Raw genomic sequence first — 50,426 nt, 5'->3', positions numbered from 1 at the left:
AATTAGTGTATAATTTCATAATGCCTCGAATTTGATTGTTTAGGATTGTAAGCGGACGTACTTTAAGGAGTCCAATCAACTATTCAAACGTTTCGAGAGCAGGGCCAGAGTACCTTGATCTCCGCGGTTGCTAAACCAATCCTTCGACGGTCGCTCACGCCCGCGCTCTTTACTCTTGAAGTAAAGAGCTACTCTCTTATCCGACATTATATAAAATTTTAAACTTACAATCCTTCGCGCCAAAAGACGCGCTCAGGACGACGCAGAGTATCCCTGTTCTTCATACTGACTCTATTTTATTTCATGCCAATCTTGTAAAATTGGTGCTGATCAAATATAACCCAAACAAAATTTAGCAGAGAATCAATACTATGGAACAATTGAGTTGGAAGGAAAAGCAGTTACAACGCGCAAGAAAGGGAATAAAAGCATTATTGGTAAGATGGTTTCGTGTCGAAGTAAAAGGGCAATATCAGCCAGCCCCTAATTCGGTCATTATTGCCAATAGAACCTCGGTTATTGATGTCTTGCTGCTTTCCGTTTTTTTACCTGAACGGCTGACTGTTGCCATTCACCCTGGAATGTTTAAGAAACTGTGGGTGAAATTATTGATGCTCTTTGCCGAAGTCATTGTCATTGACCCTTCAAGCACCCTGGCAACTAAAAGCCTGATTCGAGCCATACGTGCGGGTAAACGCTGTGTTATTTTTCCGCAAGGCTTACGGCAATATGAAGACAGTTTAAAAGTATTTGATGGACCTGGTTTTATTTTACAAAAAGCCGGTGCTGAAGTAATTCCTGTCCGGATAGAAGGAGCCGAACACAGTATCTTTTCTATCAGCAAAAACAAACATCGCATTCGCCTGTTTCCTAAAATTACCCTTCATGTATTGCCTTCACAGCTTTTTATTCAGGCTGACCATGTGCCTGTGGACAGGGCGGCGGTGGCGATGCGCTTGTTTCGTTTAATCAGTGATTTGACGTTTGCTAACAATTTTCAACCCAATACCTTATTCAGCGCCCTTATAGACGGAGCTAATATTGGCAACAAAAATAAAGCCAAGATAGAAGACAGCAATCGCGCGCCCTTAAGTTACAAACAATTTATAGCGCGTTGCTTTATTTTAGGACGACAAATAAAAAAACAAACGGCCGCGGGAGAATATGTAGGGGTTATGATGCCTACTACTATAGCCGGTATGGTTACTTTTTTTGCATTGCAGGCGTACAGACGTATTCCGGCTATGCTTAATTTCAGTACCGGATTTTATAATCTGTTTTCTTCCTGTCATACAGCCGGTATCAAAACCATTTATACTTCCAGACAATTCGTGGCAACCGCCAAACTGGAACCCTTGATTGAAGAATTGCAGACAGCGGGGATTAATATCCGTTACCTGGAAGACTTTAAATCCTCTATCAATTTAGGGAATAAACTGTCTGGCCTGCTTAAAGGAGCCTTTCCTTCCCTGGCCTATAAAATGTTAGGGGAAAAAATCAGCGCGGAACAGACTGGCGTGGTTTTGTTTACCTCTGGTTCTGAAGGCGTGCCTAAAGGGGTGGCCTTAAGTCATGCGAATATGTTGGCTAATTGTTGTCAAATGTTATCGCGAGTTGATTTCTCATCCCGTGATGTCTTTTTTAATGCCCTGCCGATCTTCCATTGTTTTGGTTTGACAGCCGGTAGCGTACTTCCTCTGGTTAAAGGGATTAAGTGCTTTTTTTATCCATCACCTTTGCATTATAAAGTGATTCCCGGATTGGTTTATCAAAGCGGGGCTACCATTATGTTTGGAACAGATACCTTTCTAACCGGATACGCCAGAGCCGCTGAACGGCATGATTTCAGCAGTGTCCGCTATATTTTTGCCGGTGCTGAAAAAGTAAAACCGGAAACCATCAGGCATTGGACTGAAACTTTTGGGGTAAAAATTTATGAAGGTTATGGAGCTACAGAAGCTTCACCGGTGATTTCTTTAAATTGTCCTCTGGCTTCAAGGCCTGGAAGCGTAGGGTTAATATTGCCGCTTATGGAAAGTCGTATTGAGCCTGTTGAAGGAATAGCGGAAGGTGGACGTTTGTTCCTGCGTGGGCCTAATGTGATGCGTGGGTATATGAGTGCTGACAAGACTGGAACTATTAACCCTCCTTTTGATGGTTGGCATGATACAGGAGATATCGTGACCATGACTGCTGATGGTTTTATTACCATTGCGGGACGCGCAAAACGCTTTGCTAAAATTGCGGGTGAAATGGTGTCTCTGACCGCGGTAGAAGGCATTGCTGCGTCAATCTGGCCTGAAGTATTGCATGCTGCTGTTACCAGAAAATGCCCCAGGAAAGGGGAGCAAATCCTGTTGTTCAGCGAAGCGACTCATGCAGATAAGGCATTGTTTATTAAGAAAATTCAAGAGCAGGGTAATACAGAGCTATTAGTGCCTCATACTGTTTATCCGGGGAGTAAAATACCTGTTTTATCTTCAGGAAAGATTGATTATATTGGTTTGGAACAGCACTTGCTGAAAGAAGAACAAACTGCAGAAACGGTATAGTAGCCCGACTGCAAACGGGCTGCGAGCTGACTCTTCTGAACATCTTTACTACTCCCCGATCTACGTCGTCCTGAGCGCGTCTTTTTGCGCGAAGGATCTCCCGAAAGCGGCATGGTGCCAGTATTTGGAGATCCTTCGCGCAAAAAGACGCGCTCAGGACGACGTAGATCGGGGAATGGCCCAGGAGCCGTAGCCCGGTCTGCTTGCAGCCGGGAATGGAGGTAAATAGGTCAGTGGGATCTTGTCTCTTGCTCTCTGGTAGGGGTGACCTATTACGAATGGAGACTTCGTTAGAACTTCGGTTGTGAAGGAGCGTCAGTTCCCGGTTGCAAGCAACCGGGCTACATGAGATTCCCTACTTTTTTAATACATAACTGCCCGGTGCATCCATTATCGGCTGCAAGGGGAGTTGGTTTAAATCAGGAGCTGTGATAGTAGTACCTGATTGCGTTTTAAGCCATTTCAACCATTCTTCCCACCACGAACCGGCATGTTCCACAGATTGTTCCAGCCAATCCTCTGCGCTGGCTGTAGTGTCCTCATTGGTTCGATAACCGTATTTTTTTACATTAGGGGAATTAATTATCCCTGCTATATGCCCTGAACCACCCAAAACAAAACGTTTAGGCCCTTTCATCAATTGAAAACCGAGGTAAGTTGTCTTCCAGGGGGCGATATGATCTTTCTGGGTTGAGAGGAAAAAGGTCGGAATGTCAATTGTGGTGACATCTATTGGTGTATTATTCAGGCTGATTTTGCCGGGTTTTACCAGGTCATTGTGCAAATACATCCAGCGTAAATATTGGGAATGCATGGTGGCTGGCATATTGGTGGAATCGGAATTCCAATACAAAATATCAAAAGGTACCGGGTTCTTGCCACGTAAATAATTTTTAATAAAGAAGGACCAAATCAGATCATTGGCGCGTAATGAATTAAAGCTGGAAGCCATAAATTTACCATCCAGATACCCCTTGGAGTCCATTTCTGCCTCCAGTTTCTTAATCTGTTGCTCATCGATAAAGACAGAAATATCTCCTGGATCGCTGAAATCGATCATGGCTGCTAAAAAGGTAGCACTACGAATGGAATTATCTTTATGGGCTTTGTTGTAAGCGAGCAAGGTTGCAAGAAGGGTTCCGCCAATACAGAATCCCAGAGTATTAACCTGTTTTACCTTTAATTGTTTTTGGATGGCTGAAATAGCGGCCTTTGGCCCCTTATTTAAATAATCATAAAAATTCTTTTTCGCGAAGCGTTCATCCGGGTTAACCCAGGAAATGATAAATACCGTAATGCCCTGGCTAACCAGCCATTGGATTAGGGAATTATGAGGGCTTAGATCTAAAATATAATATTTGTTAATCCATGGCGGCACGATAAGCAGAGGGATGGATTTTACTTTAGCCGTTTGTGGCGTGTATTGAATGAGTTCCATCATGTCATTACGAAAGACTACCTTGCCTGGGGTTGTTGCTATGTTTACGCCCAGTTTGAATGCATCTGTATCGGTCATTTTAATATTCAAGCGGTTTGAATTGACTTCCAGATCGGAAAGCAGATTATGGAGGCCATGCAGTAAATTTTTACCGCTGCTTTGCAGGGTTTCTGCCATGAGCTGGGGATTGGTATGGACATAATTGGCAGGAGACAGGGCATCCAGATATTGTCTGGTAAAAAACTGCATCCGTTTTGCCAGAGTTTTGTCTTCATATTCCATTTTTTCCAATAAGGCATTCATATGCTGGTTGGCTAACAGATAATGTTGGCTGAGAAGATTAAAAAAAGGATTATTAAGCCAGTCTTCGCCACTGAACCGGTTATCCTCAATAGGCATGGGCTTGCCTTCCAGCCAATGTTTAAATTGGGATTGGGCCAGATTCATCGCATCCTCCCAATAACTGACCTGCATTTGCCACACTTTTTCAGGATTTTTTAAAATAACGGCAATTAAAGTCTGAAAATTTTCTGTCAAATCAATAAATTGAGATAAAAGTGCAGGAAGCTGCATAGGCTGTTCTTTTAAGTCGCTAATGATTTGCAAACTTTTCTCGGCCACAGCCTGCATCAAATCACCGAGTTCCTTGTCATGAGTCATCCTGTCTCCTGAAGATCAATAATCCAATATCTTATTTTTATGCCTTTACAACAATTTAGCAAGAGTTATTCAGGACGACATACATAGAACGGTTTCGTAAATCATGCTCTGTGCCGCAACAAAACTTCCTTTACAGTCGCGGCTTGGTTAAGAGCAGCTCATTCGGATGCCATGCTGTTCCTCCTGAACTTGCAGATCCTCATCCATGTCTAACAGATTCAATAAAGAACTACTGGCATTGGCAAAAGTACTGCCATAGGATTTGCTGCAACGTGACAGGACTCCATTGGTATCAATATCAGTACAGAGCGAATCATCATGAGTTTTAATCAGAGCAATCGCGTATTTTAATAGATAGTTGTAAGCTTCCTGTTGATTGACATTATGTGTTACGCCTTGCAAACAATAAGATAGTGTATCTTTATAATACGCAGGATCTTTACAGCGCGCCAAATCCAGATTATGGGCAATTGTTAAGATTCTATGGCAATAAGTACGGCATAACCGTTCTTGCTGGTCGGTATGTTGATTCAGCGCAGGATGACTGCCAATCCCTGACTCATAATCAGGTGCTCCCAGGTGCGTGACAATATGCACCAGCCTTTGTACCATTTTGTCTGAAGTACCTGATTTTTTTAAATAAACTGATAAATGGGTAGCAGATGTTTGTTTATACAACAAATACTGTTTGAGATCGTCTTTAAAAGAGAGTTCACTTTCCCTGCCTGTCACCCGAAAAACGGCTGCAATTCTCAAATACTCAATGTCTTCGTTGGTTAACTGAGCACAATAGTCTTTAAAACCCGCCTCCTTACTGTGTTGTGCAAAATAGTTAATTACCAGGGGAACATAAGTCATGACCCGATAACTATGCGCCAAACCATGATTGGGGCGGTGGATCGTGGTTCCTTTAAGTGTGATGCTATGCGGGGTATCCTTATAAGGCTTGCTTAAATGGTTCTCATAAGCATAGGCTAAAGCACTTAAAGACGCTTCATCCACTTTTTTGACTAACTGAGGACTGCGTACAATCTCAGCCATTAAACTTCCGTCAGCACATTGGGTATAAGCCAGTTGTTCTCCATGCGGTATAATGACTTCTCCTTCCCATTGTTGAATCATAGGATAAGGCATATTGCGTTCCATGATTCTGGTGCAAGTGCTTCCGGATTTATTGAACTGCTTGGCGCCCTCTTTAAAGAGACTGAAACTGGTAATTGATGGCATTGATATGGGTTTATTCAAACGTTTGTTAATCGTTGCCGCATCAAGCAATTCTCCTCTAACCAGTACTTCGGGGAGTTTACAGGGGACATAGCCTGAAGTAGTCGATTGCAAATATAATAACTTATTTGCCGCATCATTTACCAAACAACCTAAAATAAACAGAATTAACAGGTTGGCAGGTGTGTCACTGCTGTATGTAGTATCCATGGGCTCCCCACGGAACAAGCGGTTTTGATTGAAATAAATATTCGTGAAGCAATAGGATTGTAGGGCCATTTGAGAGGCCTTTGGCAAGTATTTGACGATAGGTTCCAGCTGATTATAAGAAGCGTGCTCAACGAATCCCAGTTTTTTTAAAGTTTTTCCTAATTTATCAATGAGTTCATCAGAAAGAACTAAATGACTTAAATTTGCATTTTTTAACGCGAATGTTACATTAAATTCACTCATTTCATCACAATGGATAAAATAGCCACAAAATGATTTATATTCTAATTTAATCCGTTGCGGATTCATGCGTGTGCATTGCAGTAAAAAAGCTTCAATCCTTAACGTTGATTGAGTTTTATCAAGAGGGCCATATTCCCACTTTCGTCCGCAATCTGAGATGAGCTGAGTTAAATCATAGCACTGCTGGGCATAATCGTTATCGTTTGGTAAATGTAATTTATGAATAGCAGTGTATTGTCGCAATGAATTGAGTAACTTTGTTTTCGCATATCGCGATTTTTCCGGGTCGCTGCAAGAAGCAAGTGCTTGCGCGTATACAGGTAAATGATGCTCAAGTTGAAAACCTGCTTCATGTAATTTTGCAAAAATCATCGGGAGGTCTTCAGCAATCTTTAATGCATGCATTTTTGACAAGGAGTCAAAGAGAGAGTTATTAAGCTCAGCGGTGTTCGTCAACCCCATTGAATAGTTAGCGATCAGCCATTTGGCCAAAGTATAATTGCCATAAAGTATGCATAAATAAGCCAAATTAGGGCCTTTGGGATCTTTATAATGAAGAAATGCAGGATCATTACGTACAATATCCTGGAATAGAAGGGGGCTAGCAAAGCGTAAGGATAGAAGCGCATTGCTCTCAACGATGTAGTGCTTACTCCAGTTAAAGCCATCTGTTGAATGCATCATGTTGATCTGGTGATTTTGCGGATTTATCCAGCTAACGAACAGGTAATATTGATTACTGGCAAGTATTGGTGATCCTTGAGTTTTGAATGCTGTGTATATTTTCTTATGCTTTGGATCAAAATTAGTCATGATATTAAGCCAATGATTTTCTGTACCTGTCCATGAAATGATGGTGTTGTTGGCAAATTTTATAATGGCCGGAGGGGATTCACTGGTTTCATCAAGGAGTTGATAGTTTTGCCAATGATCATTTTGATATGATTCTGTCTGTATTTTCCCTGTGCCTGATTGAGTCCAGATCGTCATTATCGTTTTATCAGATACAACTACAGATCCCTTAAATGGCTGTGCAGTGTAATGATCTGAGGTTGCTAATTGATTAAAAACCCATTGAAATTGTTGTAACATTTCGTTTGGACAAGAGGCATCGATGAGGCCATATCTTGAATCAAAAGCATGCCTTGCCTGAGCATTGTCATGCCGTTTATTGATCAATTGCTGTTTTTCATCCAGAGGGGCCAGGAAGCCGTCATGATCGGGTAAAAGGAGACGAGCTAGAAGGAGTCTCTTTAAATCCCAATAACTCAGGCTATTTTTCAGGCCTTGCCGCAGAGCGGATAAAATATATTGATAATATTTCATAATGCATCACCATCAAATAATTAAGTCATTATTTTAATCAAATTGACCAATTAAAGATTCGTGGTGATCTACGGATATTTATTAATATTTGCCAGGGCAAGATCATATCATTTTGAATAGATATTGAGACATGTTTATCGCCTAGCTGCTGTCATTCCCGCTTAGCTCCTGTCATTCCCGCGTAGGCGGGAATCCATTTTTCAAAGTGGTACCTCACTTTGTCTGTCAGATGGATCCCCGCCTGCGCGGGGACGACATAGTTGGGATTTGTGATGAGCAAAGTATGCGTTTGCCCTGATACACTTGTTGTGGCATTGGATATTTTTCTCATAATAAGGTACTATTCGCCTTTTGCCAGATATAGAACTAATTTAGTACTATATTTATACTATAGGGAATAAATCAGGATGCGTGTTCCTGATTGGTTTATCTTAAATTAAGACTTATTTGGTACTAGATTATTTGGTTGGGGGATGTTATGCTGCGCATCAGCAAATTGGCTGATTATGGAACAGTTGTGATGGTGTATCTTGCCAAGCACCCGAATGAATTATGTAATGCACGAGATATCGCCTTACATACCCATTTGGCAGTACCCACGGTCAGTAAAATTTTAAAGCGTTTAACCGGCGCAGGTCTTTTAACCTCTGTACGCGGAGTGACAGGGGGGTATCGCTTGCAACGGGCAGCTACTGAAATTTCAGTGTCTGAGATTATTTATGCATTGGAAGAACATCGCGGATTTACAGAATGCAGTTTGCAACCGAATGATTGTTCCTTGCAGGGAGTATGTACCATTCAGGGCAATTGGAGATTAATTAGCCGTGCTATAGAAACAGCACTTGACAGTGTCAGTCTGGAAGCATTGGCAAAACCAACTCTTCAGACAAGGGATGTGGAACGAGTTCGGCAATTAGCAAGTGGAGTTAATCGTGGCTAAAAGCAGTGAGCAAATTAATTCTCTGCTCGATAGAGAATATCAACACGGGTTTGTAACCGATATCGAAGTAGAAACCTTTCCACCTGGCCTGGACGAGGACGTTATCCGTCGCCTGTCAGCAATTAAAGGGGAACCTGAGTTTTTACTCGAATGGCGTTTAAAAGCATTCAGGCACTGGCTTACCATGCCGCATCCCGAATGGTCGAGCGTTCATTATCCGCTGGTGGATTATCAGGCCATTTCTTACTATTCCGCGCCCAAAAGCAAAAAAGATGCACCAAAAAGCCTGGATGAAGTCGATCCTGAATTATTAAGAACCTATGAAAAGCTGGGCATCCCTTTAAGGGAGCAGGAAATGCTGGCAGGTGTAGCTGTTGATGCAGTGTTTGATAGTGTTTCCGTAGCGACTACCTTTAAAGCCAAACTTGCTGAAAAAGGGGTCATCTTCTGTCCTTTTTCCGAAGCCGTACATAAATATCCTGAATTGTTAATGCAATATTTAGGTTCTGTTGTACCGTACCGGGATAATTTCTATGCTGCTTTAAATTCAGCGGTATTCAGTGACGGATCTTTTGTTTATATTCCCAAGGGCGTGCGTTGCCCTATGGAATTATCTACCTATTTCCGTATTAATGCGGCCTCAACCGGACAATTTGAGCGTACGCTTATTGTTGCCGATGCAGACAGCTATGTGTCTTATCTTGAGGGTTGTACCGCGCCAATGCGTGATGAAAACCAGTTGCATGCGGCAGTGGTTGAGCTGGTTGCTCTGGATGGTGCACAAATCAAGTACTCCACAGTACAAAACTGGTATCCGGGCGATAAAGACGGTAAAGGCGGTATTTATAATTTTGTGACCAAACGTGGTGCTTGCCGCGGCAAAGCCTCAAAAATATCCTGGACGCAAATAGAAACAGGATCGGCAATTACCTGGAAATACCCCAGTGTGGTGTTGCAAGGTGATGATTCTGTAGGTGAATTTTATTCTGTTGCTTTAACCAATAACCGCCAACAGGCAGATACTGGCACCAAGATGATTCATTTGGGTAAAAACACACGTTCCACCATTATCTCCAAAGGGATTAGTGCTGGCCGTGCCCATAACGCTTATCGTGGCCTGGTGCGTATTGCGCCAACTGCTACTAATGCGCGTAATTACACCCAATGTGACTCTATGTTAATGGGCAGCGAATGTTCAGCGCATACTTTTCCTTATATAGAGGTTAAAAACCCAACGGCGCAGGTAGAGCATGAGGCAACCACATCAAAAATCAGTGAAGAACAATTATTCTATTGCCAGCAACGCGGTATAGATACTGAAGATGCGGTATCCATGATAGTGAATGGTTTTTGTAAGCAGGTATTAAAAGAATTACCCATGGAATTTGCGGTGGAAGCCACTAAATTGTTAGGTATTAGTTTAGAAGGGGCAGTAGGTTAATATGTTAAAAATAAACGAGCTTAATGTTGCTATAAATGCACAATCCATTTTAAAGGGCATCAACCTTCAGGTAAATGCTGGAGAAGTACATGCCATTATGGGACCTAATGGTTCTGGTAAAAGTACTTTGTCAAAAGTTTTGGCCGGGCACCCTTCTTATGAAGTAACCAGCGGTGAAATTGACTATTTAGGTCAGGATTTGCTGCCTTTGTCGCCAGAAGAAAGGGCACAGGCGGGGATTTTCATGTCCTTCCAATATCCTGTTGAAATTCCTGGTGTGACGAACATTAATTTTCTTAAAGCTTCGGTCAATGCTGTGCGTAAAGGGCAGCAACGCAAGACTCTGGATGCCATAGAGTTTTTAAGTTTCATCCGTGAAAAATGCCAATTATTGGATATGGACGAGAGTTTTTTGTATCGCAGCATCAATGAAGGGTTTTCCGGTGGTGAAAAGAAACGTAATGAAATCCTGCAAATGGCTGCGTTAGAACCTAAACTGGCTGTTCTTGATGAAACCGATTCGGGTCTTGATATTGATGCCTTAAGAATTATTTCCCAGGGCGTGAATGCCATGCGTTCACCAGAACGCTCTATTATTTTGGTAACCCATTATCAGCGTTTACTGGATTATATTGAGCCTGACTTTATTCATGTTTTGGTCAATGGCCGTATTATTATGTCCGGTGACAAATCACTGGCCTTGGAATTAGAGAAGAAAGGATATAGCTGGCTTGAGGAAACGGAGCAGTTATGAACGAGATTCTGGAGTTTTATCAGCAGCAGGCTAAAGAACAGCTATCGACTCTGCCCTGGCTTGCACAGTTACAAACTAAAGCACTGGCTCATTTGAACCGCAGTGGTTTTCCCACGCGTCATGATGAGGAATGGAAATATACTTTGGTTGATGCTTTGCTAAAACAGCCTTTTACCTGGCAACGTGCGGCAACAGTTTCTGGTGATGGCTACCGTTCTGACATGCCCGTAAAGCAGCAATTAGTGATCCAAAATGGAATGGTTGTCGGTAACAATGAATGGATTAACCACTTGCCTGCCGGTGTATTAGTATTGCCTTTGGCTACCGCATTAACGACTCATGAAGCGTTAATCAAATCACACCTTGGGGAAGTATTGCAGCAGGAGCATGGTTTTCATGCGCTTAATACCGCCATGATTCACTGCGGTGTGTTGATTTATATTCCCAAAGGGGTGTGCCTTGAAGAGCCCATAGCACTTGTCCATGCTCAGGATCAAGAACACCAGGCAGTGCATCTGCGGCATTTGATTATTGCAGAAGCTGGAAGCCAGGCTACGGTTATTGAAGAATATCGCGGTGAAGAAGGCTGTTCGTATTTAACCAATACAGTGACTGAAGTGCTTACTGGTTCCAAGGCGCAATTAACCCATTATAAAATACAAAGGGAAAGTAAAGCGGCTTATCATATTGGGCATGTGTCAGTGAAGCAGGCTGCTCACAGCCAGTTTGCCAGTCATTCTCTGAGTCTCGGTGGAAAACTGGTACGTAGCGACCTCAGTTTTTATTTGCAGGAAGAACATGCTCATTGCCTGATGAATGGTATCTATGCTCCTGCAGAAGGGCAGCATGTGGATCACCATACAACTGTCCATCATTTGGTCCCCAATTGTTCCAGTGAACAGGACTATAAAGGCATTTTAACCGGGCGTTCACGTGCTGTATTCAACGGGAAAGTCATTGTTGCCAAAGACGCGCAACATACTGAGGCCAAACAGCAAAATAAAAATCTGCTGCTTTCTGCCAATGCGGAAATTGATACCAAACCGCAGTTAGAAATTTTTGCTGATGATGTGATTTGTTCTCATGGTGCGACTGTGGGGCAATTGGATGAAGACGCCTTATTTTATCTGGCCACTCGCGGTATCGGCAGGCTTGAAGCATCGCATTATTTAATTCATGCCTTTGCCCAGGATAATTTGCGCTTGATACCAAATCGTGAATTGGCTGATTGGCTGGGTACCTTATTAACGCAACAATTGGGGTGATTTATGAATACCAAGACTTCGTTAATAACATCATTGAACGTCAATGAAATTCGCAAAGACTTTCCTGTTTTGCAGCAGAAAGTTAATGAACATGATTTGATTTATTTTGATAACGCGGCAACCACGCAAAAGCCCAAGGCCGTTATTGATGCTATGGCACATTACTACGCGCACGATAATTCCAACGTCCATCGTGGTGTGCATGCCTTAAGCGTTCGCGCTACCGAAAAGTATGAGGCAGCCCGTTCCAAGGTAAAACGTTTTATTAATGCCAAATCCGCCAAAGAGTGTATCTTTGTGCGCGGCACTACGGAAGCCATCAACCTGGTCGCTCAAAGTTTTGTGGCGCCACGTATTTTACCCGGCGAAGAGATCCTGATTACCTATATGGAGCATCATTCCAATATTGTTCCCTGGCAAATGGTATGCAAAAAAACAGGAGCCAATTTGCAGGTAGCCCCTATCTCTATCAGTGGCGAATTATTACTCGATGAGTTTGAAAAGAAACTCAATGCAAATACCAAATTTGTTGCGATTAATTATGTTTCCAATGCCTTGGGAACTATTAATCCCGTTAAAAAAATGATTGAAATGGCCCATGCGCATGGCGCCAAAGTGTTATTGGATGGTGCGCAGGCGACTGCTCATTTGCCCATAGACGTACACGATTTGAATTGCGATTTCTATGCTTTTTCAGGACATAAAATGTACGGCCCGACAGGTATAGGCGTGCTTTGGGGTAAAGAAGAACTGCTCAATGGCATGTCACCCTATCAAGGGGGCGGTGAAATGATTAATTACGTCACTTTCGAAGCGACAGAGTATGCAGCTCTTCCTCATAAATTTGAAGCAGGTACTCCCAATATTGCTGGTGCTATTGGTTTAGGCGCTGCAATGGATTATTTGTGGTCTCTGGATTTGGATGCCATTGCAGCTTATGAAGATCATTTATTGCATTATGCGACTGAAGCAGTTGAGTCCGTCAAAGGATTTAACATCATAGGAACAGCGGCGCATAAGGTTCCGGTTATTTCTTTTGTTCATGGCAAGATTCATGCGCATGATATAGGAACTATTCTGGACAGTGAGGGGATTGCCATACGCAGCGGCCATCACTGTGCCATGCCTTTAATGGACTTTTATGGTGTTGCGGCTACATCGCGCATGTCGCTATCCTTTTATAATACGCCAGAAGAAATAGATTATTTTGTGACAGCGCTGCAAAGAGTAAAAGAGGTGTTTGCATGAGTATGGAATTGCGTGAGCTTTATCAGGAAATCATTATTGATCATAACCGCAATCCCCGAAATCATCATGCTATGGATGATGCGACAACTCAGGCTAACGGTTTTAATCCCTTATGCGGCGATAAACTGACTGTTTATGCCAGGCTGGATAATGGCCTGATTACTGATTTAAGTTTTGTGGGTTGTGGTTGTGCTATTTCCCAGGCATCGGCATCTCTGATGACGGATGCATTAAAAGGTAAAACCGTGGAGGAAGCCCATGACCTGTTTCACCGCTTTCATCACATGCTGACTCTGGATGAAGAAGGGCATTCAAACTCTATGGACAAGCTGGCAGTTCTTGCCGGTGTGAAGGCTTTTCCAGCGCGGGTCAAATGCGCCACTTTAGCCTGGCACACTATGGAAGCTGCTTTAAATAAAGACACAACAGTGGTGAAAACTGAATAAAGTATGTAGCCCGTATTAGCGAAGCGTAATACGGGATCGAAGTGGCAACGAGCTCAGTATTCCCGTATTACGCTCCGCTAATACGGGCTACAGAATCGGTGAAGGCAATGAGGTTACAGTATGTTTGGTTTGAAGAAAAAGCAGGATGTAGAACAGATGAAAGAGGCAGTAATTCTGGCGCTTAAAGGCGTTTTTGATCCTGAAATTCCAGTCAATATTTATGATTTGGGTTTGATTTATAATGTCGCTATTAATGATGAAGGGCATGTAGACATCCAAATGACTCTGACTACTCCCGGTTGCCCTGTAGCGCAAACCTTCCCGGGAACTGTTGAACAGGCGGTAAATCAGGTTGATGGGATCAGCGATTGTACGGTTGAACTGGTATGGGAACCACCATGGACGCAGGAGCGAATGACAGAAGCAGCGCGCCTTGAGTTGGGAATTTTTTATTAATCATGTCTGAGCTATCATGGCATCCTTCTGCCTCAATACAATCACTGCGCCAACGTGCCTTGTTGCTTGCCAAAATTCGCGATTTTTTTACCCAACGCCATTATCTTGAAGTGGAAACCCCCATCATGGCGCGCCATGGGGTGACGGATGTCTACCTTAGTAACATCAAGACCAAATTCAGAGGTGAATCCTATTGTCTGCAGACTTCACCTGAATACCACATGAAACGCCTTTTAGCTGCCGGGAGCGGCCCTGTATTTCAGTTAGCGCGGGTTTTTCGCGATGACGAGTTAGGGCGCTGGCACAACCCTGAGTTTACTTTACTGGAATGGTATCAGCTGGATATAGACCATCACCAATTGATGGATGAAATGGATGCGCTTTTACAGCTTCTGATGCATTCTCAACCCATGCTGAGAAAAACGTATCAGCACGCTTTTCTGGAATCCTGTGATTTGGATCCATTCAATGCTTCTGTGGAGCAATTGCAGCATGTTTTGAAACAGCATGATTTAGATCAGGTTTTGGCAGCAGAGGAGCAAGACAGGGATCAATATTTATTTTTACTAATGAGTCATGTGGTGGAACCTTTTCTCGGCAAAGAAAATGCTCCAGTAGCAGTTTATGATTTTCCTGCCTCGCAGGCTTCTCTGGCACAAATCAAAAATGGTTTTGCACAGCGTTTTGAGGTTTATTATAAAGGTGTTGAGTTAGCGAATGGCTTTCATGAGTTGACGGATGCTGAGGCTCAGGCAAAACGTTTTGCTGAGGATAATCGTGCAAGAGCTCAGCAAGGTTTAGAGCCTGTAGAGGCCGACAGCTTTCTTTTAGATGCTTTGGCACATGGTTTACCTGCGTGCAGCGGCGTGGCTTTAGGCGTTGACAGATTGCTTGCCCTGTCTTTGCAACAACCAGGTATTTCACAAATTATTTCTTTTGATTTTTCAAGGGCATAGAGATCGTCATCCGATCCACGTCGCCCCATTCACGTCGTCCGATTCACGTCGTCCCATTCACGTCGTCCCATTCACGTCGTCCGATTCACGTCGTCCTGAGCGCGTCTTTTTGCGCGAAGGATCTCCTGAAATCGGCATGGTGCCAGTATTTGGAGATCCTTCGCGCAAAAAGACGCGCTCAGGACGACGTGAATGGGGCGATGTGGACCGGATGTGGACCGGATGATCGGATGAGGTGACATTTCTGTATTTTTGATTTGCTCCACGCAGCAGTCTATTATTAATGAATAATTTACAGATTGATAATCTGATGAATACTCTCCAATGGATGGAAAAACTGATTGGTATTAATACAGTTTCGACTAATTCCAACCTGGCTTTAATTGAGGAAATCAAACGTTGGTTTGAGTTGCATGATATTAAGTATCAAATAATTCCTGGAGCCAACGAAGAAAAAGTAAATCTGTTGGCAAGCATACCTGCTCATGATGGAACTGTTTCAGGCGGGTTGCTCCTGTCAGGGCATACCGATGTGGTGCCCATAACAGGACAAAACTGGACCACTGATCCTTTTCAAGCCGTTCAAAAAGACGGAAAAATCTACGGGCGCGGCGCCTGTGATATGAAAGGATTTCTTGCTGTATTGCTTGGCCTGGCGCCTGAGTTTAAGAAACTGAAACTCTTGAAACCCGTTCATATGGCCTTTACCTTTGACGAAGAGGTAGGCTGTATTGGTGTCAACTATGTTGTTGATTATTTACAAAAAAACAAGATTCATCCTGAAGGGTGCATTGTGGGTGAGCCTTCTTCCATGCGTCCGGTTACAGGTGAAAAAGGCAGGCGGCTCTATCATTGTCAGGTGGATGGAAAAGCAGTCCATTCCTCTTTGGCGCCAGTAGGCTGCAATGCTATTGAATATGCCAGTCATTTAATCAGTTATATTCATAAACTGGCCGTACACAGTGAGGATAATGGTCCTTTTGATAACGATTTCGATATTCCTTTCACAACCATTACCACCAACATCGTGAGCGGTGGGATTGCTACTAACATAGTTCCGGCTATCTGTGAGTTCATTGTGGAGTTACGTTACGTAAGCGAATTTCCCTTGATGAATTTTGAGCAGCAAATTCTTAATTATATTAATGTCGAATTACTGCCACTGATGCGTAAAAACCATGCTGATGCAGCAATCTATCTTGATCAAACTTCTGATTCTCCTGGTTTCAGGGCATCGGAAGACAGCCCAATTACTCATATTTTAAGAACAGTTACCGGAGTCAATGAACGGTATAAAGTGTCTTACAGTACCGAGGCCGGGGTATACCAAAGGGCGCATATTCCCACGGTTATCTGTGGCCCTGGTGACATTCACCAGGCTCACAGGCCTGACGAATTTGTCAGCCTGGAACAATTGTCTCTTTGTGAAAAAGTGCTGAAAAATGCAGTACACTTTTTATGCGGGATTTAGCGATTTTTAATGCGATAAAAAAAGGATTCCATATTCTTGTAGGTGCCCGATTTATAATATTTCATGCCGCACTTTTCCATCACCCGAAATGAGCCTTCGTTTTCGCGATCAGCATAGGCGACAATATACTCCGCATCGATGTGTAATTTAGCCCAGTTCAATAAAGCTTTTAGAACTTCAGTTGCGTACCCTTTATTCCAGTATTTTTTATCAAGCATATAACCTACTTTGATTTCACCCGTTGGCATACGGTCAAAATAAGCCTCTCCCACGAAGGCATCATTTCTGGCTTTAAAAATGAGGAAGCAGGGTAAATTGTGTTCTTTCTGGTTTTTAATGCTTTCATCAATAAAATCCTGAATTTCCTGATCACTAAGCTCCCCTTCAGGATAAAAGCGTTTTACTTCCGGATCTTTTTCCACATCTTCAATATGATGGGCATCACCTTTGCGAATAAAACGCATTCCCAAGTGAGTGGTATTGATAAGGTATTTACGCATAAGTATTCATCCGTGATGCCTGAAAAATTATTAGTCATTGATTGAGTATAGGAAATTTTGAGGGCTGTGGGCATTAATTTAACGTGAGTTAATTTAAGCTTTTGTAGCCCGTATTAGCGAAGCGTAATACGGGAGATCGAATTAACAATGGGCCCATGTTTCCCGCATTACGCTGACGCTAATGCGGGCTACGAATCAAGGTGAAATTTCTGGGGCGCGGGATAGAAGAAAGTCGCTTCATGTTTGTTATAGAACATATTCAGAATTCGCCCTCCTGGTATTTCCTGAAATTGTTTGATAGTCGCCAAATCTATAGTGCCTTGCAGTTTTATAGTAAAAATCAGTTGTCTGGCCTTACCTGATTGTATCCATTTCATGATGAGGGCATAGGCACGATCGGGATAGCATGCTACGTCAGAGAGCACCCAGTCATAAGTTTCTTCCAGAGCCGAGGGTTCTAAAGCAAAGGCACTTTGCTGCAAAAAGCGGACACGAGGTAAGCTGGCAATTTTGGGATCCAGTAAGGCCTTGTCCACTGCGGTCACATTAGCACCTAAAGCCTGCATCACGTAAGTCCATCCTCCGGGTGAGGCGCCCAGATCCAGAGCCGTTTCACCTGATGCGGGATATTTTTGCAAAAGAAAGAGGGCTTCCCATAATTTTAAATAGGCGCGGTTGGGTGGATTGACTTTATCTTCAATAAAAAAACAGTGCCCATGCGGCCATTTTTTCAAGCGTCTGGTGCTAAAGAGCAAGGTGTTTTGATCCAGCAGGCAAAATCCACCTATAACAGGTATTTCAGCTTCAGGTGGAAAATGTTGTTCTAATTTGGGGCATTTACGTAATTGCTCTTCAATCAAACGTGAACGTCTGACATGGCTTAATGGGTGTAAATACCAGAACTTTCCTGCCTGGCGGAGGATTTTGACTGCTTCGGAAATGGATTGAAAAGTGACGATTTGGGGTTCAAACCAAATATCCTGAGCAAAACACACTTCCGTTTTGACGCAGGAAGAAAAGACCATATCCTCTATAACGGTATTCACGTTGCCTAATTCTTTACTCAGATCAGCAAGGAATTCTGGTTTGGTGATATAGATTGCGGCAGGTTTCTGGAGGTTCATTTCAATAAATCCGGTCAATCACAAGAACTGCAAAACCGGAGATTATAGGTGATATTTGTTATATATTGAAACATTTCCCTGGCAAAAACCGCTCCGAGTATATTATTCATCCTTTTGGGTATATATTAACAGACATAGTACTATCGATAACTGACATTATGACGAGTAAAAAGAAAGAGCGCTTAATCATCGGCATTAGTGGTGCCAGTGGCGTACAATACGGTATTCGCCTGCTGGAATTACTCAAGCCTTTAGCTATTGAAACCCATTTGGTCATGAGCAAATCGGCTCAGTTGGTACGGCATTATGAAGTGCCGGTTGAATACGATGAGATTTGCTCTTTGGCAGATAAAACTTATGCCTTCCAGGATGTGTCCTGCTCTATAGCCAGCGGTTCTTTTAAAACCATGGGCATGATCGTTGCCCCCTGTTCCATGCATACTTTGGCAGAAATTGCTCATGGCTTTGGTTCCAATGCCTTGACTCGTGCGGCAGATGTGATGTTGAAGGACAGGCGAAAACTGGTTTTGATGGTCAGGGAATCTCCCTTGAATGCAGCCCATTTGGAAAACATGCTGAAGGTAACCCAGATGGGAGGAATCATTGCTCCTCCTGTTCCTGCTTTTTATAATAATCCGCAAAATCTGGATGATATCATTAATCACAGTGTTGGGCGGGTCTTGGATTTGTTTGATATTGATTTGGGTATTGTAAAACGATGGGAATAGATGGCGGACTTTTTGACCGTATCGTTCATTGGGAAACGGTGCTGATGAACAAGAAGGGAACGCTTGAGTTTTTGGCTGATTTAATTTCTGATGACTTTCTTGAAATTAATTACAAAGGGCAACAGATTTACAAACCGGATGTTATTCCCTGGTTAGAAATGGCTGACCTGCATGAATGGGTGGGAAGCCAATTTAAAGGACAACTTTTGAGCCCAGACTTGTTTTTATTGACCTATCTCAGCCAGTTGCAGTTAACGCCTGATAGCAAGAAAACAGTCCGTTCTTCGTTGTGGAGAAATGAAGGCAATAAGTGGCGCTTGGTTTTTCATCAGGAAACCCGTCTTTGAATGGGTCTGTTACACGCAGACTTCACTATCTGCCCTTTGTATGATACAAAATAAATGCCCGGACGAGATGCGCCGTACCCGGTTAAGACAAGACGACGCCTTTTATTACTTAAAATAAGGAAAGGTTATGCTGCTTGCTTGGATTTATTTGGTTTTTGCCGGATTACTGGAAGTCTGTTGGGCCATTGGGCTTAAATACACGGATGGATTTTCAAAATTTGTTCCCAGTCTGTTAACGCTTATTGCTATTGCCGGAAGTATGTTTTTGCTGGCTAAAGCCGCTCAGTCATTGCCCATTGGAACAGCCTATGCCATATGGGTTGGTATTGGGGCTCTTGGGACAGCCGTTATGGGGATCATATTATTTCAAGAGCCGTTATCTGTTTTACGGATCCTGTTTTTGCTTCTTTTGCTGGTATCTATTGTTGGTTTGAAATATACGGCTTGATGCATCCCCGATCTCCGTTGTCCTGAGCGCGTCTTTTTGCGCGAAGGCTCTCCTGTAAGCGGCACGGTGCCAGTATTTGGAGATCCTTCGCGCAAAAAGACGCGCTCAGGACGACGTGAATCAAAAGGATAAAACGCCTTACCGCCTTGGCCTGTATTGTTCACTTATCCCGTTAGTTACCGGAGTTTTTTTCTTATTCATCCAATAGAATAATGCTATTGAGGTGGTGTAAGGCACCCCAAACAGAAACAGCATATGTTTTATAGTATTGGCTGTACTGATGTCAAAAATGATTCCCAGCAGGAACATGATTTGAATAGTACGGCTTCTGATGAAATCAGTGAGAAGAAGTTGGGACATCGTTTAATCCATTTAAATTAGTTTATTTGATACTTAATTACAGAGCCATTTGCTTTCGGCGATAATGGAGTACACTTCGTTGTCTCCAATGACTATGTGATCAAGCAAGCGCGCGTCTATCAACTCAAGCGCGTCACGAATGCGCTCGGTTACTGCCAAATCCTGGTGACTGGCATCAGAAACGCCAGAAGGGTGGTTATGGGCTAGAATCAGGGCTGCAGCATTTAGCTGCAAGACGCGTTCTACTATAGGGCGTGGATGCACTGTTGCTGAATTAATGGTGCCGGAAAATAATTCTTCATAAGCTATGATGCGGTGTTGGTTATCGAGATAAAGTGCGGCAAAGGTTTCATTTTTATAGTCACGCAGCCTTTTTTTAAGATAGGCATAAGTTTGTTTGCTGTTTGTAATCTGGGTTTCTTTTTGTAAATGGATAAAATCGCTGCGCCTGCAAATTTCTTTTACTGCCTGTAACTGGACATAGCGCACCTCTCCCAAACCGGACACCTGTTTAAAACTCTGAGGATTGGCATTGAGTACGGCACGCAAATCACCCAAGTGTTTTATCAGGTCGAAGGCTAATTGCAGACAGGATTTTTTACCACTGCCAGAACTGATGAATACGGCCAGTAATTCAGTATCAGAGAGGCTTTGAACGCCATCAATAAGTAATTTTTCACGCAGGTCTATATGCCGCGTTGATTGGACAACCGTCATTTTGTATTCCTTTTTTATTCCTTTATTGCGAAGTTTGTGCTTTGATCGGGGGTATTCTTAACAAAAATGGTCAGTCATGCAAGATTTTATTAATAAAAAAATTCTTCTTGGAGTGTGTGGTGGTATTGCTGCTTATAAATCAGCCTATCTGATAAGAGAGCTGACCCGCTTAGGCGCTGAAGTTCGTGTGGTGATGACCCAATCAGCACAGCAATTTGTAAGCCCCTTACTGATGCAGGCCTTGTCTGGCAATGAAGTGCGTACTGAATTATTTGATACCCAGGCTGAGCGGGCTATGGGGCATATTGAGCTGGCGCGATGGGCGGATTATCTGGTAATTGCCCCTGCCTCTGCCAACTGCATCGCTAAAATGGCGCAAGGCATTGCGGATGACTTATTGTCCACCTTGTATTTGGTGGCAGAAACTCCGGTTATTGTCTGTCCTGCAATGAACAGAAGCATGTGGGCACATCCGGCCACACAAGCTAATTGTCAGCTGCTGCAGGAACGAGGCGCTATTCTGGTCGGGCCCGAAGAGGGCTCTCAGGCATGTGGAGAATATGGTTTAGGCAGGGTAAGTGAACCGGAACAGATTATCAGTGCCTTACGTTTACATGAAGTGCATCGATTATTAGCCGGTAAAAGGGTACTTATCACAGCAGGCCCTACTCGTGAATCCATAGATCCGGTCCGCTATTTAAGTAATTACAGTTCTGGAAAAATGGGATACGCTATGGCCGAAGCAGCCGCACTTGCCGGTGCCCAGGTTACTCTGATAAGCGGCCCCAGCGCGCTGGACGTGTCAGCCGGAATAGAACTGATTCGGGTCGAGTCAGCACAGGACATGTCAGACGCTGTACAACAGCACCTGCAGCCCGGAGACATCTTTATAGGGACCGCGGCAGTGGCAGATTATCAGATACAGACACCTGCTGTGGAAAAAATGAAGAAAAAAGACCATGCAGAAATTACCTTAAAACTGGAAAGGACGACAGATATTCTGAGTGCTGTGGCGAGCAGTGGTATTGCCTCTTTCGTAGTGGGATTTGCTGCTGAAACCAACGATTTGGTTGCCTACGCGCAAGAAAAGTTACAGCATAAAAAGCTGGATATGATAGTCGCCAATCAGGTAGGGAAGGGCTTAGGTTTTGAGTCGGACAACAATCAGGTTACGGTAATCACAAAAAAGGCACAATTCGAGTTGCCTTTAACCCATAAAACGCGTCTTGCGGGGCAAATTATTGCAATTATGGCAGTAACTCTGCAAAATGGCGCGCATTAAAACTTACAGGATTATTGGAACACTATCATGCCACAAGCAATTCAGTTAAAAATTCTTGATGAACGAATCGGACATTCTATTCCTTTACCCACTTATGCCACTGAGGGGGCGGCAGGACTCGATTTACGGGTGTGTATTAACGAACCGCTGCAGATAGCACCTCAGGAAACGGTATTATTACCTACAGGGCTTTCCATTTATATTGCTGATCCTTCATTGGCTGCGGTGATATTGCCTCGTTCAGGACTGGGGCATAAAAACGGCATTGTGTTGGGTAATCTGGTGGGACTCATTGACTCAGATTATCAGGGTGAATTAAAAATTTCCTGCTGGAACAGAAGTCAGGAACATTTTACGGTGAATCCTGGTGAGCGCATTGCCCAATTGGTCTTTATTCCTGTTGTCCAGGCTGCTTTTGAAGTAGTGACCTCCTTTACAGAAAGCAACAGAGGTGAGGGTGGTTTTGGCAGTTCCGGGAGACACTAAAATGAATTACAGGCAAAAGCAAATTCCCCGGTCGGTATTTCGTGCCTACGACATCAGAGGAATAATCGGTAAAGAATTAGATGAAGATTCCTTTTATACCATCGGATTGGCTATTGCTTGTCGTTTACAGAAATTAAATCGTCAGAAGATTTATCTGGCCTGGGATGGACGTCTGACCAGCCCTGCATTGTCTTCAGCCTTAAGAGAAGGCTTGTTGTCCAGCGGTATTGATGTGATCAATCTTGGCGCTGTTGCAACACCGGTGATGTATTTTGCTACCCATGACCAGGATCTGGATTGTGGTTTAATGGTTACCGGAAGCCATAATCCTGCTGATTACAATGGCATTAAAATGGTTTTGGCCGGTAAGACTTTAACCCAGGAAGATATTGATATTTTATATGATCTGGTTGTTGCAGGGAAAAGGATCACGGGTTCTGGTCAGGAAACCTCTTTTGATGTGATTCCTTTGTATAAGCAACGTATCATTAATGATATTCAGATCAATCGTCCTTTAAAGGTAGTAGTTGACTGTGGAAACGGTATTGCAGGACCCGTTATCCCTCAGGTGCTTAGAGAATTAGGTTGCGAGGTGATTTCCTTATACTGTGATGTTGATGGGCGATTTCCAAATCATCATCCGGATCCTACGGTAGAGGCTAATTTGGCTGATTTGAAAAAGGCAGTGGCAAATCATAAGGCTGATTTGGGGCTGGCTTTTGATGGGGATGCAGACCGCTTAGGCTTGATTACCAATGCAGGCACCATGATTTGGCCTGATCGTTTAATGATGCTTTTTTCTCGAGAGCTGTTAAAACGCATTCCGGGGGCGGCTATTGTGTTTGATGTGAAATGCTCTTCCCATTTAGAAGCCGTCATTACTGATGCCAAGGGTAAAGCGATAATGTGCCCTACAGGACATTCCATAGTGAAGGCAGTAATGAAGGAAAAGCTGGCTGCTTTAGCTGGAGAAATGAGTGGCCATTTGTTCTTTAAAGACAGATGGTATGGCTTTGATGATGCTTTATACAGCGCATGCCGGTTATTGGAAATTATCAGCGCGGCTCCCTTAACGGTGGAAGAACAGTTTTCCCTTATTCCTAATAGTGTGAATACTCCTGAATTAAAAATTAACATAGCGGATGAGGAGAAATTTCTTTTCATGAAGCAATTTAGCGATCATGCTGATTTCCCGACGGCAAGGATTTTAACCATTGATGGTTTGCGGGTGGAGTTTCCTAATGGCTGGGGCCTATTGCGTGCATCCAATACCACCCCTTGTCTGATTGCCCGTTTTGAAGCAATTGATGATGAGAATCTGATTGAAATTCAAAAGGTATTCAAAACACAAATTCACAAACTGGATCCAAAGCTGTCTTTACCTTTTTAATTGGGGTGTGAGCTAATGTAGGACTGTAGCCCGGTCTGCTTGCAGCCGGGATCGAAGTGGCACGATCCCGGCTGCAAGCAGACCGGGCTACACACCGTGCTATTCCGAAGCAACTTCACCCCGATCCACGTCGTCCTGAGCGCGTCTTTTTGCGCGAAGGATCTCCAAATACTGTGGCACCATGCCGCTTTGGGGAGATCCTTCGCGCAAAAAGACGCGCTCAGGACGACGGAGAGCGGGGGATAGCAAAGATGTGTAGACGAGTCAGAGGCTCCCTTAAGGCTCAGGCTGTTGGCTTAGGCGGTTCCTGGCTTGGCGCCATATCTGAATTTGTAAGCACGGGTTTTTGAGTAAAAAATTGATGTGGCCTTCCATTGTCGAAGTCTTTCTGAGTGCCGTCAATCAACTCATTTAATTCCATTCTTGTAGATGAATTACCGTATAGCCCTCTGATTATTCGCACTATCCACAAGCTGCTGCGTAATTGGCTTATGAAGAGAAATTCCGGGGCTATCGGTTGTTTGTCATTACCATTCAGATCTGCTCTCAGCTGTTCCAGCTCTTCTTTGCTGAGTTGTTTGATATGCTGTCTGATTAAATTGGTGGTAATAATCTTTTTTGTTTTTAAACTGAAATGATAATCCTGCCCTATCTCCGTTATCAGCGCTTTTAAATCGGAATAGTCTTTTACCTCACGGTCATAATAATGTGACTGGAAGCGATATTCCTCAATATTAATGCCTTTTTTTGCCAACACCTGGCTGACCTTGGGAGTAATTTCTGCACCCTGTCCAATCAGGTATTTTATTACTGTGAGTGGATCTTTCCCCGGATCTGTCTTTTCAGATCCTGGTTCATAAGATTCAGCCATTTTTGCCGCAACATCAATGGGAAGCTCTCCATTCGCGTTTGCTTTATTCAGATAATTGCCAAAGGCTTTTTGGCTTTGATCAAAACGAAACTCCCCAAGACGAATGAGGGTATGAAGAGGTGTGTCTCCAGTGGGCGTTGTGCGCATGGGATTTGCATAATTCAAACATAAGGCAGCCAGATTATTTATTTCATCTTGAGTCGCAATGTTTAACTCATGGTTATCACTGAAGGCTTCTTTCATATATTCTGCCAGTTCAAGCTGCAGGGCGTTGATATCTTCTACGCCATGACCATTTAAGTATTCACGAAATTCGGGCATAGACAGCAGGACGGCTCTTAGTTTGATTACCCGCTCATGCATAGCCTGAGTGATTAAATGAATTTCTGCCGCATCTTTGGGATTGGCCGGATCCAAATGTGACGAGAGGGCGTTTTGCATTAATTCTTCAGGAATGAGAATATGCTTTAAAAAACGTTTCCATTTATAACGATTAAACTCCGGATCATCTTTAAGTTGTCGGAATGCAGAGCGCTCTTCGAATTTACTGTACGTTTTTGACTCATCATAGTGGATTCTCATCCGTTTTCGTGTTGGCCAATAATGATTTCCAGAGTCTTGCAAATCAGGGAAGTTGCGTAAATCACGGGCAGTTATGTTAAAGGCTGTTTCTCCATAAGTCCAATTAGCTACTCGTGAATCCGTAAATGAGGTAATGCTGTCACTCAGCATCAAATCATGATCAATATTAAAAAAAACAGCCTGCCTTTTATTGTTTTTGATGATGAAATAAACACCAATATTCCCCTTATGCAAATCATCTTCTTCCAGTGTATATTTACCTGCAAACAAGTTGGCAACTGACTCCATATCAATATCCAGAGTGCCTTGAGCCCTTTCTTTCATTAACCAGGCAAAAAAGCCGCGAGGGAGTTTATCAAGAAATTTATAGGGAATTTCCTCTGCTTTTGTGACAGAAACATCGTTCAACTGGTATTGTCTGTGTTCCTGAGACCAGGAAATTTTTTGAAATTGGCTAGTACTTATCTCTGAGTGTTGAGCAATAGAGCGTTGGATGTGTTCACTGGCAACGCCTGTAACTGAATGGTCCTGATCCTTAACCAAATGATATTTAGGGGTGAGATAGGGCAACATAAAGAGACGAGCCAACTCACTAAAGGAAACTTCATTTACTGATGCTTCAGGATTATCGTGTTTGTTTTCTTTATAGACAATAGGAACAGGCTCATCTTTTTCAGTCACATAAACTGAACGATGAACCACGTGTGCCGTATTCCTGCTACCGGAATGGGCATCAATTCCTTTAATGTTGTTAAATAAATACGACTCTGCCATTAATTTTTATATTGAAACACACATTATTCTAAGCGTAGCATATGAATCTTAAGTGATTATTAATTTTGCACACGTCTCGAGAAGGAGTAAGGGGTTGATTTAAATAGGCGTAGCCTTGATGCAGCGACAGCGTAATCAAGGTTTTCATTCTGAAAGGCCAAAAGAACCATAGGAAAACCTTGATTACGCTGTCGCTGCATCAAGGCTACAGTTATTTATATACCGGAACGATATCTTTTTTGACAACATACAGCATCACCTCTAATGGCTGCTGGTTTTGTAAGCGGGCAGGTACTTTTTCTTGTTTTACTATACTCAAACCACTTTTATGGGCTATTTTGCTTACATAATCAGGATGGTGGCTGAAACGGGCACTGGGTTGTAGTACCCAGTCTTTGCTTTCGCTGATTTCAGTTGTGAAAATGAAGTAGCCTTCCGGGGTGAGATGCTGGGCAACGCAATCAAACAAGTCAGCGAGCTCACCTAAATAGGGCAGTACATCGGCTGCTACCATTAAGTCATAATGCTGTTTCTCATTGTTTAAAAACTCAATCAATTCGGCAGTAATCAGGCGATCGTAAATGCCTTTTTCTTTGGCATGACCAATCATTTTTTCAGCAATATCAATTCCTGTTAATTTTTTACTCAGTTCGCGTAAGACTACTCCGGTTAACCCCGTCCCACAGCCAATATCCAGAGTATTGCCAATATCTGTGAGCTCTAATTGATGCAGGGTTCTGACTATATGCTGAGGCAGAGAATAGTTTAAGTGGCCTTGCATGTGCTGGTCATAATAAAGGGCATAATTATTAAATAAATTTTGGGCGTAATCAGGGGTTGTGCTGCCCTTTTCATCGCCTGACAAGGCATTAAGCATATGCTTGCTGACCTTATCCTCAGGGTTGATTCTCAAGGCGCGTTCCAAATATTCCCGTGCTGTTTCCCTCATATCCATTTTTAAGTAGATGGCCGCCATATTATTTAATGAGGGGGCATGATTGTTTTCTATATTTAATAATTGCTCAAAAAAAATGACGGCTTCATTCAAATGGCCCAAGGCCATTTGCGCAACCCCTGAATTATATAAATATTCGATATTATTGGGTTCTTTTTTGAGTAATACATCGTAATGCATCAGCGCATTTTCAAAACGGTCATGATGCATAAATGTGGCTGCGAGATTATTACGTGCATCAATATCTTCATTGTCCAAAGCCAGGGCTTTGGTAAAATAATCAACGGCTAGTTGATTCTGTTCTCTTTTTAAGGCAATGACACCTAAATTGACTAAGGCTTGTATTTGTTCACTGTCATGTTCCAATACTTTTTGAAAAGCGCGTTCCGCTTCATCAAGCAAATTATCTTCCAGGTGTAAAATGCCTAAATAAAATTGAGCCTCAATATGTTCCGGGTTTAGCGAAATGACATTATTAAATTGTGTTTTTGCCGCCGCTAACTGGTTATTTTGTAGCAATAACAATCCCAGATTAAAATGGGCTGCGCTAAAATCTGGTTCTGCATGAACTGCTTTTACATAGTGGTTTAAAGCTTCCTGATACTTGTTTTGTAAGGCATAAATAGTCGCCAGGTTATTATGTGCCTGAGCGTACTCTGGCTTATGCTCAATGGCTTTAAGATAATAATGGATGGCTTTTTCCGGTTGATTGTTTTTCTTGTAGGCATTACCCAGATTATTAAAAAGGGCAGGGTCATGTGGATTTTGCTCCAGAGCCTGAAGTAAATACAAGGTAGCATTGTCCATATCACCCAATTGGGCATAGGTTAAGCCCAAAAAATGCAAAGTTTCCGGATGCTTCGGAGCCCGAGCCAGTATTTGCTCATAAAAACTAATCGCCTGGGGAAGCTGCCCTTCATATTGCAGCTTATAGGCCTGGGCAAAAAGATCATCTAATTCGCTATTCATTGCAGTTCAAGGATTAGGGCGCGTAATTGCGTTAAGGCTTTGGCGCGATGACTGATGGTATTTTTAATATTAGCAGGTAACTGAGATACTGTGCATTGGTGTTCTTCTACATAAAATATGGGATCGTAGCCAAAACCTTCTGTTCCTGCCGGGCTGTATGTAATGCTGCCATGAAACAGGCCAGTTGCAATAATGGGGGTGGGATCTTCGGCATGTTGAACCAGGGCAATGGCACAATAAAAATAGGCATGTCGTTGCGCGTCTTCCAAATGCGCCATGTTTTTTAACAATAAGCTGGTATTGTCTTGATCGTTGGCATTAATGCCGGCATAACGAGCAGAAAAGATACCTGGCTCACCCTGTAATGCTGGTACAACCAATCCTGAATCATCGGCCAAAGCGGGCTTTCCTGCGATGTGACTTGCATGTCGTGCTTTTATGATCGCATTTTCAATGAAGCTTAAGCCGGTTTCTTCGGCACTGGATATGTTCAGGGTGCTTTGGGCAATACAACGAATTGGATCGAGTAGCGCTTGTAATTCGCGGATTTTCCCTGCATTGCTTGTAGCCAGAATCAGTTCTTTCATTTTATAAAATGGCTTTTGATGGATTTTGTTTATTGTAGCGGGATAGGGGAGATATAAAAACAGTAGGACATAAATAAATTGACGGCTCTTTAATTCTTGACTGATTATGGGTTTATTTTGATCAATTAATGGTTTTCCTTAGCAATTTTGTTGCTTTTGAGTTAAAATTAGGTTTGATTTTAAATAGATTGAATGAATAATGCCTTTGTCTCATGTGTTTGTCGCCTTATTGGTGGTTCTTATCTGGGGAATAAATTTTATTTTCGTCAAGTTAGGTCTTGATGAAATATCTCCCCTTTTACTTTGTGCACTGCGATTTTTACTCGCCAGTGTGCCTGCTATTCTTTTTATAAGACCCCCTAAAGTTCAATTCAGAATTATAGCCGCGTATGGGCTGATCATGTTTGCCTTACAATTTGCCTTGTTATTCCTGGGGATGCAGGTTGGAATGACCCCGGGTATGGCCTCATTACTGATGCAGGTGCAGGTATTTTTCAGCATGTTTTTCGCTTCTTTACTTTTGGGTGAACATCCGAGCATGGGGCAGGTTATAGGGGCATTGATTTCATTTTCTGGTATTGGTCTTGTCGCCATGCATTTCGATGCTCATGTTTCCTTCCTGGGGTTCTTGCTGATTATGGCCGCTGCTGCGACCTGGGGTATAGGCAATCTGATTACCAAACAAATGAAAGGCAGTAACCAGGTTGCAGTCATCGTCTGGGGAAGTTTTATAGCCTGCTTCCCCATGTTTATTCTGGCGTTGATCTTTGAAGGGTCTGGCAGTTTTGTTGCTACCTATGAACACATTTCCTGGAAAGGTGCCGGGGCTTTGGCATACATCGTTTATGTGTCAACATGGATTGGATATGGTGCATGGAATTGGCTGGTTAGTCGTTATCCTGTGGGCGTTGTGGTTCCATTTACATTGTTGGTGCCAGTTGTTGGTATTCTTGGTTCTATTTTCATTCTTGGTGAGCCATTCCAGTTGTGGAAACTTGTAGCCGGTTTGCTGGTAATCAGCGGGCTTTGTATTAATATCATCAGCTCTCGCTTGCTTGCACCTAAAGCACATCCTGAGCCGGCTTAGGGCATATGGAGTTACCGGTTGTAGCTGACTCTTCTACACATCTTTACACGTCGTCCTGAGCGCGTCTTTTTGCGCGAAGGATCTCCTGAAATTGGCAGGGTGCCAGTATTTGGAGATCCTTCGCGCAAAAAGACGCGCTCAGGACGACGTGGATCGGGTTAGGCTACAAAAGCTTCTCTAGCTTCTCTTATCCGTATATGATAAGCCTTTCTTTCTGAGATAAATAACAGGTTATGAGTGTGTCTAAACGCATCATTTTATGTGCTGATGATTTTGGTTTGAATCCAGGTATTTCGCAGGGGATTTTAAAACTGGTGCGCAATCAGCGACTTTCGGCTGTAAGTTGCATGGTGGGTTTTCCTGCTTTTGAGCGCTATGCTGCGGAACTGTTGGCATGTAAACATCAGATTCAGACCGGCTTACATTTTAATCTTACCGAAGGCCATTTACTTTCAGAGCCTGGGCGTCCTTGTTTCAGTTTAACTAATCTTATTCTTAAAACGCACCTGAGATTGCTGTCTTCCTCTTTAATCGCCAAAGAATTAAATACTCAACTTGACCTTTATATCCAAACGATGGGTGAGCTGCCTGATTTTATTGATGGGCATCAGCATGTCCATCAGTTTCCCCAAATCAGGGAAGTGCTTTTTCAGGTTTATGAACAGCGTCTTAAACGGCATGGAACGGCCATCCGTTCGACTTATCCCGCAGTTACCATTCCTCGCTATCGTTTTAAAGCGGCTGTTTTAGCAAAAACAGGTGGCAGGTACTTAAGCCGGGAACTTAAACAATTAACTATTCCACATAACCCGGTTTTTTCGGGGGTTTATGATTTTTCGCCTGATTCCGATTATCGCAGTCTTTTTGGGATGTGGCTGCAGAGTATTTCTGATAATACTCTGATCATGTGCCATCCTGGAGATGATACAGAGGATGAAATTGCTGCAGCGCGTAGAGAAGAGTTACACTATTTTTCGAGTGCTGACTTTTTAGCAGATTGTCAAAACTATGGTGTTTCTTTAGCGACAGGCCCAAAATCGGGAGAGAAAAAAGCTGTACACAGCAACGATGCCTAAATCCAGAGTTAAAGAAACCAGATAATTCAGATGCGTATAATGCAGCAGTAAAAAATAGAGCAATTCATTGAGAATTCCCCCTGATGCTGCCACCAGGAAAAAATGAGGTAAGCTCAGCTGTTTTTGATCGTGCATGTTGGCAAAGGTGAGGTATTTATGGCCAAGATAACTCACGTTAAACGCGACTAAAAAGGCAAAGACATTTGCGAGTAAAGGCTTAAGATTTAAATATGTAACCAGATTTAATACGACCAGTATGTGAATAAGCGCAGCTGTACCACCAATACCTGTAAAGAAAAGCAGGCGATGGGATAATTTAAGAGTGGCTATCATCAAAGCTGGATTCCTCATCAATAATATAATGCGGTCGGTGTTTTACCTCATCAAACACACGGCCAATGTACTCTCCAACCACCCCTAAAGCAAACAATTGCAGCCCACCAAAAAAGCTGATCGTTGTAACTATCGTTGCCCAACCAGGTGTTTGGATACCAAAGATTAAGGTACTTAAAATAATCCATAAAGCATAGAGCATGGCCATGGTTGCCACTCCGATACCGCCCAGAGCAATCATTCTCAAGGGAAAAGCAGTAAAGGATGTAATGCCTGTAATTGCCAAATCCAGTAAGGAATAAAAACTCCATTGTGAGGTACCCAGTTTACGTGGTTGTACTTCAAATGGAATGGCTATTTGTTTAAAGCCAACCCAACTGTATAAACCTTTCATAAAACGGTTACGTTCTGGCAGTTTTTGTAATGCGTTGACGATTTTTCTGTCAAGCAAGCGAAAATCACCCGCATTAGCAGGAATATTTACTCGATTTATTTTAGACGCGAATTGATAAAAAGCACGGGCGCAGGTTCGTTTTAACCAGGCTTCATCAGAACGGTTTTGCCGTACGGCATAGACCATGTCATAGCCAGCTTCCCATTGAACTACAAATTCACTTAAGAGTTCGAGCGGATGTTGGAAGTCGCCATCCATTAAAATCACTGCATCGCCACGGGCATAGTCTAATCCCGCGCTGAGTGCCTTTTCTTTGCCAAAATTACGGCTGAAACGGATATAGCGTATGGGAAATTGTGACCGTAGCTCTTGCACTATATTGAAGGTATTGTCCTGACTGCCATCATCAACCAATACGATTTCATAAGGGTAGCCCAGTTCTTTCAGTGTTTTATCCAGAGCGGCAACAAACTCCGCAATAACTTCTTCTTCGTTATAAACAGGGACAACACAAGAGATTAATTTTTTATGATTCAGAGTTTTAGCCATGGTCGTATTTGATAAAATAAACACTGGTTTGAAGCCCTGCATATTAACCCAGATTGGGAAGGGGAGTCTACTTCAATCTCGGATCCGGGGCATCCTTATCATCCTTTTGGCTCCACGTCGTCCTGAGCGCGTCTTTTGGCGCGAAGGATCTCCTGAAATTGGCACTGAATCCTGACAGGATGTGTAGCCCGGTCTGCTTGCGTGGCACCATGCCGCTTTCGGGAGATCCTTCGCGCCAAAAGACGCGCTCAGGACGACGTAGTGGGCTTTATGGCATCAATAAGTTATTTTTTATGCCTTATTGTCTTGTCTATTTAATTTCTGTATAATATTTGGTTATTTGCCCCGAATTTGCTTTTATATGCCACTTTTATCCATTCCTGAAAATTATTATGCGGTTGTTGATGCTAATACCAAAGTGGTGCTTCCTGCCATCATTACCTGCATGGGTATTTGCATCACCGCCTTTGATAACAGAAAGGTTGTTGCCCATTATGCTGATTTACCTGGTTATCCTTTCAGGAAGCCAAACAGAACAATCCATCCACTACCATACAATTTTCTTGCAATGGAAGAGTTCAGCTCTGAAATCTTTGAATTTTTATTAGGTGAACTGAATGTTTCTGCTACTGAGATAAAAGAAGTATCGGTTTTCGGTTATTACAGGAAAAGGGTGGATTTTTTTCAAACTGATGATAATGTGAACGTCTCAGATGAAGTGGTACGCAATTTTGTTTCTTCTCGATTGAATATTACTCCAAAACAAGTTCAGCTAAATCCTCTTCGGTTTGTCAATTATGGCATTAGCCCTGAAGGCAAAATTAGTGTTCTACCTGATCTGGAAGATCTGATAGAAGATATAGAATCAGACAATATTAATTTTTATGAGCAACGTAAAAAGACTCCTTTCAGCAGAGCTGTTTTACTGAGGAATCACCGTATGTTTCAGACAGGACCGGATAAGAAATATGCGAAGGATGATGGGACTCTGTACGATTTTGATAAGCAACAATTGACTTTTTAATTATTCTTCCGCGTATTTTTGCAGGCAATCTCATTTGATCTTATTCTTTAGATCACCTATGTTTAATGCATATAGAATGAGCAATATGGAGATTGTCATGTCACATTCAAATCAACATTCTACTCCTTATGATCTTGATGAAATACGCCGCCTGGCCAGGCAGTCTCTCGATGATGGCTCGGTGACTCAGGATTATTCGCTGGATATTAATGAAGCCTGCCGTCTTTTAAATGCTGCTTTGGCCACTGAAATCATGTGTGTATTGCGTTATCGTCATCATCAGATTATTGCGCGTGGTATTGATAGACCTCAGGTGGCGGCTGAATTTCTGGAGCATGCCCAAGATGAAGAGCGTCACATGATGATGATTGCGGAACGGATTAATCAGTTAGGCGGTAATCCCGATTTTAATCCTGGCACGGTACCACAAAGGACAGCAACGGAGTATGGTACAGGTAAGGATTTGCTCAAATTAATTGAAGAAGATTTAATTGCCGAGCGAGTGGCTATTATGGTCTACCGTCAGTTAATCGACTGGTTTGGTACTGCTGATCCTACAACCCGCCGTATGCTTGAAGAAATCCTCAAAGATGAAGAAGATCATGCGGATGATTTATCGGATCTGTTAAGTGTTAAGAAAAACTAACAAGGAATTGTACTCATTTTTTATCGTTTATCTGACTTGACATTGGATGGCTGGTGGGATAATGCTACTATGGGTACACCTCAAGTAGATTATCCTTAACCAGAATGCCTTAATGGAATCTTATGCCTCTTATCATTTTAGAATACAGCAATAATATTTATCCTACACCTGATATCAAAGCCTTCTTTGCAAAAATCCATCAACTTTTGGAAAAAGAATTACCTACTCAGTTATCAAGTTGCAAGAGCAGGTGTGTGGTGCATGATTCATTTTACATTGGTGATGGCAGTATAAAAAATGCCTTTACTCATTTGGCGATTAAGATAATGCCAGGGCGGACTGTAGAAAAGAAGCAGCAGGTGCTTAAAGAGGTTATGGACATCATGAATGAATTCTTCCAAAGATATGAAGGCAGTATGAATTTACAGAAATCGGTGGAACTTATGGATTTGGATGTTCATTATCTTAAAGATTTTAAATCAGCGTAGCCTTGATTTCGCTTCGCTGCATCAAGGCTACGGTTTATTTATAATTTAATCCAAGCGTGCCTGTGGCCTTATAATTTTATTGATCCGTTCCGAAAGCCAGAGCAGATAGCCTTTTAGTATTCCGTGTAAGCGTTTCTGGTGGCTGCGGTAAATAAAATCATAAGTGTATTGAGCTATTTTTCCTTGAATAAAGCCGCCAGGAAAAACACCATATTTTCCTAAGGAACCAAAGGCATTGTATTTGCCCAGAGATACTATCCCGCCCAAGTGACGGTAGACAAAAGGAGGCAGTGGTTTGCCTTCCAGATAGCGGGGAATTTCTTTTATCAAATAACTGGCTTGCTGATGGGCTACCTGGGCAGTTGGCGGCAAGGGAGCCTTTTGACTTTCATCCATACAGTAAGCGCAGTCGCCTATAGCAAAGATACTATCATCCAAAGTCGTTTGCAGTGTCGGTTTCACACAGAGCATATTATTTTTTGCCGTAACCAGATTATCCATGTGCTTCAAAAAATCAGGTCCTTTTACTCCGGCGGCCCAGACCATTAAGGCGGATTTTAAAAACCGGCCATCAGACAAATGCAACCCTTCTTTTTCTGCTGAAGTAACCTGGGTATTGTTCAATACATTGATCCCCAGTTTCTTTAGTTGCTCTTCAACCGCACGCGAGATTTTTTCGGGAAATGCGGCCAGAAGCCGAGGCCCGTTTTCAATAAGGTTGATGTGGATTTTTTTATTTAAATCAAAGCGATAGCTTTCGGCAATTTCTACCAGTTGTGCCAATTCAGCAACTAATTCCACGCCTGTTGCCCCGCCACCGACCACTGAAACGGTAAGCGGATCATTATTCATGGCACAGCGAAACAAATGCATGCGCACCAGACGATTAAACATTCTTGCCTGAATACGGCTGTCAATAAAATAACAAAATTGGCTAATCCCGGGAATATTAAAATCATTGGCGCAACTTCCTACAGCCATAATTAAAATATCATAATGCACTGTTCTTTTTTCAACGGCTACAGAGCCATCCAGCATGGTAATGGGTTCAAGATAAATTAACTTCTTTTCCCTGTCGATCCCGCTCATTTCTCCGGGCGAGTAAGTAAAATAATGTTGGCTGGCGTGAGCAACAAAGGACACCTGTTGCTGTGATAAATCATTAGTACCAGCTGCTATCTTATGAAGGATAGGCTTCCAGATATGTGAGGAATCTTTATCAATCAGAGTAATAATGGCTTTTTGTGCGCGTCCCAGACGATTTCCCAATTGGGTGGCGATTTCCATGCCGGCAACCCCACCGCCAACAATTACAATATTCGCTTTATCGGTCATTTCTGCACCTCACAAGAGCCATATTTTCTTATTATACCATGTATGCTTTCTATAATCGCAGAAGTATATAGTTTGAAGGCTTGTCAGTATCTCGCATAGTGAAGGGGTTCTGTTTTTTTACCTAAACCAGGTTCGGCTGCTTTCTGTTCCGGGAAAAAGCCGGGTTCCCAATCTGCTTTTAGTTTGATGTTCAGGGCATCCTGAAACGCCGTTATTAATTCTTCGTCCGTTTTATTGTAGTTATCTATGGACGGGTATGCCTCTGCATCACCTCTATGCGCTTCAAAGAGCTTCATAAGCTTGTCACAATAAGACACAGTAACAAAATCCCCCCGTTGCGTAATGCGTTGGGTGATTACCGCATCAGCCTCACAGCGGATGTAAATAAAATGAATGTCATCAAATTGTTCACGAAAGGTCTGGCGATCTACTTCGCGTAACATGGCTTGAGAAACAATGACAAAATCATGGGTTTGCCTCAGCGTTTTAATTTGATTAATGATGGTGGATGTGAGGTCTGCCGTCATTTGTCGGGAAAAAGATTGCTCATTGCGTACAGCCCGTTTCATCTCTTCGGTCAACGCTTCATCCCCATCCCAATAACAAACTCCTAACTCCCTTTGCATGAGCTGTCCGATGTAAGTTTTGCCAACACCAGGTAAACCAAATAAAAAAACAATCATTGAAATTCCTTTATTTTAGCCTTGCTGCAATAGGGTGGGGCTGAAATAAAATCCTATGATCATAAGAAGAAAAAGTAAAGCATTAGTTTAAAAACATGACATGTGATTCTTGGGTGGCCACATCATTACCTGGCACCCCGTCGTCCTGAGCGCGTCTTTTTGCGCGAAGGATCTCCAAATATTGGCACCATGCCGTTTCGGGAGATCCTTCGCGCAAAAAGACGCGCTCAGGACGACGGAGTGCCGGGTACAACGGAGTGCCGGGAATGGCTAGTGTCCCAATGGATTTACATATTTAAAGCTGCATCTTCAAGTAGTAAGGAACTGCTTTGTTCTTCTCTCTTTTCAGCATGGTCTGCAAATATTTTTGCAGTTTCTTTAGGGGCTTCAGAGGGTTCTGCAGATTCCATAACTGCACCCAATTTTTTTAATCCCGGAGAAATGTCAGGCATTTCTGTTTCCTGCACTTCGGGAGCTTGTGCGGTACTATCGGTTTCATTATCCAGAGAATCCACAGCTGTTTTCGCATATCCCACGGCAACCAGGGCAGCAGTTCCACCTAATAGTAAAGAGGCGCATCCCAGCAGCCCAATACCTGTAATCAATAATATCATGGGTAAAGCGGGGAGTGTGGTCATCAGTATCAAAAGTGTAGGTAATATGACGCTATAACATACTATGCCTACCAACGGTGCTCCCAATATTGCTACCGAAAGAAAAGCTCCGGGAGTAATGAGTAAGGCAGTCATTGCGAAAGAGACCATATCTAATATTTTGCTATCAGTGATTAGAGATGAAAGTAATTGTCTGGTCATGTCATAAAAATAATTTGCCGCCCACAAACTGCCGCCTATCAGTATACCACCGATTAATCCTGCCAGAATGCAGGAAGCCGCAATAGAGAATATGGTTGCGCCAATGAGGATAAGCACGGAGGGGAGGGGCATTAACAAGGTAATGACAGCCTCTGCTATCCAGATAATAGGATAAATACCCCAGCTAAACAGGGTTGCCATAAGTGCAGGTAGTGATAGTCCGCTAATGATGCTTGCAAATAAAAGAGCTATGGGAGTTAGCAGGGTTAATGCTGGCAGGCTAAGCTGTAATGCTTTTTTAAAATAAGTGCTGGTTTCAGTTTCGAAAGTCGTTTTCATATTAAATCCTTTAACAAAGTTGTGTCTTGTGCACTTTAATGTATTGAGGTGCGTCATAGTACCGTAGAAATTACGGTACTATTTTGCGTGAGCGAATAAGTATAAAGCAAGAGTATTTGAGTAAAAATTATTCTACTAATGAGTTTGTGACAAGAACCTGCGATTTTTGTTTTGGCACAATCCGTTCGTGCCGAGGTAATTAAGACAGAACCTGGGCTGGAAAAGTTTTTTTAATAATGCTCTACTGTGCGGTAAGTAAATCAATCAGTTTCATTAAGGTCAAATGATGAAGAGAAGAACCGCATTACTTTTTGCCCTGGCGTCAGGAGTCTCTCCCTGTACTTTCGCGGGCAGCATGGGCGGCGTTATTGCGGATGAAATGAGTACTGTACTGTCTTTAAGTGTGGGGCCTGCCTGGTATAAGGAAGGAAAAACGCAAACTTTTCTGTTGCAACCGGATGTGGTAAAGACATACGAAGCTCATAGAAAGGGTGATGTATCAGGCATAGTTGAATTTTTTTATGGCCGGCAAAAGTCATTGAATTCTCATTTTTCAGGTCAGCTTGGAGCGGCTTTCGCGACAGCCAGCAGTGCTCGATTATCAGGGGATATTTGGGAAGATGCTGATCCTGATTTTAATAATTTTTATTACAATTATAAGGTCAGTCATGCGCATTTTTCAGTGAAGGGGAAGCTCCTGGCTGAAATGGGTTATCTCGTAACTCCTTACCTCAGCGGCAGCATTGGTCTTGGTTTTAACCGTGCCTATGATTTTAAAATTACTTCCAGATTGTTTGAAGAGGTTCCTGCTCCTGCTTTTGGTTCCCATACTCAAGCGGTATTAAGTTATACCCTGGGCCTTGGTTTGCAAAAGCAATTGAGTGCTCATTGGTCTGCGGGCATGGGTTATGAATTTGCTGATTGGGGAAAAAGCGGATTGGTTCACGCACCCGGACAAACAGTAAATAGTGGCTTGCAACTTAGTCACCTTTATATGAACCAGCTGCAATTCAGTTTGACTTACCTGGCCTGACATTTTTAAGAGTTGTCCTATAATTATTCCAAGACCAGTTGTTCCTTTTCACTGTGAGGAATCTATGAAAATAGCAATTATTGGATCGGGTAGTGTGGGTAAAGCCTGTGCTATGGCTACGGTTATGAGGGGATGTACCCGGGAAATCGTATTGATAGACAGAACTCAGCCGCTGGCAAAAGCTGTAGCGACTGACATGCAATACGGAGCCCAATTGTCTCCCCCCGTTTCTATTTACGCAGGCGATTATTCTGATTTGCATGGCGCTTCTGTCATTATGGTTACAGTAGGGGTTAATGAGAAAACCGGGGGCGCTACGGATCGCAATGATCCCGCAGGGCGATTAAAATTACTCGGTACTAATGCTGCAATATTTAGAGAAATCATTCCCAAAATCGTCAAGGAAGCTCCTTTAGCCAGCATTTTGATTGTCAGTGATCCTCCTGACCCTCTTGCTGATGTTGCCCGCATGGTTGCGGGGCACGATAAAGTGATAAGTGCGGGCACTTATCTGGACAGTTTACGTTTCAGATTTCATATCGCACAACATTTTAAAGTAAATCCGGCCGATGTGAATGCTTTGGTGATAGGCGAGCATGGCACTTCATCTGTGTTTTTGTGGTCAGGGGTCACTATTGGCGGCCGGCCATTGGCAGAGATGTTGCCTGGAGATAAAACCTCATTTCAGAAAAAAATAGAGCAGGAAGTGAAATTTGCCAACATCACCATCATTGAGGGCAATAACGCCAGCCAATATGGAATAGGTATGGTCTGTGCCCGTATTGCAGAAATAATTGGGCGGGATGAGCAGTCTATTATTCCCGTAGGGTCATATCATGCAGAATATGGAGTGACCTTTTCATTACCCAGTGTGGTGGGTTCTGACGGAATTAACCAAATCCTGCAACCGGACATGTCGGCAGATGAAAAAGAGGCTTTGGAACGATGTGCCGCAGTGCTTAAGAAGTCATTGCAGGGGATCGTGTAGCTTTTGGGGGTTGCTATCTCTGAGGAATTGCCACGAAATTTCCCCCTTGAGCCTGTATTATGACTTGCCAATCAAGAGTACAAAAGAGCATCATGCTAAGAAAACCGAGCCGCGACCGTAAGGAAGCGGAACAGTTCGATGCACTCCATTGTTGATTACTCATTAAGTGTAAAAGTGTAACTCCAAAAATTCCGCTCCCTTACGGTCACGGCTCGGTTTTCTTTAGGTAATGAGAGCATAAGAAAACAGGAAATATAGCGCTCATAAATAAATCATTTTCGTGAGGATACTTCAGCTCAGGACGACGTGCTCTTCCTTACGGTCGCAGTTCAGATCAGCAGCAAACAATTGGAGTATTATTGGTTATTATGGTTTTAAATGGTACAATTATAGGTAGTGGTTCTATTTTTGGTGAAGCATGTTCTTCGATCTCTATTATTCCGGGCAAAGATTTCCTGATCCTCATCGATTATGGCGATATAAAAAACGCGGTGACGATCAAATCTTTGTTGAAAGTACTATGGACACGAATGAATATTATGTAGTTTCATTTCACGTCACCCAGGCCATGGAGCAATTGCAAGCCTCTGTGCAGGGCATACAAGATGGTTTGTTGAGGATATTACCTGCCTTATTTAATAATCAAAGTGTAAAAACCACACCATTTCCCTCTTTAACGCTCCCCAATCTGGGTACTATGGTATTGCCTTCACCGGTGGCTGCATATCCCAAATTAACCAAGGCCAAAAATGATTATCCTACTTTTGGTTCTGTAAGACATTCATTACCGGGGGACGTGGTTACAGGTAATAATGATGGGTTGTTAAAAAAAGTAAAGCAGTTACAAGAGGCTGACCAGCCAGTCTTTAGCGAGTTTTTTAATTTTTTTACCTCCAATTGGGATGTAGTATCTGAGCTTTATCAGGAAAAATATCATATTTCCTTACCTGCCCCCGAGCTCTTGAAAGATAAGTCAGGTAACTACGATAGTGAAAAATTCAGTACGTTTTTTTTCGATCCGGCTTTCCTGACCCGATGTGTTGTGCGTTTAATTACCCAGGGCGGAGATTCGGAATTTCATCCTGTTTACGGATTAGGCTTGGAACTTATTCTAAAAGGAAGGCTCGATCTGCTTAAAACTATAGTTGTTAATGATAAATTACATCCGTTTGACGCCCAGTTTTTAAAATTTGTATTACCCAATATTCTAAAAGTATCTTTGGATGGAACTATTCTAAGCCCACCTTGGGAGGGATTTTCGTCTGTTCTTGATGACAGCAGTTTCAGCGCCTATTTTGAAGGGGTAATTCATTTTCTTTGGTATCCTCATAACGAACCTTTTACCGACATGCGGCTTGCTGAACTCGATTCGCTCTATCAACAAATGAATAAATTCTATTATTTTGCAGTTTTGACCAGGAACTCTTCTGTTCCAGAGATTGGGGATCGTTGTCTGGTTCGTTTTTATACGGCTAACTCCTTTTTGGATTCTGAGCAGAAAAAACAGAACATGATTTTTGTTCCCGGCTTGGAGACTGATGAGGATAATTCTCCATTTATAAGATTAGGTTCTGATCAAGCGATTACTTCTTATTTTAAACAGGGTAGTTACCGGTTAACTCGCTCTGAGGGAGTAAACGTACCCTCATTTGACTCTGCTCTCTTAAACCCGATTCTGGGCTATTTCATGGGTCTTTTAATTCAAGTGCCTCAGGCAAAACTTGCAGCCAAGGCGGGTGTCATTGGTCCTTTATTACGTTCCATATTTCCCCATACCCGCCTGGATTTATTGACCTTACCCCTGAGCGACTCAATGCGGGAACTGGCTACTACATTATTTCAAACCCCGGCGTCTAGTGCCTTGCCTCAGGCTTTGCAAAGCTATCATTTGCCGCAGATTTTACCGCCTGAAACCTTAAAATCCGGTCAGGTGCAATTATTGCCTGAAGGTTTTGTCAATTTGGGAAGTGGTTCTGCATCGGGCAAGATTTATCAGGGCAGTCATGATGTATTTAACGTTGTTCCCTTAGCTAAAAGTGCGAAGAAAAGCGTACATGAAACCATTCAGGACATCTATGGCAGATGGCACCGGGTCTTTGGTTTTGAGGAGCAGGTACACCCAATATATGGTGCCATTGAAGAGGCACCTTATTCCGATTCTTCTCTTCCTGACGCTAATGTTCGGCTGCATATGACACCTAATACGGTTTCGGTCAGGCAAGATAAAAGTGATTTGGTTTATTATCCAGTGGCCATGAGGGATAAAGGTTTGTATGTCAGTTTGACTGAGGGGCCTGATTTAAAAAGAAAGGAGCATAGTACCAGACAAAACATAGCCTCGGGGTGTTGTTTATTAGGTAATGATTTTGTGGGGCATTGTGAGACCGAAGAGGGCATGAAAACTTATTGCTTGTTAGATGCTCATCAGGAACCGCCACAAGGGAATATTGTGGATGTGAGCTTTAATTTCCCGGAACATCCCGAAGAGACTATGTATTTAGCCCTCCAAAAAACGCTGGGTCCTTTTTTCAGAGACACTCATCCTGGCCAGGAGTTGAATTTTTATTATCATGACTTGAGAAAAGCGTATCTGTTTTATCTGTTACCGCATTATTTGCGGGGAACCATGTCGCGGGAAGTGCTTTTAAAAGGGGCTGCGATTATTGAAGCGCGTCATGAGCAGATGGTGGGCAAATTATCAGACATACTGAGCGCTTCCCGGATTAAATGCGAGTCCTTTTCTTCATTGCAGATTTTACAGACGGAAGCGCTCCTGAACCAAATTGACGCTTTAAGAGATTCACCTTTGGATAACAAGGCGAAAGAGGCTCTTCTGGTGAGGAATATTTTACAGTTTATGGCATCAGATTCCAGTGTTCCCGAATCAACGAAAACTGTTTACAACCATATTTTAACGCAGGAGAAACTGCTTGAAGAGTTGATCGGGCAATCGGGGCTACATACCATTGCCATTCTTGATTATATGGTGCAATTTGCAGTGCTTAACCAGAATTCCGAAGCTCCGCTTCTGGTTGCCTTGCCTAGTGTAGAATACAAATTACTGAAAAATTATGAAGCGTATTTTGGAAAAGCTTTTGGTTCAGTGGTGCATTTTTTATGGATGAATCCCGTGAATTTAAGAGATGACAGTAAGCACAATCGCTTGTTTTTTGTAGGTGATCATATTCCTGAATACCAGCAATTGCTTGAGGATACTTTAGAACCTGTACAAGAGTTGATTAAACATCAAGCTCTTGATGAGCCAGAGGGTGTTGTTGCTGATGTGAAGAATATATCAGCTAAAATAGCGCAGCTTCCGTATTTTTTTTCTAAAGCCAAAGTGCCTGAAAGCAAGACTGGGCCTGATGAAGCATTGGCTAAAAAGCCTGAATCGCCAAAAGTTTAAAAATAATATTGACTATTAAAAATTTGATACTACGCTTAATATTGTGCAATGCAATATAAGGAGAACATCATGCGCTCACAATATTTTCAACAAAAAACATTTAACCCTTTGGCAGGCCCAGTTCATGAGATCATTGAATTGAATGTCAGAACCATACAACAATTGTCTTATATTGATCCAACTGAAGTATTAAACGTGAATAAACCTGAAGCTATTTTGGAAAAACAGGTCGATGTGATGATTAAAAACAGCCATGCTGCTTTGGATTATGTACATAATATGTTTAATATTATGGAAAAACACATGTTAAGTTTTTCAGATAACGTGGTAAGACATACTAAAGAAACTATAGACGAATCAGAAAAAGTAGTTAGAAACCGAATTTCTGAAGTAGTTAAAGGAAGCCAAAGTGCTGCAAAAAAAGTGGTTTCAGGCGCTAAAAAAATAGCTTCTTCTGCTGCTAAAAAAGCTCCAGTTGCCGCTAAAAGCGTGAAATCAGCTGGTGCAAGCAAGCCAATTGCCAAGACTGCGCAAGCGGGCAAAACAGTAGCCAAGAAAACAGGCTCCAGTGTTAAAGCTATTGCGAGTACTCTGGCTAAAAAAGCAAAACCAATTGCGCGTAAAAGCGTGAAGCCTGTTGCTAAAACAGTGAGCAAGACAGCTCCCAAAACTGTTCATGCAAAAGCAGTAGCGAAACCTGCTTCACCTGTAGTTTCTTCTCAAAACAAAGAGATCAAACACCCAAGCCAGGCTATAAGTGCGAATCAGGTAATCTCGCGATCTGATGCTGAGAAAAAGAGCATTTAAGCTCTAAAGAAAACCTTGATTTCGCTGTCGCTGCATCAAGGCTACAGTTTTATTTATGCTGTAGCCTTGATGCAGCGACAGCGAAATCAAGGTTTTCCTTATTAATCCATCAAAGAAAAATTGATAACTCTGCCAGTTCTTTATAGACTGCTGTTACTCTTATTACAGAAGTTATAAACGGAATTGCCAGCTCAATGCAAAAATTAGTGTTTTTAAATAAAATAAACGGGATCTATTTCTTTAAAAAATGGTTATCAGGTTTATTTCTTATCCTTTTTATTTCCCTTCTGGCAATTTATTCCGGACATGCGACTAGCAGTGATTCCCAATTTTGGACCAGTATCACGGCAATGGTACCGGCCAGTAAAGATTCACCCAAAATAAGATATTGGCTTGAGTCGCAAAATCGGATTGGCGATGAAGTGTCCCAACTGTCTCAGTTCATACTGAGGCCGGGTATCGGTTATGAACTAACTCCTTTTACCAGTGTTTGGTTAGGCTATGCGCGAATTTATACGGCAGCTCCGTTTACGAATGATCCTTTCGATGAAAACCGTATTTGGCAACAACTACTCTGGAGTAAGAGGTTTACCCATTGGCATGCAACGGTAAGGGGACGATTGGAACAACGTTTTATGCCTAATAGCATTCATACGGAATGGCGTTACAGGCATCTGTTTAAAGGGGCTTTTGCCATCCCTCATCATGATAAATACACCTTCGTCTTAAGTGACGAACTTTTCTTTCATCTTAATGATTTTAACCATCAGAACAATCAAGGCTTTGATCAAAACCGGTTTTTTACAGGCTTCGGGTATAAGACAAACAAGAATACTACTGTGGAAATTGGCTATTTAAGTCAGGTAATAAATCGCATTGGCCGTGAAAATTACAGCGGTAATAATCTGTTAATCAGCCTGTTGGTGAATATTTAGGAGAGAGGGTGCTGTCCGTAATTGCTGCATAGATGTCAATTTAAGAAATAAAGATGCAAATTTTTGGCAAATTGACCAGTTAGTAGCCCCTCCACCTCCGGGGGAGGGTGCCCGATAGGGTGGGTGGGGGGATCAAAAAGAAAACTCATGAAACGCAAAAGCTCAAAACAACATGACCTACTGATAAAAGTTGATAAAAGACTCCTTTTGATCCCCCCACCCGCCCTATCGGGCACCCTCCCCCGGAGGTGGAGGGGCTACTAACTGGTCAATTTGCCAAGAATTGGAGCTTTTCCTTACGCTATTGAACCAGATATCCAGAAATAAAAAGTCTTTACCCTGCAGGTTTTGAAAAACTGTCTATACTATTCCTTGAAAGTGAAAACTAACTAAGGAAAGTATCATGTACAAAAAATTTTTATGGATTGTCGCTTTTGCTTTGTCTTTTGGTTTAAGCCAGTCAGCATTTTCTGACTCCTGGGGCTGTGGCGAAGGGATGAAAAGCATGCTGCAATCTCTAAAGCTCGACAGTGATCAAAAAGACAAAATCAAGCCTATCCTGGATCAACTGGGGTCTGGCATGAAAGATTTTGGCAAACAAATGGGCGATTTGGATACTCAAATCAATCAGCAACTTGATTCCGACAAAATAGATCAAAGTGCAATTGATGGTCTGGTCGATCAAAAAGCAAAATTAATTGGCAACATGATTAAAGCCAAAATGGCTGCTAAAGCGCAAATCTTTGCTATTTTGACTCCTGACCAGAAGAAATCTCTGCAAGGCATGATGAAAAAGCTGGATGACAAAATTGCTGCGAAATTCAAAAGCTGCCATAAAGACGACTAATCTCATCAGGGTCTGTTGACAGACCTGCTATTAAGTTAAGCGCTACTCCGCCGTCCCGCGGCTTGTCCGCGGGATCCAGGGATCTAAGATCGGAGTGAGATCTCTGGATCCCGCGGACAAGCCGCGGGACGGCGGAATTTTTAACTTAATGGCAGTGCCCCTGGTACGGTAGCTGCCAATAACAGCAGTTACCGTTCTTTTTCCTTCCACTCTTACCTTTATTTTAACAAATTGGCACTTGAATTCTGGATATTATCAACAAGTATGCCTATTCTTTAATTAAAGTGAGTTACAAAAAGACCCGCGGTCATTTCAAATTCATTTCACAAAGGGAATTGGGGTATGCACAAGACAAGGATAATTCGTTTTATCTTATTATTTTCTTTTTTTGCTTCATTTTTAATACATGCAGCAAAAGACAATTATGTAACCGATTGGGCTCAGCAATTATTAATGGATACGCTTTCTGCAAGTTATCAGGATAACCCTGCTGATATAGACGCTGTGAAAAAAAATTACTCCAGTGCCGCCTGGGAGCCTATGGTTGACTTTTTTGATGATGAATTGCAAACCATTAAGTTATACAAACTGACTTTGCATCCTGCGCCTTTAAATGAACCTGTTTTATCTGAAATGGATAATTGTGGTAGTGCCCGATGCTGGCGAGTGGATCAGACTTATAACATACCTGAACTGCATCTGAATATTGATTTTTCATTATTTATTGTGAACTCGGCAAATGGAACCCCGCTACTTGTCCAAAGCCTTGATATGAAAGTACATCGATATTGATGGTACGTATAAAATGTCCGCTTGCTTACGCGCGGTTCGGATAATAGGCTACAGTTTTTTTATATATTTAACTTAATAGGGGAGGGGAGACTCGTCAATGTCATCCTGCACGGGCGAGTCACTATTCCTTTTGAGTAGGCATCCACATCCTTGTGGCTGGCATCGTCCTTGATGCCAAGACGAAAGTCCTTTTAAGACATCCATTGTCATTACTCACTTTAAATATAGCAAAGCAGCCCCCCTAAAGCATAAAGAATATTCCTCAATGTCATGTAAGAGATTTCTTATATTGCCCGAAGAATGACATTGACAGATATTGACCAAGTATATAGTCTGATACACGGATAAATTACAGGGAGTAGTAAAGATGGATGATTTAAGACGTCGGTTATATGGATATTGCATATCACACCATTTCACCGTGACCAGGGAAGACACACTTGCCGAGCTGTTAGTCAAAAGAAATAACCTGCAGCAAACACCGCTTATGTCGGCGCTCATGGATAATCAACTGTTAGTCGTCGATGTATTGAATAATTTTCCCGAATCAACAGCCTGCCTTAAGGAGTTTTTTAATGCGGTTGATGATCGGGGCAAATCCTTCCTGATGCAGATTCTGCAGCAAAAAAACAGGATGTATTTATCATTGCGCGATACAACCTTTAATTTATTAGAACAGAGAAAAGCGGAATTAGGCAATGATGCCTTTCGTGCTATTTTAACCGTGAATCCTGATCATTTTTATCATGCCAGCAGAAAAAACCGGTGCCAGTTCCTGGGGTTTCTTGAAAAAAACAGTACAGACCTTGGTCTGGATACATTAAGACAGCTGATTACATGGCGAAGCAAAAAGCCCGAAGCAGCCAGGTTATCAGCCATTAACCTCCTTTTTATCAGTAATATGGAGGTACATGAATTCAAGCCAGATATTGAGTCTGTCATTGCACTCTATTCTTTAATACAAAGGAATCCTCAGATAATACTTGATGAGCAGGGGAAGACTATCCCGCAATTTTGGGAAAACTGGTTAGGCAATGAGATTTTTTATTTGGGCCTGGGGCATGAGCTCTTTATTCCCACCCTAAGATTCATCGAGCAGTTTATGGAAAAAATGCCTGATGACTTCCTGAAGAAAATTTTTAATGATAAGTTGTTGTCAATGCTTTGTGACATCCATCCTTCTTACACTCGAGTGCCCAATAAAGAAGTGGACTGGTATGAGGAAAATAAAAAATTTGCAGCGGATTACAGGGCTGCTATCCATTTTATCAAAAAAAATCCGACATTATTTACTTCTGAAAACATGCTGAGTGATTTTAAAGCGCTCAGACTATCGGGTTTGTATGATCCTAAAACAATGATGCTCACCTTTAGACTAATAAAACATTATTTTCCGGATTTTGATTCCCAGGGGCAAGATGAATGCAGAGCGATTTTCAGTTCGGCAGCGGCTCGGGATATCATGATAAACAGTCCTGAATTATTTCAGCCCATGATTGGCTTTGTAGCGGATAATCGTGGCTGGTTGGGAGAGGCTTGTCTGGAAAAGATCCTGCTCGATAAACACTTCATATGGACAGGATTTAATCATAGCTTTTTTATGTTCCGGGAAGCACTGCTTAAAAACAAAGAGAACATTGGAGCAGAACTGTATAGCCGACTGTTAGAGCCTATGAATGCCGAGCGTCAATATGGACTAAGAGAACCGAGAGCAGACTATTTGGAATTACTTCATTTTGTAAACGAAGAATTTTCGAGTTTCAAGCCAGAAAGTATGCGCTTGTTTTTCTTGCCTCAAGGTTACGATTTTCCCGCGCGATGCATGACCAGAGATTTCCCGGACAGTCAAAAGGAAGTGCATTACAAACATCTTATCCATTTCGTTTTGCAACACCATCAGGATTTGGGCTTTGACGTCGTGAAACACTGCCTGGAATTAGTTCCCAGAATTCCTTACCGAAAGGGCGCGTTCTTGAGGGAAGCAATAACACCAGATGCTGAGGAGTTAGTAAATCTGTACCCAAAGGCAAACAACAGTCAAATTAATCGTTTGATTCATTTATATAAAAAGGAACATCAAAGCAGTTGTCTCTATTCTCTTTTCCATCCCCGAAAGGCTCAGGAGCAAGATTCTGAGTTAGTAGCTGCTGTTCAGCCCTGAACGATAAAGCGTCATTCCTGGATTTGCCAGGAGTGATGCCAGAATTGGTTGCATGTTATTTGTTTTGATTAATTTTGTATCAAATGTTATAATATAGAATCATTCTATTGTGTCAGTCGGAGGTAACATCATGACCCTGAGTATCGCTCTTAATAACAATCACACGAAACAAGCAATTGCTGATGCAATTCAAGCCTATAAACGGGAGCACAAGACCAGTAAAATCAAATGGTCTGATTTTCAATTTACTTCAGATGATCCATTTAGCAACATCCATTTGGCTTTTATCTTAAGTCAGGCGGCAGATGAGGTTGTAGAACGGAATGATGACGAAGAATCATTATTTACTATGATAATCAGTCGTATTCCTGAGTTGCAAGATGCTCCCCTTACCGTTACTGAAGCCGTGGAATTGTTACACAGAGACAATCGGTTAACCTCAACCAATCTGAAATTAGTATTGGCGCAACATCGAAATGCTACGGAAGTTGCAAGAGGGCTGATTCATTTGGCTGAACTGGGTAAGGGTCGCGGCATTAATATCTCCAGATGGTTAGGAGACTTTAATCCCTTGCAAATGTCTGCTCTTGCCGACTTGCTGGAGTCACAAGACAAATTAACTGCAGAAAGTTTTAATGCAGCACTTCAAGTGATGAAATTGAGCAATGCCCATCCGCGTGTCAATTTTACTGCAATTATGCCCGCTAACAGCACACGATACGGCATGGACAACTCCTATGAAGCCCAGGTCAATGCCAGAAGTTATGCTTTTGCTGCAATTATTAATCTGACGCGCAGGATGGGGAGTTGGACAGGGGTTACATATCACTATTCTGAAGACATACGTCGCCAGGAAACTGAGATTATTAAGGCATTGCCAGCAATAATTGATGGTCTTATAACAGCTAATGAATCATTGTCTCCAGGAAATAGTGTCATCAATCTGGGGCCTGTTAAGGAAGAAGACATACAATATTACATGGGGCTTACTGGAACTCCTGCACAAAAGAAAGAGACTTTTGTAAATTGGTTGATACACACGAGACAAGAAGCAAATGCGCGTGCTCCTTCAACAGCAGTAACTCCACCAGTAGTACAACCACAACCGCAACGTCCTGCGACTGCCCCTGCTGGTGCGGTTCCCGGCACTTTCTTTGCTCCAACACCGGTGGTAAATCAGGCCAGTGTTCCTGTTGCTGATGTTTTATTTGGTATTGATCCAGAAACGTTTAATCAATTCACCATAGAGTTGCGAGAATTTATCCGCGTCAGAGGGCAAAGTGAATTAAATAGCGATCGTTTTTTAGCGGCGGGCATATCAGTCAGTTCCCAGGACTTATATCATGATCCTGTGACCCTTGATGCAATGGATATTCCTGTCCTCATTAACGGACAGGCTATATGTTTACTCTCTTTTCTCAGAGCAACCCAAGAAATGCCGCGTGGTTCTGGTAGTTTTACTAATCCAATCAATACAGATCGCAAGTTGCGTCTGGATCAGATACAGCCCGGGTACATGATACAAAGCTTTATTGACACCAAATTGTCAGCAGCAGCAAAAGAGTATGCAGAACTGCATCGCAGCAATGCTTTGGCAGACAAGGAATCGCATGACGGCAGTGGCCCTTCAATGTCGAAGTAAGTGAGTCAATCGGAGAAATCTGAGTCGTGTCATCCTCAGAACCACATAAAAAACTGTAGCCTTGATGCAGCGATAGCGCTGAGTGATCCTCTCATATTGAGTACCACTCAGAACTATGCAGGATCGCCTTCCCCTCTCCGGGGGAAGGTGCCCGACAGGGCGGATGGGGGGATCAAAAAAGGAGTTTCTATCAAATAGGCCATGTTATTTTAGACCTTTTTACCTTAAATAAGTTCTCTTTTTGATCCCCCCACCCACCCTGTCGGGCACCCTCCCCCGGAGGTGGAGGGGCTACT

At 42.5% G+C, this 50,426-nt stretch carries 44 protein-coding genes and 1 riboswitch; of the genes, 30 read left to right on the top strand and 14 right to left on the bottom strand.

From position 1 onward, the window contains the following. The first annotated feature begins 371 nt into the window (after positions 1 to 371). Positions 372 to 2,552, top strand: coding sequence for an AMP-binding protein (locus B094_RS0107860; RefSeq protein WP_018577265.1), 2,181 nt, complete (start codon positions 372 to 374; stop codon positions 2,550 to 2,552). A 355-nt stretch (positions 2,553 to 2,907) separates the two neighbouring features. Here B094_RS0107860 and B094_RS0107855 read toward each other — a convergent pair whose 3' ends face one another. Next, entirely contained in the window at positions 2,908 to 4,650 is a 1,743-nt protein-coding gene (locus B094_RS0107855) for a PHA/PHB synthase family protein (RefSeq protein WP_018577264.1), read from the bottom strand. A gap of 147 nt (positions 4,651 to 4,797) precedes the next feature. Then, the gene (locus B094_RS0107850) at positions 4,798 to 7,653 is read right to left on the bottom strand and encodes a SidE phosphodiesterase domain-containing protein (protein ID WP_018577263.1); all 2,856 of its coding nucleotides are present in this window, start codon (positions 7,651 to 7,653) and stop codon (positions 4,798 to 4,800) included. Positions 7,654 to 8,131: 478 nt separating this feature from the next. On the opposite strand from B094_RS0107850, the gene B094_RS0107840 reads away from it, so the two are divergent. The 9 genes from B094_RS0107840 (at position 8,132) to argE (ending at position 16,630) form a co-directional block, all read left to right on the top strand. Then, positions 8,132 to 8,593: an SUF system Fe-S cluster assembly regulator gene (locus B094_RS0107840; RefSeq protein WP_018577261.1), complete on the top strand. Its 462-nt coding sequence runs from the start codon at positions 8,132 to 8,134 to the stop codon at positions 8,591 to 8,593. Next, the gene (gene sufB, locus B094_RS0107835) at positions 8,586 to 10,034 is read left to right on the top strand and encodes a Fe-S cluster assembly protein SufB (protein ID WP_018577260.1); all 1,449 of its coding nucleotides are present in this window, start codon (positions 8,586 to 8,588) and stop codon (positions 10,032 to 10,034) included. The genes B094_RS0107840 and sufB overlap by 8 nt, the downstream gene beginning before the upstream one ends. 1 nt (position 10,035) lies before the next feature. Then, positions 10,036 to 10,788 (top strand): Fe-S cluster assembly ATPase SufC, encoded by a 753-nt coding sequence (gene sufC / locus B094_RS0107830; protein WP_018577259.1) that lies wholly within the window; start codon positions 10,036 to 10,038, stop codon positions 10,786 to 10,788. Then, on the top strand, positions 10,785 to 12,053 hold the full coding sequence (gene sufD / locus B094_RS0107825) for a Fe-S cluster assembly protein SufD (RefSeq protein WP_018577258.1): 1,269 nt from the start codon (positions 10,785 to 10,787) through the stop codon (positions 12,051 to 12,053). The genes sufC and sufD overlap by 4 nt, the downstream gene beginning before the upstream one ends. A 3-nt stretch (positions 12,054 to 12,056) precedes the next feature. Beyond that, positions 12,057 to 13,301: a cysteine desulfurase gene (locus B094_RS0107820; protein WP_018577257.1), complete on the top strand. Its 1,245-nt coding sequence runs from the start codon at positions 12,057 to 12,059 to the stop codon at positions 13,299 to 13,301. Beyond that, the gene (gene sufU / locus B094_RS0107815; RefSeq protein WP_018577256.1) at positions 13,298 to 13,747 is read left to right on the top strand and encodes a Fe-S cluster assembly sulfur transfer protein SufU; all 450 of its coding nucleotides are present in this window, start codon (positions 13,298 to 13,300) and stop codon (positions 13,745 to 13,747) included. Before B094_RS0107820 ends, sufU begins: the two co-directional genes overlap by 4 nt. 120 nt (positions 13,748 to 13,867) lie before the next feature. Continuing rightward, positions 13,868 to 14,203 (top strand): SUF system Fe-S cluster assembly protein, encoded by a 336-nt coding sequence (locus B094_RS0107810; protein WP_018577255.1) that lies wholly within the window; start codon positions 13,868 to 13,870, stop codon positions 14,201 to 14,203. 2 nt (positions 14,204 to 14,205) lie between these two features. Then, positions 14,206 to 15,159 (top strand): elongation factor P--(R)-beta-lysine ligase, encoded by a 954-nt coding sequence (gene epmA / locus B094_RS0107805; protein ID WP_018577254.1) that lies wholly within the window; start codon positions 14,206 to 14,208, stop codon positions 15,157 to 15,159. A 283-nt stretch (positions 15,160 to 15,442) separates the two neighbouring features. Continuing rightward, positions 15,443 to 16,630 (top strand): acetylornithine deacetylase, encoded by a 1,188-nt coding sequence (gene argE / locus B094_RS0107800; RefSeq protein WP_018577253.1) that lies wholly within the window; start codon positions 15,443 to 15,445, stop codon positions 16,628 to 16,630. On the opposite strand, the gene B094_RS0107795 is transcribed toward argE, so the two are convergent. Both B094_RS0107795 and B094_RS0107790 read right to left on the bottom strand, forming a co-directional pair. Next, on the bottom strand, positions 16,627 to 17,130 hold the full coding sequence (locus B094_RS0107795; protein WP_018577252.1) for a GNAT family N-acetyltransferase: 504 nt from the start codon (positions 17,128 to 17,130) through the stop codon (positions 16,627 to 16,629). The two genes, argE and B094_RS0107795, sit on opposite strands and share 4 nt — an antisense overlap. Positions 17,131 to 17,318: 188 nt before the next feature. Beyond that, positions 17,319 to 18,254, bottom strand: coding sequence for an SAM-dependent methyltransferase (locus tag B094_RS0107790; protein ID WP_018577251.1), 936 nt, complete (start codon positions 18,252 to 18,254; stop codon positions 17,319 to 17,321). Between the two features lie 158 nt (positions 18,255 to 18,412). On the opposite strand from B094_RS0107790, the gene B094_RS0107785 reads away from it, so the two are divergent. The 3 genes from B094_RS0107785 (at position 18,413) to sugE (ending at position 19,777) form a co-directional block, all read left to right on the top strand. Next, positions 18,413 to 18,982: a UbiX family flavin prenyltransferase gene (locus B094_RS0107785; RefSeq protein WP_040524085.1), complete on the top strand. Its 570-nt coding sequence runs from the start codon at positions 18,413 to 18,415 to the stop codon at positions 18,980 to 18,982. Continuing rightward, complete coding sequence (locus tag B094_RS0107780; RefSeq protein WP_018577249.1) at positions 18,973 to 19,329, top strand: DUF4440 domain-containing protein; 357 nt, start codon at positions 18,973 to 18,975, stop codon at positions 19,327 to 19,329. The genes B094_RS0107785 and B094_RS0107780 overlap by 10 nt, the downstream gene beginning before the upstream one ends. Positions 19,330 to 19,367: 38 nt before the next feature. Next, positions 19,368 to 19,431, top strand: a riboswitch (guanidine-III (ykkC-III) riboswitch). A 25-nt stretch (positions 19,432 to 19,456) separates the two neighbouring features. Continuing rightward, the gene (sugE, locus tag B094_RS0107775; protein ID WP_018577248.1) at positions 19,457 to 19,777 is read left to right on the top strand and encodes a quaternary ammonium compound efflux SMR transporter SugE; all 321 of its coding nucleotides are present in this window, start codon (positions 19,457 to 19,459) and stop codon (positions 19,775 to 19,777) included. A 138-nt stretch (positions 19,778 to 19,915) separates the two neighbouring features. Here sugE and B094_RS0107770 read toward each other — a convergent pair whose 3' ends face one another. Continuing rightward, entirely contained in the window at positions 19,916 to 20,137 is a 222-nt protein-coding gene (locus B094_RS0107770) for a hypothetical protein (protein WP_018577247.1), read from the bottom strand. 33 nt (positions 20,138 to 20,170) lie between these two features. Next, the gene (gene radC / locus B094_RS0107765) at positions 20,171 to 20,854 is read right to left on the bottom strand and encodes a RadC family protein (RefSeq protein WP_018577246.1); all 684 of its coding nucleotides are present in this window, start codon (positions 20,852 to 20,854) and stop codon (positions 20,171 to 20,173) included. Positions 20,855 to 20,930: 76 nt separating this feature from the next. Between radC and coaBC the strand changes: the two genes are divergently transcribed. Genes coaBC through B094_RS0107750 form a run of 3 tightly spaced genes read left to right on the top strand, consistent with a single transcriptional unit; the run spans position 20,931 to position 24,012 of the window. Further along, on the top strand, positions 20,931 to 22,136 hold the full coding sequence (gene coaBC, locus B094_RS0107760) for a bifunctional phosphopantothenoylcysteine decarboxylase/phosphopantothenate--cysteine ligase CoaBC (RefSeq protein ID WP_018577245.1): 1,206 nt from the start codon (positions 20,931 to 20,933) through the stop codon (positions 22,134 to 22,136). A gap of 27 nt (positions 22,137 to 22,163) precedes the next feature. After that, positions 22,164 to 22,622 (top strand): dUTP diphosphatase, encoded by a 459-nt coding sequence (gene dut / locus B094_RS0107755; protein ID WP_018577244.1) that lies wholly within the window; start codon positions 22,164 to 22,166, stop codon positions 22,620 to 22,622. Position 22,623: 1 nt separating this feature from the next. Then, complete coding sequence (locus B094_RS0107750; RefSeq protein ID WP_018577243.1) at positions 22,624 to 24,012, top strand: phosphomannomutase/phosphoglucomutase; 1,389 nt, start codon at positions 22,624 to 22,626, stop codon at positions 24,010 to 24,012. Positions 24,013 to 24,295: 283 nt separating this feature from the next. Here the strand turns inward: B094_RS0107750 and ankK are convergent, their stop codons facing one another. The 3 genes from ankK to rdgB form a co-directional block, all read right to left on the bottom strand. After that, on the bottom strand, positions 24,296 to 26,239 hold the full coding sequence (gene ankK / locus B094_RS0107745; protein WP_018577242.1) for a Dot/Icm T4SS effector AnkK/LegA5: 1,944 nt from the start codon (positions 26,237 to 26,239) through the stop codon (positions 24,296 to 24,298). Between the two features lie 211 nt (positions 26,240 to 26,450). Beyond that, the gene (locus B094_RS0107740; protein ID WP_018577241.1) at positions 26,451 to 28,163 is read right to left on the bottom strand and encodes a tetratricopeptide repeat protein; all 1,713 of its coding nucleotides are present in this window, start codon (positions 28,161 to 28,163) and stop codon (positions 26,451 to 26,453) included. Beyond that, the gene (rdgB, locus tag B094_RS0107735; protein ID WP_018577240.1) at positions 28,160 to 28,750 is read right to left on the bottom strand and encodes an RdgB/HAM1 family non-canonical purine NTP pyrophosphatase; all 591 of its coding nucleotides are present in this window, start codon (positions 28,748 to 28,750) and stop codon (positions 28,160 to 28,162) included. Before rdgB ends, B094_RS0107740 begins: the two co-directional genes overlap by 4 nt. A 199-nt stretch (positions 28,751 to 28,949) precedes the next feature. Between rdgB and B094_RS0107730 the strand changes: the two genes are divergently transcribed. Together B094_RS0107730 and B094_RS0107725 are read left to right on the top strand one after the other, a co-directional pair. After that, positions 28,950 to 29,837, top strand: coding sequence for an O-acetylserine/cysteine exporter (locus tag B094_RS0107730; RefSeq protein WP_018577239.1), 888 nt, complete (start codon positions 28,950 to 28,952; stop codon positions 29,835 to 29,837). A gap of 233 nt (positions 29,838 to 30,070) precedes the next feature. After that, positions 30,071 to 30,913: a ChbG/HpnK family deacetylase gene (locus tag B094_RS0107725; RefSeq protein WP_040524084.1), complete on the top strand. Its 843-nt coding sequence runs from the start codon at positions 30,071 to 30,073 to the stop codon at positions 30,911 to 30,913. On the opposite strand, the gene B094_RS0107720 is transcribed toward B094_RS0107725, so the two are convergent. Both B094_RS0107720 and B094_RS0107715 read right to left on the bottom strand, forming a co-directional pair. Beyond that, entirely contained in the window at positions 30,857 to 31,246 is a 390-nt protein-coding gene (locus B094_RS0107720) for a GtrA family protein (RefSeq protein ID WP_018577237.1), read from the bottom strand. The two genes, B094_RS0107725 and B094_RS0107720, sit on opposite strands and share 57 nt — an antisense overlap. Next, positions 31,230 to 32,189: a glycosyltransferase family 2 protein gene (locus B094_RS0107715; RefSeq protein ID WP_026253938.1), complete on the bottom strand. Its 960-nt coding sequence runs from the start codon at positions 32,187 to 32,189 to the stop codon at positions 31,230 to 31,232. The genes B094_RS0107720 and B094_RS0107715 overlap by 17 nt, the downstream gene beginning before the upstream one ends. Before the next feature lie 361 nt (positions 32,190 to 32,550). Here B094_RS0107715 and B094_RS0107705 point away from each other — a divergent pair, with 361 nt between their 5' ends. The 3 genes from B094_RS0107705 to B094_RS0107695 all read left to right on the top strand — a co-directional run bounded on the left by B094_RS0107705 (position 32,551) and on the right by B094_RS0107695 (position 34,347). Next, entirely contained in the window at positions 32,551 to 33,213 is a 663-nt protein-coding gene (locus B094_RS0107705; RefSeq protein ID WP_018577234.1) for a hypothetical protein, read from the top strand. A gap of 97 nt (positions 33,214 to 33,310) precedes the next feature. Then, positions 33,311 to 33,859 (top strand): ferritin-like domain-containing protein, encoded by a 549-nt coding sequence (locus tag B094_RS0107700; RefSeq protein WP_018577233.1) that lies wholly within the window; start codon positions 33,311 to 33,313, stop codon positions 33,857 to 33,859. 122 nt (positions 33,860 to 33,981) lie between these two features. Beyond that, complete coding sequence (locus B094_RS0107695; RefSeq protein ID WP_018577232.1) at positions 33,982 to 34,347, top strand: 5-carboxymethyl-2-hydroxymuconate Delta-isomerase; 366 nt, start codon at positions 33,982 to 33,984, stop codon at positions 34,345 to 34,347. A 45-nt stretch (positions 34,348 to 34,392) separates the two neighbouring features. On the opposite strand, the gene B094_RS0107690 is transcribed toward B094_RS0107695, so the two are convergent. From B094_RS0107690 to B094_RS0107680, 3 genes are all read right to left on the bottom strand, one after another. Next, positions 34,393 to 35,682: an NAD(P)/FAD-dependent oxidoreductase gene (locus B094_RS0107690; protein WP_018577231.1), complete on the bottom strand. Its 1,290-nt coding sequence runs from the start codon at positions 35,680 to 35,682 to the stop codon at positions 34,393 to 34,395. Between the two features lie 83 nt (positions 35,683 to 35,765). After that, positions 35,766 to 36,365, bottom strand: coding sequence for an AAA family ATPase (locus tag B094_RS0107685; RefSeq protein ID WP_018577230.1), 600 nt, complete (start codon positions 36,363 to 36,365; stop codon positions 35,766 to 35,768). Between the two features lie 287 nt (positions 36,366 to 36,652). Beyond that, complete coding sequence (locus B094_RS0107680; protein ID WP_018577229.1) at positions 36,653 to 37,519, bottom strand: hypothetical protein; 867 nt, start codon at positions 37,517 to 37,519, stop codon at positions 36,653 to 36,655. Between the two features lie 283 nt (positions 37,520 to 37,802). Between B094_RS0107680 and B094_RS0107675 the strand changes: the two genes are divergently transcribed. The 9 genes from B094_RS0107675 to B094_RS0107635 all read left to right on the top strand — a co-directional run bounded on the left by B094_RS0107675 (position 37,803) and on the right by B094_RS0107635 (position 50,130). Further along, on the top strand, positions 37,803 to 38,552 hold the full coding sequence (locus B094_RS0107675; protein ID WP_040524083.1) for an outer membrane protein: 750 nt from the start codon (positions 37,803 to 37,805) through the stop codon (positions 38,550 to 38,552). A 64-nt stretch (positions 38,553 to 38,616) separates the two neighbouring features. Continuing rightward, positions 38,617 to 39,540 carry a lactate/malate family dehydrogenase gene (locus B094_RS0107670; protein WP_018577227.1) on the top strand — a complete coding sequence of 308 codons (924 nt, stop codon included), beginning with the start codon at positions 38,617 to 38,619 and terminating at the stop codon, positions 39,538 to 39,540. 418 nt (positions 39,541 to 39,958) lie between these two features. Next, positions 39,959 to 42,946, top strand: coding sequence for a hypothetical protein (locus B094_RS0107665; RefSeq protein WP_018577226.1), 2,988 nt, complete (start codon positions 39,959 to 39,961; stop codon positions 42,944 to 42,946). 69 nt (positions 42,947 to 43,015) lie between these two features. Further along, a complete protein-coding gene (locus B094_RS16480; protein ID WP_018577225.1) occupies positions 43,016 to 43,753 on the top strand; it encodes a hypothetical protein in 738 nt (245 codons plus the stop codon). 194 nt (positions 43,754 to 43,947) lie between these two features. Then, positions 43,948 to 44,688, top strand: a complete 741-nt coding sequence (locus B094_RS0107655) for a DUF2490 domain-containing protein (protein WP_018577224.1) — start codon at positions 43,948 to 43,950, stop codon at positions 44,686 to 44,688. Positions 44,689 to 45,091: 403 nt separating this feature from the next. Then, the gene (locus tag B094_RS0107650) at positions 45,092 to 45,535 is read left to right on the top strand and encodes a Spy/CpxP family protein refolding chaperone (protein ID WP_018577223.1); all 444 of its coding nucleotides are present in this window, start codon (positions 45,092 to 45,094) and stop codon (positions 45,533 to 45,535) included. A gap of 342 nt (positions 45,536 to 45,877) precedes the next feature. Continuing rightward, entirely contained in the window at positions 45,878 to 46,327 is a 450-nt protein-coding gene (locus tag B094_RS0107645) for a hypothetical protein (protein WP_018577222.1), read from the top strand. Positions 46,328 to 46,694: 367 nt separating this feature from the next. Further along, on the top strand, positions 46,695 to 48,488 hold the full coding sequence (locus B094_RS0107640) for a hypothetical protein (RefSeq protein ID WP_018577221.1): 1,794 nt from the start codon (positions 46,695 to 46,697) through the stop codon (positions 48,486 to 48,488). Between the two features lie 130 nt (positions 48,489 to 48,618). After that, a complete protein-coding gene (locus tag B094_RS0107635; protein WP_018577220.1) occupies positions 48,619 to 50,130 on the top strand; it encodes a hypothetical protein in 1,512 nt (503 codons plus the stop codon). Positions 50,131 to 50,426 lie beyond the last annotated feature (296 nt).

The sequence above is a fragment of the Legionella shakespearei DSM 23087 genome (assembly GCF_000373765.1).
Lineage (GTDB): Bacteria > Pseudomonadota > Gammaproteobacteria > Legionellales > Legionellaceae > Legionella > Legionella shakespearei.
This window is presented reverse-complemented; position numbering and strand designations above follow the sequence as displayed.

Excerpts from the sequence above, each read along its gene's own strand:
- B094_RS0107860 (WP_018577265.1), top strand. The coding sequence starts at position 372 with ATGGAACAATTGAGTTGGAAGGAAAAGCAGTTACAACGCGCAAGAAAG.
- B094_RS0107855 (WP_018577264.1), bottom strand. The coding sequence starts at position 4,650 with ATGACTCATGACAAGGAACTCGGTGATTTGATGCAGGCTGTGGCCGAG.
- B094_RS0107850 (WP_018577263.1), bottom strand. The coding sequence starts at position 7,653 with ATGAAATATTATCAATATATTTTATCCGCTCTGCGGCAAGGCCTGAAA.
- B094_RS0107840 (WP_018577261.1), top strand. The coding sequence starts at position 8,132 with ATGCTGCGCATCAGCAAATTGGCTGATTATGGAACAGTTGTGATGGTG.
- sufC (WP_018577259.1), top strand. The coding sequence starts at position 10,036 with ATGTTAAAAATAAACGAGCTTAATGTTGCTATAAATGCACAATCCATT.
- sufD (WP_018577258.1), top strand. The coding sequence starts at position 10,785 with ATGAACGAGATTCTGGAGTTTTATCAGCAGCAGGCTAAAGAACAGCTA.
- B094_RS0107820 (WP_018577257.1), top strand. The coding sequence starts at position 12,057 with ATGAATACCAAGACTTCGTTAATAACATCATTGAACGTCAATGAAATT.
- sufU (WP_018577256.1), top strand. The coding sequence starts at position 13,298 with ATGAGTATGGAATTGCGTGAGCTTTATCAGGAAATCATTATTGATCAT.
- B094_RS0107810 (WP_018577255.1), top strand. The coding sequence starts at position 13,868 with ATGTTTGGTTTGAAGAAAAAGCAGGATGTAGAACAGATGAAAGAGGCA.
- epmA (WP_018577254.1), top strand. The coding sequence starts at position 14,206 with ATGTCTGAGCTATCATGGCATCCTTCTGCCTCAATACAATCACTGCGC.
- argE (WP_018577253.1), top strand. The coding sequence starts at position 15,443 with ATGAATAATTTACAGATTGATAATCTGATGAATACTCTCCAATGGATG.
- B094_RS0107795 (WP_018577252.1), bottom strand. The coding sequence starts at position 17,130 with ATGCGTAAATACCTTATCAATACCACTCACTTGGGAATGCGTTTTATT.
- B094_RS0107790 (WP_018577251.1), bottom strand. The coding sequence starts at position 18,254 with ATGAACCTCCAGAAACCTGCCGCAATCTATATCACCAAACCAGAATTC.
- B094_RS0107785 (WP_040524085.1), top strand. The coding sequence starts at position 18,413 with ATGACGAGTAAAAAGAAAGAGCGCTTAATCATCGGCATTAGTGGTGCC.
- B094_RS0107780 (WP_018577249.1), top strand. The coding sequence starts at position 18,973 with ATGGGAATAGATGGCGGACTTTTTGACCGTATCGTTCATTGGGAAACG.
- sugE (WP_018577248.1), top strand. The coding sequence starts at position 19,457 with ATGCTGCTTGCTTGGATTTATTTGGTTTTTGCCGGATTACTGGAAGTC.
- B094_RS0107770 (WP_018577247.1), bottom strand. The coding sequence starts at position 20,137 with ATGTCCCAACTTCTTCTCACTGATTTCATCAGAAGCCGTACTATTCAA.
- radC (WP_018577246.1), bottom strand. The coding sequence starts at position 20,854 with ATGACGGTTGTCCAATCAACGCGGCATATAGACCTGCGTGAAAAATTA.
- coaBC (WP_018577245.1), top strand. The coding sequence starts at position 20,931 with ATGCAAGATTTTATTAATAAAAAAATTCTTCTTGGAGTGTGTGGTGGT.
- dut (WP_018577244.1), top strand. The coding sequence starts at position 22,164 with ATGCCACAAGCAATTCAGTTAAAAATTCTTGATGAACGAATCGGACAT.
- B094_RS0107750 (WP_018577243.1), top strand. The coding sequence starts at position 22,624 with ATGAATTACAGGCAAAAGCAAATTCCCCGGTCGGTATTTCGTGCCTAC.
- ankK (WP_018577242.1), bottom strand. The coding sequence starts at position 26,239 with ATGGCAGAGTCGTATTTATTTAACAACATTAAAGGAATTGATGCCCAT.
- B094_RS0107740 (WP_018577241.1), bottom strand. The coding sequence starts at position 28,163 with ATGAATAGCGAATTAGATGATCTTTTTGCCCAGGCCTATAAGCTGCAA.
- rdgB (WP_018577240.1), bottom strand. The coding sequence starts at position 28,750 with ATGAAAGAACTGATTCTGGCTACAAGCAATGCAGGGAAAATCCGCGAA.
- B094_RS0107730 (WP_018577239.1), top strand. The coding sequence starts at position 28,950 with ATGCCTTTGTCTCATGTGTTTGTCGCCTTATTGGTGGTTCTTATCTGG.
- B094_RS0107725 (WP_040524084.1), top strand. The coding sequence starts at position 30,071 with ATGAGTGTGTCTAAACGCATCATTTTATGTGCTGATGATTTTGGTTTG.
- B094_RS0107720 (WP_018577237.1), bottom strand. The coding sequence starts at position 31,246 with ATGATAGCCACTCTTAAATTATCCCATCGCCTGCTTTTCTTTACAGGT.
- B094_RS0107715 (WP_026253938.1), bottom strand. The coding sequence starts at position 32,189 with ATGGCTAAAACTCTGAATCATAAAAAATTAATCTCTTGTGTTGTCCCT.
- B094_RS0107705 (WP_018577234.1), top strand. The coding sequence starts at position 32,551 with ATGCCACTTTTATCCATTCCTGAAAATTATTATGCGGTTGTTGATGCT.
- B094_RS0107700 (WP_018577233.1), top strand. The coding sequence starts at position 33,311 with ATGTCACATTCAAATCAACATTCTACTCCTTATGATCTTGATGAAATA.
- B094_RS0107695 (WP_018577232.1), top strand. The coding sequence starts at position 33,982 with ATGCCTCTTATCATTTTAGAATACAGCAATAATATTTATCCTACACCT.
- B094_RS0107690 (WP_018577231.1), bottom strand. The coding sequence starts at position 35,682 with ATGACCGATAAAGCGAATATTGTAATTGTTGGCGGTGGGGTTGCCGGC.
- B094_RS0107685 (WP_018577230.1), bottom strand. The coding sequence starts at position 36,365 with ATGATTGTTTTTTTATTTGGTTTACCTGGTGTTGGCAAAACTTACATC.
- B094_RS0107680 (WP_018577229.1), bottom strand. The coding sequence starts at position 37,519 with ATGAAAACGACTTTCGAAACTGAAACCAGCACTTATTTTAAAAAAGCA.
- B094_RS0107675 (WP_040524083.1), top strand. The coding sequence starts at position 37,803 with ATGATGAAGAGAAGAACCGCATTACTTTTTGCCCTGGCGTCAGGAGTC.
- B094_RS0107670 (WP_018577227.1), top strand. The coding sequence starts at position 38,617 with ATGAAAATAGCAATTATTGGATCGGGTAGTGTGGGTAAAGCCTGTGCT.
- B094_RS0107665 (WP_018577226.1), top strand. The coding sequence starts at position 39,959 with ATGTTCTTCGATCTCTATTATTCCGGGCAAAGATTTCCTGATCCTCAT.
- B094_RS16480 (WP_018577225.1), top strand. The coding sequence starts at position 43,016 with ATGCGCTCACAATATTTTCAACAAAAAACATTTAACCCTTTGGCAGGC.
- B094_RS0107655 (WP_018577224.1), top strand. The coding sequence starts at position 43,948 with ATGCAAAAATTAGTGTTTTTAAATAAAATAAACGGGATCTATTTCTTT.
- B094_RS0107650 (WP_018577223.1), top strand. The coding sequence starts at position 45,092 with ATGTACAAAAAATTTTTATGGATTGTCGCTTTTGCTTTGTCTTTTGGT.
- B094_RS0107645 (WP_018577222.1), top strand. The coding sequence starts at position 45,878 with ATGCACAAGACAAGGATAATTCGTTTTATCTTATTATTTTCTTTTTTT.
- B094_RS0107640 (WP_018577221.1), top strand. The coding sequence starts at position 46,695 with ATGGATGATTTAAGACGTCGGTTATATGGATATTGCATATCACACCAT.
- B094_RS0107635 (WP_018577220.1), top strand. The coding sequence starts at position 48,619 with ATGACCCTGAGTATCGCTCTTAATAACAATCACACGAAACAAGCAATT.